This is a genomic window from Nitrospira sp., assembly GCA_024998565.1.
Lineage (GTDB): Bacteria > Nitrospirota > Nitrospiria > Nitrospirales > Nitrospiraceae > Nitrospira_A.
The window spans coordinates 57672-114662 of the sequence record JACOEM010000007.1 but is presented as its reverse complement, the minus strand read 5'-3'; the positions used below and the strand labels follow the sequence as shown (position 1 = coordinate 114662).

Annotated in this window: 60 protein-coding genes (1 of these 60 cut by a window edge); 17 read left to right on the top strand and 43 right to left on the bottom strand. The window is 59.0% G+C overall.

Translation table 11 applies throughout. The features are described 5' to 3' along the window. Together H8K11_12730 and H8K11_12725 are read right to left on the bottom strand one after the other, a co-directional pair. Nucleotides 1-117: the 5' portion of a DUF1501 domain-containing protein gene (locus tag H8K11_12730; protein MCS6264614.1), read on the bottom strand. Its footprint begins 1098 nt before the window's first position; only the first 117 of its 1215 coding nucleotides appear in the window; its start codon is at nucleotides 115-117; the stop codon falls past the left edge of the window. Nucleotides 118-124: 7 nt separating this feature from the next. Next, complete coding sequence (locus H8K11_12725; GenBank protein ID MCS6264613.1) at nucleotides 125-1447, bottom strand: DUF1800 domain-containing protein; 1323 nt, start codon at nucleotides 1445-1447, stop codon at nucleotides 125-127. 141 nt (nucleotides 1448-1588) lie between these two features. On the opposite strand from H8K11_12725, the gene H8K11_12720 reads away from it, so the two are divergent. Next, nucleotides 1589-2020, top strand: coding sequence for a hypothetical protein (locus tag H8K11_12720; GenBank protein MCS6264612.1), 432 nt, complete (start codon nucleotides 1589-1591; stop codon nucleotides 2018-2020). Nucleotides 2021-2078: 58 nt separating this feature from the next. Here H8K11_12720 and H8K11_12715 read toward each other — a convergent pair whose 3' ends face one another. The 8 genes from H8K11_12715 to H8K11_12680 form a co-directional block, all read right to left on the bottom strand. Continuing rightward, a complete protein-coding gene (locus tag H8K11_12715) occupies nucleotides 2079-2462 on the bottom strand; it encodes a hypothetical protein (protein MCS6264611.1) in 384 nt (127 codons plus the stop codon). 58 nt (nucleotides 2463-2520) lie between these two features. Beyond that, nucleotides 2521-2826: a hypothetical protein gene (locus tag H8K11_12710; protein MCS6264610.1), complete on the bottom strand. Its 306-nt coding sequence runs from the start codon at nucleotides 2824-2826 to the stop codon at nucleotides 2521-2523. Between the two features lie 72 nt (nucleotides 2827-2898). Beyond that, nucleotides 2899-4005 (bottom strand): DNA topoisomerase IV subunit A, encoded by a 1107-nt coding sequence (locus tag H8K11_12705; GenBank protein ID MCS6264609.1) that lies wholly within the window; start codon nucleotides 4003-4005, stop codon nucleotides 2899-2901. An 8-nt stretch (nucleotides 4006-4013) separates the two neighbouring features. Further along, nucleotides 4014-6002: a DNA topoisomerase VI subunit B gene (locus H8K11_12700; protein ID MCS6264608.1), complete on the bottom strand. Its 1989-nt coding sequence runs from the start codon at nucleotides 6000-6002 to the stop codon at nucleotides 4014-4016. A 559-nt stretch (nucleotides 6003-6561) separates the two neighbouring features. After that, nucleotides 6562-7035 carry a hypothetical protein gene (locus tag H8K11_12695; GenBank protein ID MCS6264607.1) on the bottom strand — a complete coding sequence of 158 codons (474 nt, stop codon included), beginning with the start codon at nucleotides 7033-7035 and terminating at the stop codon, nucleotides 6562-6564. Then, entirely contained in the window at nucleotides 7032-8597 is a 1566-nt protein-coding gene (locus tag H8K11_12690) for a PAS domain S-box protein (GenBank protein ID MCS6264606.1), read from the bottom strand. Before H8K11_12690 ends, H8K11_12695 begins: the two co-directional genes overlap by 4 nt. 192 nt (nucleotides 8598-8789) lie before the next feature. After that, on the bottom strand, nucleotides 8790-8966 hold the full coding sequence (locus tag H8K11_12685) for a hypothetical protein (protein ID MCS6264605.1): 177 nt from the start codon (nucleotides 8964-8966) through the stop codon (nucleotides 8790-8792). Between the two features lie 9 nt (nucleotides 8967-8975). Next, nucleotides 8976-9179 (bottom strand): dodecin domain-containing protein, encoded by a 204-nt coding sequence (locus H8K11_12680; GenBank protein ID MCS6264604.1) that lies wholly within the window; start codon nucleotides 9177-9179, stop codon nucleotides 8976-8978. A 226-nt stretch (nucleotides 9180-9405) separates the two neighbouring features. Here H8K11_12680 and H8K11_12675 point away from each other — a divergent pair, with 226 nt between their 5' ends. Then, the gene (locus H8K11_12675) at nucleotides 9406-10116 is read left to right on the top strand and encodes a 2OG-Fe(II) oxygenase family protein (protein ID MCS6264603.1); all 711 of its coding nucleotides are present in this window, start codon (nucleotides 9406-9408) and stop codon (nucleotides 10114-10116) included. Between the two features lie 62 nt (nucleotides 10117-10178). Here the strand turns inward: H8K11_12675 and H8K11_12670 are convergent, their stop codons facing one another. From H8K11_12670 to bamE, 4 genes are read right to left on the bottom strand one after another with little or no spacing between them, the layout of a single operon-like run. Next, nucleotides 10179-10775 (bottom strand): hypothetical protein, encoded by a 597-nt coding sequence (locus H8K11_12670; GenBank protein ID MCS6264602.1) that lies wholly within the window; start codon nucleotides 10773-10775, stop codon nucleotides 10179-10181. Then, entirely contained in the window at nucleotides 10776-11213 is a 438-nt protein-coding gene (locus tag H8K11_12665; protein MCS6264601.1) for a hypothetical protein, read from the bottom strand. A 12-nt stretch (nucleotides 11214-11225) separates the two neighbouring features. Next, nucleotides 11226-11801 (bottom strand): hypothetical protein, encoded by a 576-nt coding sequence (locus H8K11_12660; GenBank protein MCS6264600.1) that lies wholly within the window; start codon nucleotides 11799-11801, stop codon nucleotides 11226-11228. Between the two features lie 16 nt (nucleotides 11802-11817). Continuing rightward, entirely contained in the window at nucleotides 11818-12219 is a 402-nt protein-coding gene (gene bamE, locus H8K11_12655) for an outer membrane protein assembly factor BamE (protein ID MCS6264599.1), read from the bottom strand. 181 nt (nucleotides 12220-12400) lie between these two features. On the opposite strand from bamE, the gene H8K11_12650 reads away from it, so the two are divergent. The 3 genes from H8K11_12650 to H8K11_12640 all read left to right on the top strand — a co-directional run bounded on the left by H8K11_12650 (nucleotide 12401) and on the right by H8K11_12640 (nucleotide 13857). Then, complete coding sequence (locus H8K11_12650) at nucleotides 12401-12913, top strand: pyridoxamine 5'-phosphate oxidase family protein (GenBank protein MCS6264598.1); 513 nt, start codon at nucleotides 12401-12403, stop codon at nucleotides 12911-12913. A 165-nt stretch (nucleotides 12914-13078) separates the two neighbouring features. After that, nucleotides 13079-13519, top strand: a complete 441-nt coding sequence (gene vanZ, locus H8K11_12645; GenBank protein MCS6264597.1) for a VanZ family protein — start codon at nucleotides 13079-13081, stop codon at nucleotides 13517-13519. Beyond that, nucleotides 13516-13857: a PilZ domain-containing protein gene (locus tag H8K11_12640; protein ID MCS6264596.1), complete on the top strand. Its 342-nt coding sequence runs from the start codon at nucleotides 13516-13518 to the stop codon at nucleotides 13855-13857. The genes vanZ and H8K11_12640 overlap by 4 nt, the downstream gene beginning before the upstream one ends. A 262-nt stretch (nucleotides 13858-14119) precedes the next feature. On the opposite strand, the gene H8K11_12635 is transcribed toward H8K11_12640, so the two are convergent. Continuing rightward, complete coding sequence (locus H8K11_12635; GenBank protein MCS6264595.1) at nucleotides 14120-15064, bottom strand: hypothetical protein; 945 nt, start codon at nucleotides 15062-15064, stop codon at nucleotides 14120-14122. A gap of 516 nt (nucleotides 15065-15580) precedes the next feature. On the opposite strand from H8K11_12635, the gene H8K11_12630 reads away from it, so the two are divergent. From H8K11_12630 to H8K11_12595, 8 genes are all read left to right on the top strand, one after another. Further along, nucleotides 15581-15979, top strand: coding sequence for a hypothetical protein (locus tag H8K11_12630; protein ID MCS6264594.1), 399 nt, complete (start codon nucleotides 15581-15583; stop codon nucleotides 15977-15979). 95 nt (nucleotides 15980-16074) lie between these two features. Then, nucleotides 16075-17709, top strand: coding sequence for an apolipoprotein N-acyltransferase (gene lnt, locus H8K11_12625; GenBank protein MCS6264593.1), 1635 nt, complete (start codon nucleotides 16075-16077; stop codon nucleotides 17707-17709). A gap of 18 nt (nucleotides 17710-17727) precedes the next feature. Beyond that, nucleotides 17728-18871 (top strand): peptide chain release factor 2 gene (gene prfB, locus H8K11_12620; GenBank protein ID MCS6264592.1). Its coding sequence is split into 2 segments (ribosomal slippage): nucleotides 17728-17793 and nucleotides 17795-18871, totalling 1143 coding nucleotides; the frame shifts between segments, so codons are not numbered across the junction. A 101-nt stretch (nucleotides 18872-18972) separates the two neighbouring features. Beyond that, the gene (lysS, locus tag H8K11_12615; protein MCS6264591.1) at nucleotides 18973-20454 is read left to right on the top strand and encodes a lysine--tRNA ligase; all 1482 of its coding nucleotides are present in this window, start codon (nucleotides 18973-18975) and stop codon (nucleotides 20452-20454) included. A 2-nt stretch (nucleotides 20455-20456) separates the two neighbouring features. Beyond that, complete coding sequence (locus tag H8K11_12610) at nucleotides 20457-21734, top strand: ABC transporter permease (GenBank protein ID MCS6264590.1); 1278 nt, start codon at nucleotides 20457-20459, stop codon at nucleotides 21732-21734. A gap of 62 nt (nucleotides 21735-21796) precedes the next feature. Then, nucleotides 21797-22465 (top strand): ABC transporter ATP-binding protein, encoded by a 669-nt coding sequence (locus H8K11_12605; GenBank protein ID MCS6264589.1) that lies wholly within the window; start codon nucleotides 21797-21799, stop codon nucleotides 22463-22465. Nucleotides 22466-22607: 142 nt separating this feature from the next. After that, nucleotides 22608-23753, top strand: coding sequence for a conjugal transfer protein TraF (gene traF / locus H8K11_12600; GenBank protein MCS6264588.1), 1146 nt, complete (start codon nucleotides 22608-22610; stop codon nucleotides 23751-23753). Between the two features lie 46 nt (nucleotides 23754-23799). Next, a complete protein-coding gene (locus H8K11_12595) occupies nucleotides 23800-24405 on the top strand; it encodes a hypothetical protein (GenBank protein MCS6264587.1) in 606 nt (201 codons plus the stop codon). 2 nt (nucleotides 24406-24407) lie between these two features. On the opposite strand, the gene H8K11_12590 is transcribed toward H8K11_12595, so the two are convergent. The 10 genes from H8K11_12590 to H8K11_12545 all read right to left on the bottom strand — a co-directional run bounded on the left by H8K11_12590 (nucleotide 24408) and on the right by H8K11_12545 (nucleotide 33637). After that, a complete protein-coding gene (locus H8K11_12590; GenBank protein ID MCS6264586.1) occupies nucleotides 24408-25481 on the bottom strand; it encodes a GAF domain-containing protein in 1074 nt (357 codons plus the stop codon). 202 nt (nucleotides 25482-25683) lie between these two features. Next, nucleotides 25684-26484 carry a tryptophan synthase subunit alpha gene (locus tag H8K11_12585; GenBank protein MCS6264585.1) on the bottom strand — a complete coding sequence of 267 codons (801 nt, stop codon included), beginning with the start codon at nucleotides 26482-26484 and terminating at the stop codon, nucleotides 25684-25686. A gap of 165 nt (nucleotides 26485-26649) precedes the next feature. Next, entirely contained in the window at nucleotides 26650-27840 is a 1191-nt protein-coding gene (trpB, locus tag H8K11_12580) for a tryptophan synthase subunit beta (protein ID MCS6264584.1), read from the bottom strand. 47 nt (nucleotides 27841-27887) lie between these two features. Next, nucleotides 27888-28520: a phosphoribosylanthranilate isomerase gene (locus H8K11_12575; GenBank protein ID MCS6264583.1), complete on the bottom strand. Its 633-nt coding sequence runs from the start codon at nucleotides 28518-28520 to the stop codon at nucleotides 27888-27890. A gap of 4 nt (nucleotides 28521-28524) precedes the next feature. Then, nucleotides 28525-28839 (bottom strand): hypothetical protein, encoded by a 315-nt coding sequence (locus tag H8K11_12570; GenBank protein ID MCS6264582.1) that lies wholly within the window; start codon nucleotides 28837-28839, stop codon nucleotides 28525-28527. Then, nucleotides 28836-29660, bottom strand: a complete 825-nt coding sequence (gene trpC / locus H8K11_12565) for an indole-3-glycerol phosphate synthase TrpC (GenBank protein ID MCS6264581.1) — start codon at nucleotides 29658-29660, stop codon at nucleotides 28836-28838. Before trpC ends, H8K11_12570 begins: the two co-directional genes overlap by 4 nt. Before the next feature lie 4 nt (nucleotides 29661-29664). Further along, nucleotides 29665-30681, bottom strand: coding sequence for an anthranilate phosphoribosyltransferase (gene trpD, locus H8K11_12560; GenBank protein ID MCS6264580.1), 1017 nt, complete (start codon nucleotides 30679-30681; stop codon nucleotides 29665-29667). Nucleotides 30682-30767: 86 nt separating this feature from the next. Continuing rightward, a complete protein-coding gene (gene pabA / locus H8K11_12555) occupies nucleotides 30768-31331 on the bottom strand; it encodes an aminodeoxychorismate/anthranilate synthase component II (protein MCS6264579.1) in 564 nt (187 codons plus the stop codon). A gap of 90 nt (nucleotides 31332-31421) precedes the next feature. After that, entirely contained in the window at nucleotides 31422-32918 is a 1497-nt protein-coding gene (trpE, locus tag H8K11_12550) for an anthranilate synthase component I (protein ID MCS6264578.1), read from the bottom strand. Between the two features lie 20 nt (nucleotides 32919-32938). Beyond that, complete coding sequence (locus H8K11_12545) at nucleotides 32939-33637, bottom strand: LysM peptidoglycan-binding domain-containing protein (protein ID MCS6264577.1); 699 nt, start codon at nucleotides 33635-33637, stop codon at nucleotides 32939-32941. 239 nt (nucleotides 33638-33876) lie between these two features. On the opposite strand from H8K11_12545, the gene H8K11_12540 reads away from it, so the two are divergent. The 3 genes from H8K11_12540 to ligA are packed head-to-tail and all read left to right on the top strand — an operon-like array spanning nucleotide 33877 to nucleotide 38748. Beyond that, a complete protein-coding gene (locus H8K11_12540) occupies nucleotides 33877-34830 on the top strand; it encodes an AAA family ATPase (protein MCS6264576.1) in 954 nt (317 codons plus the stop codon). Next, nucleotides 34830-36728 carry a hypothetical protein gene (locus H8K11_12535; GenBank protein MCS6264575.1) on the top strand — a complete coding sequence of 633 codons (1899 nt, stop codon included), beginning with the start codon at nucleotides 34830-34832 and terminating at the stop codon, nucleotides 36726-36728. Before H8K11_12540 ends, H8K11_12535 begins: the two co-directional genes overlap by 1 nt. Nucleotides 36729-36735: 7 nt before the next feature. Beyond that, on the top strand, nucleotides 36736-38748 hold the full coding sequence (gene ligA / locus H8K11_12530) for an NAD-dependent DNA ligase LigA (protein ID MCS6264574.1): 2013 nt from the start codon (nucleotides 36736-36738) through the stop codon (nucleotides 38746-38748). On the opposite strand, the gene H8K11_12525 is transcribed toward ligA, so the two are convergent. The 8 genes from H8K11_12525 to H8K11_12490 all read right to left on the bottom strand — a co-directional run bounded on the left by H8K11_12525 (nucleotide 38723) and on the right by H8K11_12490 (nucleotide 44536). Continuing rightward, nucleotides 38723-40036, bottom strand: coding sequence for an HlyC/CorC family transporter (locus tag H8K11_12525; protein ID MCS6264573.1), 1314 nt, complete (start codon nucleotides 40034-40036; stop codon nucleotides 38723-38725). The genes ligA and H8K11_12525 overlap by 26 nt on opposite strands. Before the next feature lie 267 nt (nucleotides 40037-40303). Next, nucleotides 40304-41011, bottom strand: coding sequence for a septal ring lytic transglycosylase RlpA family protein (locus tag H8K11_12520; GenBank protein MCS6264572.1), 708 nt, complete (start codon nucleotides 41009-41011; stop codon nucleotides 40304-40306). An 8-nt stretch (nucleotides 41012-41019) separates the two neighbouring features. After that, nucleotides 41020-41430 carry an ACT domain-containing protein gene (locus tag H8K11_12515; GenBank protein ID MCS6264571.1) on the bottom strand — a complete coding sequence of 137 codons (411 nt, stop codon included), beginning with the start codon at nucleotides 41428-41430 and terminating at the stop codon, nucleotides 41020-41022. 39 nt (nucleotides 41431-41469) lie between these two features. Beyond that, entirely contained in the window at nucleotides 41470-41748 is a 279-nt protein-coding gene (locus H8K11_12510) for a cupin domain-containing protein (protein ID MCS6264570.1), read from the bottom strand. 16 nt (nucleotides 41749-41764) lie between these two features. Beyond that, nucleotides 41765-42877, bottom strand: a complete 1113-nt coding sequence (locus H8K11_12505) for a fructose 1,6-bisphosphatase (protein ID MCS6264569.1) — start codon at nucleotides 42875-42877, stop codon at nucleotides 41765-41767. A 248-nt stretch (nucleotides 42878-43125) separates the two neighbouring features. Then, nucleotides 43126-43362 (bottom strand): hypothetical protein, encoded by a 237-nt coding sequence (locus H8K11_12500; GenBank protein ID MCS6264568.1) that lies wholly within the window; start codon nucleotides 43360-43362, stop codon nucleotides 43126-43128. 636 nt (nucleotides 43363-43998) lie between these two features. Next, complete coding sequence (locus H8K11_12495; protein ID MCS6264567.1) at nucleotides 43999-44406, bottom strand: hypothetical protein; 408 nt, start codon at nucleotides 44404-44406, stop codon at nucleotides 43999-44001. Continuing rightward, nucleotides 44393-44536: a hypothetical protein gene (locus tag H8K11_12490; GenBank protein ID MCS6264566.1), complete on the bottom strand. Its 144-nt coding sequence runs from the start codon at nucleotides 44534-44536 to the stop codon at nucleotides 44393-44395. The genes H8K11_12495 and H8K11_12490 overlap by 14 nt, the downstream gene beginning before the upstream one ends. 436 nt (nucleotides 44537-44972) lie before the next feature. Here H8K11_12490 and H8K11_12485 point away from each other — a divergent pair, with 436 nt between their 5' ends. Next, a complete protein-coding gene (locus H8K11_12485) occupies nucleotides 44973-45317 on the top strand; it encodes a hypothetical protein (GenBank protein ID MCS6264565.1) in 345 nt (114 codons plus the stop codon). A gap of 187 nt (nucleotides 45318-45504) precedes the next feature. Here H8K11_12485 and H8K11_12480 read toward each other — a convergent pair whose 3' ends face one another. The 10 genes from H8K11_12480 to H8K11_12435 form a co-directional block, all read right to left on the bottom strand. Beyond that, on the bottom strand, nucleotides 45505-45912 hold the full coding sequence (locus H8K11_12480) for a hypothetical protein (GenBank protein ID MCS6264564.1): 408 nt from the start codon (nucleotides 45910-45912) through the stop codon (nucleotides 45505-45507). 43 nt (nucleotides 45913-45955) lie between these two features. Further along, nucleotides 45956-48760, bottom strand: a complete 2805-nt coding sequence (locus H8K11_12475; protein ID MCS6264563.1) for a sigma 54-interacting transcriptional regulator — start codon at nucleotides 48758-48760, stop codon at nucleotides 45956-45958. 572 nt (nucleotides 48761-49332) lie between these two features. Further along, nucleotides 49333-49977 carry a hypothetical protein gene (locus tag H8K11_12470; protein ID MCS6264562.1) on the bottom strand — a complete coding sequence of 215 codons (645 nt, stop codon included), beginning with the start codon at nucleotides 49975-49977 and terminating at the stop codon, nucleotides 49333-49335. Between the two features lie 9 nt (nucleotides 49978-49986). Continuing rightward, nucleotides 49987-51054, bottom strand: a complete 1068-nt coding sequence (locus H8K11_12465) for a trypsin-like peptidase domain-containing protein (protein MCS6264561.1) — start codon at nucleotides 51052-51054, stop codon at nucleotides 49987-49989. 52 nt (nucleotides 51055-51106) lie between these two features. Next, a complete protein-coding gene (locus H8K11_12460) occupies nucleotides 51107-51466 on the bottom strand; it encodes a hypothetical protein (GenBank protein MCS6264560.1) in 360 nt (119 codons plus the stop codon). A gap of 356 nt (nucleotides 51467-51822) precedes the next feature. Next, nucleotides 51823-52455, bottom strand: a complete 633-nt coding sequence (locus H8K11_12455) for an LPP20 family lipoprotein (GenBank protein ID MCS6264559.1) — start codon at nucleotides 52453-52455, stop codon at nucleotides 51823-51825. Between the two features lie 264 nt (nucleotides 52456-52719). Then, nucleotides 52720-53946, bottom strand: a complete 1227-nt coding sequence (locus H8K11_12450) for a hypothetical protein (GenBank protein ID MCS6264558.1) — start codon at nucleotides 53944-53946, stop codon at nucleotides 52720-52722. Between the two features lie 156 nt (nucleotides 53947-54102). After that, a complete protein-coding gene (locus H8K11_12445) occupies nucleotides 54103-55020 on the bottom strand; it encodes a hypothetical protein (protein ID MCS6264557.1) in 918 nt (305 codons plus the stop codon). Nucleotides 55021-55074: 54 nt separating this feature from the next. Further along, nucleotides 55075-55917 (bottom strand): tetratricopeptide repeat protein, encoded by an 843-nt coding sequence (locus H8K11_12440; protein MCS6264556.1) that lies wholly within the window; start codon nucleotides 55915-55917, stop codon nucleotides 55075-55077. Between the two features lie 32 nt (nucleotides 55918-55949). Continuing rightward, nucleotides 55950-56183: a hypothetical protein gene (locus tag H8K11_12435; protein ID MCS6264555.1), complete on the bottom strand. Its 234-nt coding sequence runs from the start codon at nucleotides 56181-56183 to the stop codon at nucleotides 55950-55952. Nucleotides 56184-56991: the final 808 nt, after the last annotated feature.

The window sequence follows — 56991 nt, the reverse complement described above, 5'->3', positions numbered from 1 at the left end:
CGCTTCGTTCGTATCCGCCGCCCGGAGTTCCGATAACCACTGTGGACGTAATAACACGAGCGGCAGAGCCGCTGCGGCTTTCAACAACGTTCGTCGATCCAACTCCTTCCCGTTCATGGCGGCCTCACTTGAGTTGATACACCGGATCCAATACCAATTGGTGCACCGCCTGGCCGCGCTCTTCCGCTTCCGTCAAGGACTGCACCGGGGAAAACGGGAGCAGCGTAGCCTGCACGACTTCGATTGGTTCCGTCGCGAGCCACGGCCCGCCGGGCCCGTGGCCCATATCGGCCATCCCGTGCGCATGACCGGTCTCGTGGCCGCGAATCGCACGATGCAGCATCTGCGTGCGGTCCAGCAGGCTCGAAGTTGTGATCCACCGTGTACCACCTGGCCAACCCTTCACGTTGGGAGGGTCGAAGAGTTCCTGCCCGAGCCGGCGGGCAATCCCGATCTGTTGCAACGTGTCTTCGAGCGGCAGGTTGAAGAGCCTTGCGGTGCCCACGATGAGCTCCACTGGGGACTTAATCAGGACGCCTCGATTCTCAGGCGCCCAGAACTGCGGGCTGAGGAGCAGGTCCTGGAGCAATCCGGCGATCTCATAGTTCTTTTTTCCGAATGCATCGGCCAGACGATCCACTTCCAGCGAGTCGGGCCGGTCTGAAATAAATTCACGCCAGAGCTTCCCGACGATGTACCGGGCCACCTGAGGCTGCTCCAGCGTCAGGAAGAGAATATCATCGCCCTCGAAGGGACCGGACTTTCCGAATACGACTTTGCGTCCGTCGTCATGATGACGCAGATCGACACGGAACGCGCCGGTATGGAAATCGAGATGCCACCCGGTAAATGCCCGTGCAGCCTCCTTGATGTCCTGTTCGGTATAGTGGCCTTCTCCCAACGTGAAGAGCTCGAACAACTCACGGGCAAAATTTTCATTGGGATGTTCTTTGCGGTTGCTCTGTGTGTCGAGATACAGAAGCATCGCCGGATTCCTGGCGATGGCGGTGAGCAGCGTGCGAAACGACCCCAGAGCATAGAGCCGCAGCAGGACATTCTGCTGATACAAAAACGGCGGCCACTTCACCTTGTGCAAACTGGACGTAAAGTGGTTGTGCCACCATAACGTCATGCGCTCCAGCAGCGGGCACCGCGAAGTGAGGAGTTCCCGATACCACCAGGCCTTCAGTTCCTGTCCATCCGCCTTCAGTCCTTCGTGGAACGTCTTCCTCTGCGCCTCGCTCCAGTGCTTGCGCACCCTCGGCAACGGAGGGAGACGATGAATCCAGGCAGGCGTCGCTGTCTGCGCCTTGTTCGTGGGAATCGCCAACGCCTGCACAACTGCAGCAGCACGATCCAGCTGCATCACACGCCGAATTTCTTCAGGCGTTCCACCGAACGCCGTGCGGGAGAGAAAGTGGCGGGCCTCGTCGAACGTCAAACTCATGCGTGAACTCTTGGAACAGTGAATGCGGCGCTCTCTCTGACAACGGCCCTGTCGCAACCAGGTTGACAGGGTTTCTGCCCGTCGCCCTACCTGGTAACAATCCTAGTAGCCAACACGCGATATAGTTCTGTAGTATCGCGCATGCTTCGAACGCTGTCGCTTCTCATTGTACTCGGTCTGCTCGCCGTCGAGGCGGGTTGCAGCACCCCATCCGGCCCGCGCCTCACCGGTGCGGTTCGATATTTCAATATCCGCGCGGAGGTCGCGCCTCGTCACCTGATCGTGCAGGTCGGCGATGAAATCCGATGGCAGAACCTGAACTCCCACGCCGTCCGGCTACGGATGCTCGAAGAAACCAACCCCGAGTTGATCTCCTGTGACAAAGGGTTTTCCCAATTTGGAGTCCTACAGGACTCGGTGACCATTGCTCCCATGCAATCCGTCAGCCTCTGCTTCTCGAAACCCACCACCGTGCGCTTCAATGTCTGGCTCGAGGCCGACAATCCACAAGGCGCCATGACTCCCACCGGAAGCATCCGGATCGAACCATCCGCCTCGAAACGCAGTTCCTAAAACCAGCCATCACACAGCCACGTGCGCCGGCCGAAGACTGGCTATCTGCAACGGTTCGTCAGCAGGGAATATTGATGGACGGATCGCAGAAGAGCGGAGGAATGACGGTCGGACGCATAGAGCGTGAGGACGGATCTTGCGACCCCATCGGCGCGGTGAGCGCCGGTCCACCCGTCATGCCGGGCAGCCCCTTGCCGATCGTGCCGAACGACTTACCCTGACTGGAGGGAATGGTGTTACTTTGCGGCGCGCTGGCGCCGGAGGCCGTCGCCGTAATCGACGACTGCTGTGCGAGAGGATTCTGGAGCGGAAGGGTTCCCGGGGATTGCAGGTTTTGTCCGGGCTGATTCTGTGGGGTCGATGCCGGTGGCGACGTCTGAGCCGTCACGAATGCAGGGGCCAGCATCATGGCCACACTGAGGGCAAGGACACAGATCTCCACGTGAACCCGCCCCGGATGCGATCTGCCACGCCGATTCACAGAGACTCCGTTTCTTTCGTTACACCAGCTGCCTGCAAGGCCAGCTAAATACCCTAATGGAGGGCTTCTGTCCACCTGGACGTTGGACCACCTCATCACGCCACGCCTTCACGGCTCGCTCAACCCGCTCGGCATGCGCATCGTCCACGGCGACCATGATCACATTGTTGACGCCCGGATAGAAGGAGACACCGTCAGCGGGACCCGTCTGTCCGGCTCCGGTCGTCTCAGGCAGTTCGGTGTAGGCGCGAACATCGCACTGTTCGAGTAACACATGCACCCGTTCCTTCAACGACGACCGGAAAGCCAACATCAGCATATTCATATCGTGACTCCAGGAGCGTCATGAGACGCGTTGGACGCGAGGCCCTGTCGGAAGAAACGCGACGCTCAGCTGCTAATCCAACCAGTCCTTTTCCTTCAACTTGCGCGGCAGATACTTCTTAGTGAGATATTGAAAGTCCTTGTTCGCAAGCGCGTCCAGTTCGTATTTCAGCCCGCTTGTGAGCATGCGTTTGATTTCATGCTGCCAGGCCGGCTTCTGGAACCATTGATAATTCAGCAGCTCTTTGGCGCGGGTAATGTCTTTTTCGTTCAGCTTGATGCCCACATTCCTCGGCAACTCATAACGTTCCGGATCGGCGCTGGAAAGCCCGATGAATTTCGCCTTCGGAATCGCCATACGCTGGCTTTCGAATGCTAGGTTGATCGAGCCCTGTTTCACGACCGAATAAATATAATACCCCCAGGGATCGTTGTCGACCAGCACATACACGGGCAGCTTGTGCTCCTCGTGCAGACGACGCGCCAGCCGCCGCACCCCGCGCGGCGGTTGCCCGTTCCCCGTCAGAAGCACACAGTTGTATCGCCGCCAGAACTTATCTTCCGAGAGTCGATTCCACTGCGTGCCTTTTTCGACCAGCAGGAGGAAGTCGGCGGTGCAGCGGCGGATCTCCAGATACTCGGGTTCGACGATCGAGGGCACGGAATATCCACCCTTGCCCAGCTTGGCACAATCCACCCGGTCGCCGTCGTCCCCGAATACGACCGGCCCGACAATGCTGCCGCTGTTTTCCGCGCGCACATGGAGTTCTTCCCGGAGCGCTACCAGCGAGACTTCGAGATCTTCGATAATCGGGTCGGACTCGTCCTGCGTATCGAAGGTATTCTCATGGGAGTCCTGAATCGTATGTTTCGTCCGATAATAGATTTCCCTGAGCGAGGTGGTCAGATCGGCCTGCTGCAGCTCGGCCAGCGCATCGGCCACCAGCATCGTCTGCATGAATTTCTTCGCCATCCCAACGTTAAAAAACGACCGGGATTGCTTCTTCTCGCCCATCTCGATCAGTCCCCGGCGGGGATTGAACGACACGTTCGACAAGGCACGGATCGGAATTTCAAACGTCGGGTCCTTGGCCCGTTGCGCCGCCGCAATGACCACATCGGCCATCCCGACGAGCTTTTTCCCCACCGCCCCGTTCTTCTTCGTCTTTGCCTGTGCCATACCCTGTCCTATGTCCTTTTTCGGGTGGCGGTTGTCCGCGCAGGTTTTCTCTTGAGCGGTGCCGCCCGCTTCTTTGACGATGACTCATCGCCGAACAGGGCTTGCTGTCCGGCTTTCGCCTTCGTTGCCCCGACAGACCTGCCCTCTCCGACGTTGGGTGTCTCCTTCGAGCCGCGCTTTGCTTTCATCCGCTTTTTCGTCTCCGTGATCGGCTCATCCTCCCCCGTATTGGCGGAAAGTGCAGGCAATCCAGGCGGTTGCTGAGCAATCTCGGTCTCTCCCTCGATCCCCTCGGCGGTCACGATGATCGAGTGCGGCAGGCCTTCGGGTCCGGCACCGGTTTTCCCGAGCGCCTCATCGGTCTTGAGCCCGCCCGTCCGGGAACTGGCGATCTTGTGCAACTGCTCCTTCAATTTCTCCGTGGGAAGGTTTCCGCCTTTCAAGCGATTGCACGCGGCCACCACCTCTTCTATGTAGAGCTCGAAAATATTGCGACGACGAAACTCACTGGCGGCCCGCTCTCTTCTTCGCAGAAAAATCCCCAGCCGCCGACCGGCCTCACGAAGCGCCAGCGTAATTTCCTTCTGAATTTCGTCGTAGTCGGCGATCGCTTCTTTCGACTCGCTGGTGAACGGCACCCATACGGATGCCATGTGCACAAAAATCACCATCGGACCGGCAGGCAGTGCGCCACGAGACTGCGACACCCCATAGTTTCGCCAGGTGGTGCTGAGCACCGCTTTGAACGTGGCACAGGCCGATTGTTGATAGAGCAGCGGCACCCGGTTCGCATAGCGGATCACCCGCGCCTGCTCGGTATCGTTGCCCTGGTCTTCACCTTCGGCCAGCGGCACGGCGGCCTGCTGGGGCTTGGCGACTTCCTCCGGACCTTTCCCGAAGGCGAGCCCTGCCTCGATGATAAAGGGGTAGCCGCGATAGACGGCCGGTGGACGACTCACGGCCGTATAAAACTCTCCTTTAATTTGTTTATAGAGCCCCGAGAGGATCGCCTTCTCCCCGATCGGGGAAATGCAGTTCGTCGGCGGCGCCATGATCTTGGTGGTCTGAATTGTTTTGTAGAGCGTTTCGGCGGCCTGATGCTTCACGTCGCGAGGCTTGGTAGAGGGCGACAGCTTCGCCGCTTTGCAGATCTCCTCGGCCAACGCAGGCGAGACCCGGCAGAAGTCGCTCGCGAGGAAACCGGCCACCGTCTGGCTCTTCGTGTCCTGCAACATCTTGAGCAAGGCTCCGAACTCAATGCCATAGGGATGCGGCTTGATTTCTTTCGGTGAAGGCGGCAGCTCGTGATAGGTCCGAGGATACTCCTTCGTTTCGCCTTCGGGTGTGTGATAGACGAGCCGCACATGCGGGTTGGCGATCGACGTCTGCTCCAGCCACTCATCGACCGACGCGCGGCCCTTCTGATAACGTCCTTCCACTTCAAGCGCCACTTCGGTGCCTTGAGGCTGAGCCCAGTCGATTTGTTTATTCTCATGCACCAACGGCTCGTTCTTCTTGGTGTCGATTTGCACTTCGAAGTAGTGCGCCGCCGCGCGAGGCCCGGTGCGGGAAATCACTTTCACCGGTTTGCCGGTCGTCAATTGCCCATACATGCCGGCCGCTGAAATACCGATGCCCTGTTGTCCCCGGCTCATCCGCATGCGGTGGAATTTCGAACCATACAGCAATTTGGCAAACACACGGGGGATCTGCTGACGCACAATGCCAGGCCCGTTGTCGTTCACCGTGATCCGGAAACGAGTCGCCTGACTGGGTGCAACCGGCGCCTGTCCGTTCGCGACCGTTTCAAGCCTCACTGTCACCTCCGGCAAGATGCCCGCCTCTTCGCACGCATCCAGCGAGTTATCGACGGCCTCTTTCACGCAGGTCAGCAGCGCCTTGCGGGGATTGTCGAAACCCAGCAGATGCCGGTTCTTCGTAAAAAATTCGGAGACGGAAATTTCCCGCTGCCGTGCCCCCATTTCCACCGCGGTCACCGCCGCGGACGCGTCCTCTCTGGATCCGGTTTTTTTTCGGGACGGGCGCAATTCAGACACGGTGGTTTCGGACTGGGGCGCAGGAGCGGAAGACTGAGCACGCGGCGATGATGTCTTGATGGCCATTCAACCTCTCACGCAAGGAATTCACATCGGACCGGCTCGCTGGAGTGCACACGACCAATACGTACACTCTTCGTCGTTTACAGGGAACGACCAGGAGAGTCAAGCCTTGAGCGTATTCTCGTCCGCATCTCGATGCGGGAAAACACGCTGCAACGGTGGATGAAATGCAGGGTGATCGAACCAGGAGTGATACGCAACAACGATGCAGGGTGGTGACGGATGTTTGGGTGGGAGGAGGACGCACCTACCGAGGAGAGGTAGATACGGCGGAGATCTCGGGAGGATTTCAGGCTTCCCAGTACAAGCTGGGCATGCACACCATCCTCAACACTCAATCCCCTTTTTGTACATATTCCCCCGGGGCGTTAACTCCCCCCACCCGTTTACGATAGGCCTCCGCACGGCGATGAGTCAAGAGCATGGAGCAAGTGATTTATGGGCTGTCTGCGCCCGCCTGGCGATGCGTGATGGTCGGGTGATGGAGCCAGGCCGCCTCAATCCGGACCTCGACTCCGATCGGACAATACAGCGGCTCGGATGTATTGTTACTCTCGACGCGAGCCCTCATGGTGCCTCGTTCGTTCTCGAGTTCCAACACGCCCAGATGCTCATGGCGATCCACGACGCAGGTCATGCTGCGCGACTCGCGATCACTCACGATCGTCCTCGCCACCACCGGCTCTTGCAGTGTGAGCAGGTCATTCGGCCGGAAGGTCGGTCGATCGTTCATCTCGGCGGCGATCAGGACGCCTGCCCCGGCCAGGAACAGGCAGACTCCGAAAAGCACGGCATTGGCCCGTTGCGGATAATGGATCTTCAACCAACGGATAGCCGTACGGATGCCGATCACCAACAGGAGCGCGATGAAACACAGTGCGCCGACCGTCAACACAAGGCGAAGGTTCATGCGGTCCCTTGTGCCTGGTTGATGGCCGCTACCGTATGGATTCCGTTCGCCGTCGGCAACGGAGAGAGGGTCATCGTAAAGGGAAACTCCGTGCCGTCTTTCCGCAAGCCGACACACTGCCGGGCATCGCTTACCGGGAGGTCTTTCGGATCGACCAGAAAGACAGCGGAACGGTCTGCGCTTTGCGGACGCAGTCTCGCCGGAATGAGCCGTTCAACCGGCTGGCCAAGCAGTTCGCCACGCTCATAACCAAACTGCACTTCGAAATGAGTATTCGCCGACAGGATCTTTCCGCCGGCATCCGCGATGACGATGCCGTTCGATGCCGACTCCATCACCACACGAAGACACTCCGCGCTCTCACGCAACGCCTCTTCGGTCCGTTTCTGTTGCGTGATGTCCTGCGCGAAGACCAATACTCCGAGCACATTTCCCTGCGGGTCCAGATACGGCACCTTGTCGGTTTGCACCCAGCATTTTTCACCGGCCCCTGGTTGGTACGGCTCGATGATTCCAAGCTTCGGCCGCCCCGAGACGATCACCTCCAGATCATCCTGATGATACCGCTCGGCTTCCTCCGGATAAAACTCATCGGTCGACCGGCCCTCGATCTCGGCCACGGTCTTCTTGATGGATTCCGCCGCGCGGCGATTCGCGCGCAGGATACGATTGTGCGAGTCCTTATACCAGACCATGGCCGGGATCAGGTCCAGCAAGACCTGCTGTTCGATCTGCTGCTGCAACAATCGCGCTTCCGCCTCTTTCCGCGCCGTGATGTCCCGCACGATGCCGCAGTGCACGCGCTGCCCGTCGGAAATCCAACTGCTCAGCGACATCTCAATCGGAAATTCACGGCCATCCTTGTGCAACCCGTGCATGGTCACGACCGTGCCCTTCAGGCGTAAATCGCCCGTGGTACGTACGCGCGCTAACGCCTGGACATGCCTGGCACGGTACCGTTCGGGCATGATCATTGTCAGGGATTCCCCCAACACCTCCCCGGCCAGATACCCGAACAGACGCTCGGCAGCGCTGTTCCAGGAGAGGATTCTCCCCTCCCCGTCCGCGAGCACAATCGCGTCGGGCGCGGTCTGCACCACTTCCCGAAACCGGTCTTCGCTGGCCGTCAACGCCTGCTTGGTCGCCGCAGCTTCGATGGAGAGATGCTTCACTCCCACGGCACGCCGGATCAGCGCTTTTAATTCTTCGGCATCGTACGGCTTCGTCAAATACCCGAAGGCTCCTTCGGTGAGGGAGCTGTGCTTTTTCGCCACCTCGACAAACGCCGTCAGCATGATGACCGGAAGCACCGGGTCGATTTGTTTCAGGAGGGTGAGGACCGAGAGTCCGTCCATATCAGGTAACATCAGGTCCAGTACCACCGCGGACAGAGATTCCGCCTTCGCCTTGGCCAAAGCCTCGGCGCCGGTGCCGGCGACTGAGACACGGTAGCCGACGTGCTCCAGGAGATCATGCAGTACGAGCGCGATATCGGGGTCGTCGTCTACGATCAGGATTTGGGGAAGTGGAAGCTCGGTCACGCTGGGCGTGGTCTTTGACATGGCGGTCAACGAAACCATGGGTATCGTCTTACGACCGGTCTGACGCGTCGGCTGTCATTCTCCTCTTTTCGATGACAAGAATCCAGCGCTCTAGCGAGCCGCTGCTGAATGGCTTATCGGATAGGCACAGGGAAGACCTCGTCCGGCCTTCACTGGTCGATTACCCGATAAACCGTTTTACTTCAGCACTGCTCACTTCTTCCGGTAGACATTCAGACCGATTTTCTCCTCTCGCCCCGGAATGGTGACGTTTCCCTCCGTCGAGGCAATAATCGTCGTTTTTCCCGATGCCGACGGCCCGAACTCTTTCGACAAATCGACCTTGATGGTCAGCACGGTCCCCTCGACGGTCATCTCCACATTTTTCATGATGCTCCTCTAATCCTTCAGGACGAATGTGACCTTCAGCGCCACACGATACTGGGTGATCTTTCCGTCTTCGATATCCACTTTCTGATCCTCGATCCAGGCGCTTTTCACATTCTGTAACGTCTTGTTCGCGCGAGCGATTCCAAGATGAATGGCATCGTCAAAACTCGTGGGGGATGCGGCAATGATTTCCGTCACACGTGCGACAGACATGATAGCCTCCCTGGTTGAATGGTGGATACCACACTCGGCACATCAGGCTAGGCCGACCATAGAGCGCTGTCAAGCCTACATCGCAGTAAACGGCCTGCCCCAGCACTGCCCAGTGAGAGGACGGCTGAATCTTGGCATCCTGGGAAAACACCTAGGTTGACTTGTCGCACATCCGAAGATAGCCTGCCCCACATCGACGGTCGTTACACAGGATGGGTCCCCTTCCATGCCGACCGAAATCGAGATTCAAATCACGCCCCTTTTCTCCACACCTCTACTGGTGTTTACGCCTGCGCACCACGAACGCATCAATGCCGAGCTCTCTCAACTGATTCTGGCGCGTGAGGCTTCCGTCCCGAGCCACCGGGATGCCGAAGTGATCGGGTGGTCCTCGCCGCACGACCTCTCCATGATGAATTGGGCAGGAAGCCCGTTACGCGAGTTGTTTGCGCCCGTCATCGAAGTGGCCAAACAAGTCACAACCCTCTCCGACCGATGCCGCCATGCCGCCCGTCGCCCCGATTGGGAAGTCGTCGAGGTATGGGCCAACGTGCAACGGAACGGCGGGACCAATGCCGCCCACTCCCACCCCGGAAGTTTCTGGGCAGGCGTCTATTACGTCGACGTGGGCGAGGTCTGTCCGACCCTGGGAAAGGGAGGCGAATTGCAGATTTACGATCCGCGGGGCTGTCTGCCGCGCATGCTGGCGCCCTATCTCCAGTACAGCATGACCGAACTGCATGATGCCGGAACCAGCATTTCTTATTCCCCTGCGGCCGGACAATGCCTGCTGTTCCCAGGCTGGCTGTTTCATGCCGTGAATACCTATCGTGGAACGGCGCCCCGAATCAGTGTGGCGTTCAATCTCGATCCCGTCTTACAGCAAGGCTCCCTGAGCAGCGCTCACACGGAGGCCATCGGCGGATCACACCGCTGACCGAGCCATCGCCGCAGGCTGCGCTAGCTCGCACTCAGGCGCATCGAGCGCTCCGGCACTCGCTATGACAGCGCGTTCGCCTGAATGAAGAGCGCCTGCTCGAGCAGGCGAAAGAACTGCTGATACGGCTCCGGGGACTCGATGGCCTTGAGGTAGTACTGGGCGCTGGCGCGCACAATCAGTTGCTGTTCACCGCGTGGGCGAACGGTGACGGTGAGCCGCACAAGATTGCTGCGGTGATAAAACGGCCCCCAACTTCGGAAGTGCCGGGTCAGGATCAGCAATCCGTCGTCCCGATACAGGTGATAGGAAGGATCGCCCCATGGGGTGGATTCGTAGTCGTCAAATTTCTTGCCGGAGACAATGCCCAGGGTTTCATCCAATACTTCCACCGCAAAACCCAAGTCCTGACAGGTGGACACGACCGCCTGAATCGTCTTCAGACGATCAGCGGTGTCGAAGACGCGACTTTGAGCCGCCCGCACCTTGACCTGGCTGGCCTCGGAAAGCCAGATCTGGTCGCGCGACTCCCATTGGTTCTCATGTCGCCACTCGTAGGGCGAACAGCCGGCGGTCAAGGAAACCAGCAGAGCGAGGCCAATCACGACCATGCGGTTGCTCGACCGGCGGCATCGATGGATGGCGAGGCGAGACACCATCTAATCCTTCACCAGAAATAACGACCGTTCCACCGCCGCGAAGAAGTTCTGGTACACCTTGGGATCTTCGATCGGCTTGCTGTTGTAGATCGCATTGGCACGGATCATCGTCTTGCCGTCCTGCTGCGGGCGCACGGTGACGGTCACGCCGAGCACATCGTAATAATTCGGTTCGGCAAAGCGAGCCGCGGTGACCAACCCGAGCGGTTCGTTCGCGCGTTCGATGATAAATCCCAGGTCTTGCAGAGCCGCAATGACACCGCGCATGGCCACGGTGTGTTCCTTGACCTCGAACGTGCGGGTCTGCGCGCTGCGGATCTTCATCTGCGCATCGGTCGGCGCGAAGAGTTCCTGCCGCGGCTCCGGCGCCACGCAGCCCTGCAACATGACACTTCCCAGCATGACCACAACTGCGCCGACGACCTGTGTCCGGTTCATGAGTCCTCGTCGTTAAATCGAATGCGGCTCCAAGAATACAGCCTTGGAGAGCTTCGCGAAAAATTGCTGATAGATTTCAGGGTCCCGGATCATTTCCATTTTCTGTTCGCCGGGAGGAATGTAATTGCGGTCGGCCTGCCCGTCCCCCTTCCACACCGCCCGGTAGAAGATAATCCGGACTTCCTGCCGCGAATGCGCCTCATTGATCGGTCGGGTCACGAGGCTGGCCGCAATTTTTTGGTGCAGATCGATCGGGATGACGACATGCCCGAGTGACAGGAGCCAGATAAAGAAACGGTTTCTGTACTGACCGTACTCCCGGGCACTGCGTTCTTTCGCGGCTCGCAGGAACCCGACTTCCCGCACACTTTCCTCGACTTGAAACCCGAGATCCTGGAGTGCGGCAGCCGAGGCGGACAACAATTCCTGATCGTTTTCCGTGTCGAAGAAACGGGTCTGCATCGCTCGATGGGCGCTGCTCTCCGGCGTGAGTTGAAAAAACTCCGCGGGCTGCGTTGGCTGCACGCAGCCGCCGAGCATGACCGGGAGCACCAACACGGAGAACATGGCCGGGAGCAGACGCCGAATCACTCCAACGCCCCCCTTAAAATTGGGTCGAGTTGTAGGCAAAATCACGCACCTTCTTCTCTTCGTCGTACTTGATAATGATCGTGAGGGTGCGTTGACGCTGCGAGCTGGAACGGTCGCTGGAGTTGGTACCGAGAATAATCAGGCCGGCGTAGGAAGAACTCGCCGTATCTACCCGGTCGGTCGACACCTTGTCGTAGATCCACACTTCCCGCCGCTTGTCGTCGGTGGTGACGATATTCGGCGAACCCAGCAGTTCCGCCACCTGCGCGGCCGACATGCCGACTTTCACCTCGCCCTGGACCCGTCCGACAGTCAATCGATCTTCTTTGATCTCCGCTTGTTTACCGCCACATCCGGTTCCGCCCGTCAGCACACAGAGCCCGAGTACTGCCACTCCCCATCGCATGTGTCTCATCGTTTACGTCTCCCTTCCCGACATGACCATGTCTACCCTACCCGTTGGGCCATCTTATCCTGCCGACAACCTCATGGCAAAGGATGATCTGCCCGGGCACAACCCCTTCCGGGCACCGTTTCTCAGATGGCTGGACAATTTGCAGGAGGCCGCTACAATTCGCAGAAAGGGAGATGACGCGATGTCGATGCCGGATGCCATGTCGAATGATGATCTTGAAGCAGCCTGGAGAATGTTGGTCGAACAGACACGAACAGGCGTGTTACTGACCCTCCGGAACGGGCATCCCTTCGGTTCCCATGTACCCTACCTGCTCGGAGACGACTGGTCCCGCCTGTATCTTCACCTCAGCCGGCTGGCCTTACATACCCAGCATCTCCTTGAAGACGCCCGTGTCAGCCTGTTTCTCGCCGAGCCGGACAAGCCAGGCAAGAACCCGCTGGCTCTGCAACGCATCAACCTACAGGGAACGGCCTCAATCCTCCCTCCGACCGACATGGCCCATGAATCGGTGAAGCAGCGTTATCTCGCAAAGTTCCCCCAGTCACACATGATGTTCGGTTTCGGCGACTTTGCCTTGTGGGAGCTACGGATGCAGGATGCCCACCTCGTGCTCGGATTCGGACAGGCCTACCAGGCCCGTTCAACCACCCCCGGACAGTGGCAGCATCAAAAGCCCGACAAAAAGTCCTGACCCGGCTCATTCGCGACACCCGCCGATCAACGGCCAATCCCTCTGCCGAACACTCCTCGCCCCTCCAAAGCATTAGTCCCTTCGCCGAAGGACCGATGGTGATTCACGCACCCTGCACCGTACCCTGCGCAAGGTCACGTGAACTCATCGAAAGGACGTCCTTCCATGTTGCTTGTCGTCGCCGTCATCGCCGGCTATATGCTGTTGCTGGCGGGTCTTGCCGTCGCTTCGCCCGGCATCGGATTCACCGGTTCGCTCCTGCACCTTGTCCCGGGTGACTGGCGTGATGCGGCGCACGTACCGGCCTACGGCCTCCTGGCCTGGTTGGCTATGGTTGGGTTCCGCCTGCGTGGCTGGCCGATTCGCTACGCCCTGCTCGTTGGAATCGCGTTTGCCGGGGTCTTTGGCTTATGGACGGAGGTGGCCCAGGGAACGGCCCCGGGACGCGAAGCCTCCCTCTCTGATCTCTTGAACGATCTCACGGGTGCCATGATGGCCGGCGCCCTGATGCTGTGGCTACACAGCACCTCCAGACAGACTGACCGGTTCGTACCGGCTCTGAGAGCGAACGTACACCCCCTGAGGAAAGGAACGTCGTCGAAATGAACACTGCCTATCGCGAACGCGGGGCCAGACGTATTCCCGTGCAGTACCCCATTTATTATTCAAACGGCACATTTCAAACCATCGGCGTCACTGAGGACTTCAACGCCTCAGGCGGGCGTATTCGGGGAAAAGAGCAAGTCAGCGTGGGAATGGAACTGGTGGTGATCGTCATCCAGCCGACCCCCGAGACGCCCATGCTCATCCGCCGGGCCACGGTCCGCTGGTCGAAGGGCCACAACTTCGGTATCGCCCTCTCGGGCGTTCCCCCACAATCTGAGTCCGAGCTCAAGGCCATGGCCAAAGTGATGCTCCCAGGCCTCTGGTCCTGTCTTAACTAACAGGCGCTTCACCAGCCCGGGAAATCCTCAGCACCGAAGGAAGCGCTACGCCGCTCCCTCGTTTCGAGATGGACTCCTCCGCGATCTCATTTTCTTCGCCCATGATCCAATGGCTGCCGCGGACCAGCAAAGAACAACTCCATCAACACAAAAAACATCATGAGGAGTGCGCCCAGCCCGATGGCCACGGCCCAGTTTTCCCACGACATGTCCGACCTCCTCTTGCCCCTGAAAATCGTCGAGCGATTCACCGGGAGCAGCGTTATCTACCTGAACGGTGCAACTGCAGCAACGTCTCTAACTTCCACAGCGGAATACTGTCCGCCTCCCTCTTACTGCTGAACGCCAAACCACCGACGAACAATGCAATCAGGCCAAGACAGGCCAGCACCAGGGCCTCGCGCGAAATATCGGCGGTGGTAGTGGAGTGGTAGGCAACCATCGTACGGCCGGCCGGCATCTCCTCGAGCAGAGCCAACCGATCCACCAATGCATCCGTGCGAACGGCCGCGCTCATCGCGCTGGCGAGTTGAATCTGCCCGGCCGCCTTCGCCTCTGCATACCCTTCTTGCGCCTGGGTCACTTGAACGACGGCCCGACCGATTCGCTCCTGGACCATCGCCGTCATACGATCCTCCTCTTGAATCGCCTCAACGATCGACCGGCCAAGGATCGCCTGCCTGGTCGACTCAAACTGATCGTGCATGCGCTGTCCGATCGATTCGGCCCTCTGGATCAGGTTCGCGTTGAAATCGCCGGCATACTGGCCGGCAGAGAGGGCTCCGCTTGCAAGCCCACGACGAGTCTGATTGACGACGGACTTGCCCATGACATACTGCATCCGCGCACGATGATCGGCTTCCTGTCCAAACGCGTGCAACTCTGCCAGCACCAGCGGACTCAGCAGGGTCGTCGAGATCAGCTGGGATTCACTCACCGCCCGGTTTAACTCCATGGCGGAAGCGGAGAGGGCAGCACCAGCCTCCCGGTCGAGCAAGGCATCGTAAACGATCGCTTGGCCCAGAACCGGCTGGAGATACTGCATGCCGGTGGAGGGATCGTGAATCGCGGTGGTCATGTTCACAGCGGGAGCGATCGGTGCCTGCCAAAAACCATCGGCAGCCGTCACCAATAGATACCCGCCGAACAGCGTGGCCACCAATCCAATGGCGGCCACGACATCGATGAGGTCATATTTTCGTCCCATGATATCCTCCTATCCTGCCTCGGGTAGTTCGGCGCGGGGCAAACAGGCAGGATGCCGGCGCGCCGGAATCTGAGCCGCACCAGATCGCTGTCGTCTCAGCATAGAAAAATCCTCCTTGGTGTGGTTGGTGTGTGATGACGCATCCGTAGAACGGAACTGTATTCCCGGCCTTGCGGGACACAAAGCACGGGCAGAAGATCTTGATGCGGAACGTCGTGGAAGAAGGGTACCGACCGGACAGAACGGGACAAGGCTGGTTTGGTCAGAGCGGCGGTCATGTTCGCCACGGAAGACCATGCGACCACCTGCAGAAAGGGTGGCATTGAATAACTAAGTTAGTCTATGCCTCGCTCAAAAAGCAGTCAATATGGCAAGAACCTAGAGCGGACGCGGGTTGCCGGGCAGGGACTCTCTCGCATCCTTGAATATCTCAATGTGGCGGTTCACCCATCAGGGACGGACATTCGGTACAATGTGGACAGCAATCCCCCCGCGTATCTACAGGCGGAGCATTCTATGCCGACTACCAGCTTGCTGGTGCTACTGACCGCATGGACGCTCTTAGGCCCGGTTTCCATCGCCGGTTCCCAGCCGTCGATTCTTCAGCAGCGCGACGGAACCACCAGCACCCTGACCCCGCTGGGGGAAGGGAACGCCATCCATTCCGACGCACATGGAAACAAAGGTGTCACCCATCTGGGGTCCGGCCTTCCGTCACACACGTTCAGTTCTCCCCATGGCGCAGTGCCCGGATCAGTCACACCATTCGGAACACCGACACCGCCGAATCTCGTCACACCGGCGCCGTTACTGCCGCTCCAACCAAGAGGTATGGCAACTCCATACCCACAGCCCCCCGCATCATCCGGCAGTCCTGGCAGATACAGCAGGTTCGGCGGGCGATCGGGGCGCTGACCGGTCGAACGACCAGTCTGGGATGATCCTCCCCCAAGCCCATCCGCCAAAGAGCACGGTTGAATCTCTTCAGGTCTTTCGTTAAGTTACAGGCAATGACCATCTCCCGCGCACGCCTCATTCTGCTTGCCTGCGCGAGCGGTCTTCTCTATCCCCTCTCCTTCCCCGCGTTCGACCTCGGCATGGTGGCCTGGTTCGCGCTGGTCCCGCTGCATATCGCGGTCGAATACCTGTCGCCGGGCCGCGCGTTCCGTATCGGCTGGCTTTCCGGCACGCTGGCCTTCACGGGCTCGATGTTTTGGGTCATTACAGCCATGAACGTCTACGGGAAGGTCCCGTTCCCGATTGCCACCCTGGTGATGTTGTTGCTCACGGTCTACCTCGGACTCTACATGGCCGTCTATGCAGGCGGACTTTCGTGGATCCGGACGGCATTCCCGACGCTGGGTTTCCTGCCCGCGCCTTTTCTCTGGGTGACCTTGGAACTGATCCGTACCTACTTTCTCTCCGGTTTACCCTGGGCACTGTTCGGATATTCCCAATACCAATGGCTTCCCATCATCCAACTGGCCGACCATTTCGGAGTGTACGGCGTCTCATTCCTCCTCGTGTTGGTCAACGCCGCGCTGGCGGAAACGATCATCTGGAGTTTCAAGGCCTATCGCGGATTTCAGATCCGCTCCTTTCCCTGGCCATCATCGGTCGCGGCTATAGCCGGATTCGGCGTCGCCCTGTTTTATGGCACCACCCTCTTGTCTTCCGCCCAGCATGTCCCGACCCGCACATTGTCGGTGGGAGTCGTGCAACCGAATGTGGAGCAGGCCCAGAAATGGGATGTGGCATTTCGCCAGGAGACGATGGCGCGTTACGATCGACTCACTGCGGGACTGGGCGACAACCTGGATCTCATCGTCTGGCCGGAAGCCGCCACACCCTTTGTATTTGAAATGGAACCGCAGTACCGCGCAGTTGTGAACGACATGGCTCGCCGTTCCGGCGCCCCACTGCTGTTCGGCAGCCCCGCATTGCGACGTCATCCGGACGGCCGCCCCTTCCTGCTCAACAGCGCGTACCTGCTCGCCACCGACGGCCAGATCCTCGGTCGCTATGACAAGCAACATCTGGTTCCCTTCGGCGAATACATTCCGTTTCACAATTCAATCTTGTTCTTCCTGGACAAACTCGTCGAAGGCATCGGCGACTTCGAAGCCGGACCGGGATCGACGTTATTGATGTTCAAGCCCCGCGAGAAGAACCCGCCCGCGGTGACCGCAGCCACGCTCACCGATTTCCACGTGAAGTTCGGCGTCGTCATTTGTTACGAAGTGATCTTCCCCAACCTCGTGCGGCAGTTTGCGGCGAACGGAGCCGATTTCATGGTCACGGTCACGAACGATGCCTGGTTCGGTCCATCGTCGGCGCCCTATCAACATTTCGGCATGGTGGTCTTTCGCGCCGTGGAAAATCATGTCGCCTTCGCCCGGGCGGCCAACACCGGCATCTCCGGCTTCATCGACCCTTACGGACGTGTCACGCAACAGTCACCGATCTTCACGCAGGACGCGCTCAGAGGAACCATTGCCATCAGCCATCAGCAGACCTTTTACTCGCAATACGGTGATCTCTTTGCGTATGCCTGTGCTATACTCGTCGCGCTTTTGTGCCTGACCGGCTACTTTTCCCAAGACACAGAACCCGCCGGTGGTGAACCAGCCGGGCGACCAGCCTGACAGAGAAAGGACCGTGCCATGTTAGATGATGTCCGAACCCGTGTGCGTACCCTCGGCGAACAGTTGGCTCAACTACGGGGGCATCTTTGACCTGGCTCGGATGACCGCTGAACTCAACGACATCGAAGTCAAAACCTCCCTGCCGGATTTCTGGAAAGATACGCAGGCGGCCGCCAAGGTGAACCGCCGCAAGGCCGCCCTCGATCGGGAACTGTCCCGCTGGCGGGAGACCGAACGCCGGCAAAACGACATCGAGGCACTTCTCGAACTGGCAATGGAATCCGGCGATGCGGGGCTGGAGCAGGAACTCCTGGCCGAACTCGGACCATTCGAAAAAGCCGTCGCCCAATTCCGCATCGAGTTGCTGCTCTCAGGCGAATTGGACTCGAGCAATGCCATCTTCGCGATCCATCCCGGTGCCGGCGGAACCGAATCGCAGGACTGGGCGCAGATGCTGCTGCGTATGTACGTGCGATGGGCCGAGCAAAAAGGATTTAAGGTCGAGACCTTGGATTTGCAGGGCGGCGATGAGGCGGGCATCAAGAGCGCGACGCTGTCCGTCAGCGGACCCTATGCCTACGGCTATCTCAAAGCCGAAGCCGGCGTGCATCGCCTCGTGCGGATCTCCCCGTTCGACGCCAACAAACGCCGGCACACGTCCTTTGCCTCGGTTTTCGTTTATCCCGAACTCGACGACGATGTGGAAGTGGTGATCGACGACAAGGATCTACGAGTCGACACCTTCCGTGCCGGTGGCGCCGGCGGTCAGAACGTCAACAAGGTCGAGACCGCCATCCGTATCACCCACATTCCGACGGGCATCGTGGTGCAATGTCAGAATGAACGGTCGCAACTGCAAAATCGCAACGGCGCCATGAAAATTTTGCGCGCGCGCCTCTTTGAAGTGGAGCAGCGCAAAAAAGAAGCCGAGTTCAACGCCATCGTGGGCGAAAAGAAGGACATCGCCTGGGGCAGCCAGATCCGGTCCTATGTCTTCCAGCCCTACCAGATGGTCAAAGACCATCGGACCGGATACGAAGTCGGCCAGGTCTCCGCCGTTATGGACGGTGAGCTGGACGGGTTCATCGAAGCCTATCTCCAGAGAAAACTGACCGGCGGGAAAGCCCCGGAACCGGTCGGCATGAAGGATGATGACCTGTAAAGAAAGGGAGCTGATAGCCTATGGCCTATAGCAGATAGCAGGAAACGGAACCTGTTCCGGACCATCAGCTATTCGCTAGCAGCCATACGCTCCGTGTGATCATGGATGAACTGAACGATCAACGCCAACAACGCATCAAGAAACTCGACCAACTTCGGCAACTCGGGGTGGCTCCCTATGGCACGCGCTTCGAGGTCAAGGACCGCGCAGGACAACTCACGCGTCTCCACGGTGAGAAAACCAAAGAGGTGCTGGAACAGGAGCAGATCGGCTGTACCATCGCCGGCCGTATCGTCGGCTTGCGCCGCTTCGGCAAAGCTGCCTTCGCGGTGCTGCAGGACGGATCGGATCGCCTGCAGGTCTACCTCAAGAAGGACACGCTGGGGGATCAGGCCCACCAGATTTCCGAGGGACTGGATCTCGGCGACTGGATCGGTGTCACGGGTGTCTTATTCCGCACCAAGACCAACGAGTTTACGGTGGAAGTGAAGACCCTCACGTTTCTGAGCAAGGCGCTCCGCCCGCTTCCCGAAAAGTGGCATGGGCTCACCGATGTCGAAACCCGGTATCGGCAGCGCTACGTCGATCTCATTGCCAATCCACAGGTTCACCAGATATTCGCTCTGCGCAGCCGCATCGTCTCGGGGATTCGCGCGTTTCTGATCGAACGCGGCTTTCTCGAAGTCGAAACGCCGATGATGCACCCGATTCCCGGCGGCGCCGCCGCGAAACCCTTCGTCACCCATCACAATGCCCTGGGCGCCGAGCTCTATCTTCGCATTGCCCCGGAACTCTATCTCAAGCGGCTGATCGTCGGCGGCTTCCCGCGCGTGTTTGAGATCAACCGGAATTTCAGGAACGAAGGCATCTCGACGATTCACAATCCCGAATTCACCATGCTGGAGTTTTACGTCTCCTACGCCGACTACCACGACTTGATCGTGTTGACCGAAGAACTCTTCGGCCGGTTGGCCCAGGACATTCTCGGCACCACCACGCTCGACTATCAAGGCACACAGATCAATCTGGAATCGCCGTGGCGCCGATGGTCGTATCACCAATCGATTCTGGAAGTGAATAGCCTGCCGCCCTCCGTCCTCACGAATCGCGATGAGGCCCTTGCGGCGGCCCAACGCCTCGGTGTCGAAGTCTCTCCCAAAGAATCACTGGTGAATATCCTCAACGAGATCTTCGAAGAGACCGTCGAGCCACGCCTCCAACAGCCGACCTTCATCACCGACTACCCGATCGAGATTTCCCCGCTCGCGCGAAGGAAAGACTCCGATCCGTCGCTCACCGACCGGTTCGAGCTCTACATCGCGGGACGTGAAATCGCCAACGCCTTCTCCGAGTTGAACGATCCGCTCGATCAGCGCGAGCGCTTCGAGGCTCAGGCGGCGAAACATGCGGCCGGAGACGAGGAAGCCCACCGCGTCGATGAAGACTTCCTGCGCGCCCTCGAATACGGCATGCCGCCGACTGCGGGTGAAGGGATCGGCATCGATCGGTTGGTCATGCTCTTCACCAATCAGTCCTCGATCCGGGATGTGGTCCTCTTCCCGCAGCTGAGGCCTGAAAAGTAGACATGGCGCTGCCCTACGAAATCTTCATCGGATTGCGGTACCTGCGCGCGAAGCGACGCAACCGCACCATCTCCTTCAACACCATCGTCTCGATTGCCGGGATTACGCTCGGCGTCGCCGCCCTGATCGGCACGGTCGGGATCATGACCGGGTTCAAGGAGGATGTGCAGGCCAAGATTCTCGGCACCACGGCGCACATCCTGGTGAACGACCGCATGAAGGAATCCATGGTCGACTACGAAGACCAGGTGAAGAAGGTGGCAGCCGTCCCGGACGTCGTCGCCGCCACCCCGTTCATCTTCCGCCAGGTCCTGCTCACTTCTCCGTCCGGTGTCCAGGGCATTATTCTTCGCGGGATCGACCCTGCACGGGAAGGCACGGTCACCGAGTTGGCCCACAATCTCGTCAACGGCAACCTCGACGACCTCGCGCGACAGAATAAAGTGGTCATTCCCGAAAAAGAACGGGAGCCGAACGGTCCCGACACAGCCATGCGGCCGGGCATCATTCTGGGAAAAGAACTCTCGATGCGGCTCGGCGCCTTCCCCGGCGACACGTTGAATGTGGTTTCCCCCGTCGGCCCGATCACGGGCGCCAGCATGACGCCGAAAATCAGACAATTCGTCGTCGTCGGCATCTTTCAATCCGGCATGTACGAATACGACTCCTCCCTCGCGTACATCGAACTGGGAGAGGCGCAGAAGTTTTTCAACATGGGCGCCAGCGTGACGGGTATCGAGGTGAAAGTCACCGATGTGTTCCGCGCGGCGGACATTGCCCGCGCGATCGAGCACCATCTCGGATTCGCCTTCTGGGCCAGGGACTGGATGCAGATGAACCGCAATCTGTTTTCGGCACTCAAACTCGAAAAGACGATGATGTTCCTCCTGCTGGTCTTGATCACCATCGTGGCTTCCTTCAATATCGTCAGTACCCTCACCATGATCGTGACGGAAAAACAGCGCGAGATCGCCATTCTCAAGGCGATGGGCGCGACACGCAAAGGCATCATGCGTATTTTCATGCTCAACGGCCTGATCATCGGCTGTTCCGGTGCGGCCATCGGCGTCCCGCTCGGGTATACGTTTCTCTGGCTGATCCAGACCTTTTGGACCTTCGACCCGACCGTGTACTACATCTCCCGCATCCCGGTCCATGTGCTCGGTTCGGATGTGTTACTGGTCGCCGGGTCTGCGATTCTGATCAGTTTCGCGGCCACGCTCTACCCCTCGCTCCAAGCCGCCAAACTGGATCCGGCGGCGGCCTTGCGCTATGAATAAGAGAGTCCGGGACTTCCCAGCAACACGATTGATCGTGAACCATTGCAGATTGCAGCACCGACATGATTGACGTCGTCGATCTCTACAAATCGTTTCCCATGGGCGGGCGTGAACTCGTCGTGTTGAATAACATCAACCTGCACATCAAACGCGGGGAATTGATCGCGATCATGGGCGCCTCCGGAGCCGGGAAGAGCACCCTGCTGCAAATCCTCGGGACCCTGGATCGCCCGACCAAGGGCACCGTGTCGTTCGACGGCCAGAATCTTTTTACGCTCACCGAGCAAGAGCAGGCCGAGTTCCGCAACAAACGTGTCGGGTTCGTGTTTCAATTCCACCACCTGCTGCCGGAATTCTCCGCCCTCGAAAACGCCTGCCTCCCGGCGATGATTCAAAAACGCGATATGGCCGATGTCGTCGGCGAGGCGACGAAACTCCTCGGCGAGGTCGGTCTGGCTGATCGACTCCACCACAAACCGGGCGAACTCTCAGGCGGCGAGCAACAGCGAGTCTCCGTCGCGCGCGCCTTGATGCAACAACCGGATCTGGTGCTGGCCGATGAACCGACAGGCAACCTCGACTCCCATACCGGCGACGCCCTCTTCACCTTGCTCCGTCAGTTGAACCGCTCCCGTGGGACCACATTCGTCATCGTGACCCACAACGACAAGCTCTCATCCCAGGCCGATCGCATCGTCTCCATGCAGGACGGGATGATCGTATCCTCATAACGCGAGACAATCGGTGGATGGCCCTCGCCCACTTGCGCGGCGCGGCTGAATCGTCCGACCTTGATCGGGATTTCTTGACGGCGTCAGCATCTTTTCGTAGACTGACCCATCCTCGCATTCACGTTGGAGTTCGACCAGGTTTATGAAGACATCGTTCGCACCGTACGTCCGGCTCACGACCATTTGTCTTGCCATCCTCCTGCCTCTTCAAGCAGCCGCGGTCGAATTTGTGTTTGTCGGATCGCGACAAATGGGCATGGGCGGAGCCGGAGTGGCCACGACATCCGACTCCCTGGCCACCTATTGGAATCCGGCCGGCATGGCGATGAACAAGAAATTCGATATCCGTTTTCAGGGCAGCGGTCAGGTCGTCGATCGAGGCGACGTGTTCGATTCCCTGAAAGACATCAACAACCTGAATTTGAACGATACGTCGGCCGGCAACATCGCCCGCCTCCAGCAACAGATCGATCGCATCAACCGTCCCGGCGCCAACCTCACCGCAGCTGCCTCCGGTGGATTGTACGTCAAAGGCAACTTCGGCGAACATGCACTGGGGTTCAACGTCTCCGACGTCGCCACCGCCGGCGGCTTCCTGCGCGGCCCGGTCGGATTTACGAATAACGGCACCAATCTCAGCGTGAACGGGCAGTTCGCCATGAACGGGCTGGAAGTCCGCCAAGCCGCCCTCTCCTACGCCTACGCCTTCATGGACCGGATGTTTTCGATCGGCGTCACCGGCAAGGTCATCCAAGGCGCGGCCTATACGGGATCCACCAACATCCGTGGCGCCAGCGACGACGTGAGAGTATTCGAAGACATCGGGCGCGCGAAGATCTCGACCGCGATCGGGATCGACGTGGGAGCGATGTTCCGGCCTTCGTCCTGGTTGCGGATGGGGATCGTGGCGAAGGACATCAACGCGCCGACTTTCGATGCGCCGAACGGAGACAAATTCAAATTGCTCCCGCAGGTTCGCACCGGCGTGGCCGTCAACCCCTATAACTCGTTGACCTTATCTGCCGATGTGGATATTACGAAGAACAATACGCTCACCCCGGGCGTGTACAGTCAGGTCCTGAGCCTGGGCGCGGAGCAGACAATCCTGTCCGAACTCCTGTCCTTCAGGGTCGGCGCATTTAAGAATATGCAGGATGCCAAGACACCGTTTATTCCGACGGCGGGCTTCGGACTTCGCATCCTTGCCTTGCGCATCGATATTGCCGGCGGGTATGATTTCAGAGACCAGGCTGCCCTGGCATCCGGGTCCGTGGCCTTGACCTTCTAAGGTTACGTTCGCACTGAATCAATCTGCTACACTTGCTATAGCAACCATGACACGACACACAGTACGCACCATCAGTGTTGTTTTCTGCCTCCTGATGACCGGCCTCCTGACCGGCTGCGGAGGTTTGCAAGAAATGTGGGAAGGGCCGGCCGCGCGCGGGTTCTACCCCAAGACCATGGCTATTCTCCCGATTTCCGGCACCTACGATAGCGCCAGAGAAGACGTCGAAGAAGTGGTGGCGAAAGTGCTGATCAAGAGCCGCCGCGTCGAGAAGGTCGTTCCCCCCGATCAGGTCACCGATACCTTCCAGACCACGAAAGATGCGTTCGATGCGCTCGTGACCTATTTCTCACGGATGGAAACGACGGGCCAATCGGACAAGAATTCCGCGATCAAGATCGGGCACGCGTTGGGTGCCGACTCTCTGCTGGTGGTGAAGGTGAATGCCTGGGAATATACGAGAGAAGAAGGCGATAATATCGCCCGCGTGGGCCTGAGCATGCGGCTGGTCGATGCCGTGAACGGCGCCATTGTCTGGAAAGCGCGCCACCAGGTGCAGGAAAGTTATCTCTTCATCCGTCCGGACATGCGGGATCTTGCTACGAAGCTGGCGACGGACATGATCAAGTACATGCCGCCCGAGAAACGCTAGCCTTACCCGCCCCGTTTCGTATCACCCTCCCCGACGGTTCCTCTGCGCAGATTATCGATCGCCAGCCCGAATTGGTTCGAGAGACTCGCCAGTTCCAGCACATCCCAATTGCTGAACGATTTGCCGCTTCGCCGATTCACCACCTCCAACACACCCACGGCCTGTGTTCCCATACGGACAGGCACGGAGACGAGAGACGCCACCGGCAAGGCGGCCTGCCATCCCTGACCGGCAACCAGTCTGGCATCCTGCCCTCCCCGCGTAATCAACACCGCCTGGCCCGTCCGATGAACAGCCGCGGCAATCGTCGATTGAAGCCCGGGCAGACCTGCTGCGCGCTCCCCCGCGACCGTACAGAGTTTCAAGATTCCATCACCGGCACTGAGGAACAAGGCCCCGGCCTCCGCTTCCACCAGGCGAACCGCGGCATCCAGCGCCCGGCGTAACTTCTCCTCTTCCGCCAGCGACGAATTCAACAGATCACTCACCTGCTCCATGTGTTGGATCCGAAGAATCTTCGCCGCGTATTTGACGGTCAATCGCGCATGGTCCAGCAAGACCGCCAACCAGGGTTCGACTGTCGTCAACACGGTCAGTAACTTCCGCGAGGGCAACCGCTGGGACTTCCCGGTCTGAAACATCACGACGCCGTCCATTCGACCGATCCGGTGCAATCGTAAACCATACAAGTCGCCGCTGCTCACCTGTGCATTCTGTTCCACCCTGGCCAGGCCCTCCCGCCATTTCCCGGCCACAGAGGCATCGCTGCTCCCGGCCTCCGCCAGACAGGTCATCTCGCGGGTCTGCTCATCACGCACGTACACGGCGATCGCCTGAACCTTCGTCAGCTGCAGGAACGATTGCACAAACGCCGCCGAGACGCTGATGGGTGAACGGCCCTCCCCTTCGGAACCGGACAGGGTATCGAACAATCCCTGTTGCAGAGTACGGATGACGCGCTCTTCACCCATTGCCGCAGGCACACGCGCCGTAGCTTTGCGGCGTGGAGCAACCAATGCGGTTTTCGATGTCGTCTTGCGGTTGGTTCGGCTGACCTTACGACGAGCTACGGCCATGGCGTCTCCTCATATGAAGCGTCACACGTTGCACGGCAGGGAACGTCTCCGCTCCCACGAATTCCTCGGATCAGGACAATACGCAACCGGGAGCCGCCGTCCTGGTCTGACCGATGCGACGGACGGGGCTCCACAGGAATCATGCACGAAGATGTCGGCTGAAAAGTTGAATAGAATACTGAGGGGGGAGAAGAGCTGCCGGCTAGGCCGGCTGCATCGCCTCCTTGAGGGATCGCACGAACGCACCCACTTCCTGAACGAGTCGGCCATCCTGCCCATGCTCTCCAACACGACGCACAATTGCGCTGCCCACGATCACGCCATCGGCGACCTGAGCCACCCGCGCGGCATCCTCCGGAGTCGCCACGCCGAATCCCACAGCCACCGGGGTCTTGGTGTGCTTTCTGATCTTGGCGACGTTCTCGCGTACGCCCGCCACGTCCTGTAGTTTAGCCCCAGTAATGCCCGTGATGGAAACATAATAGACAAATCCGCCGGACTCCCTTGCCACATAGGCCCGCCTCGACGCAGTGCTGGTCGGAGCCAACAGAAAGATCAGATGGAGTCCGGCCTCACCAGCCGGACCACGCAACGGCCCCGCCTCATCCGGCGGCATATCCGGCACGATCAATCCGTCCACACCCGCATCCGCAGCGATCCGGCAGAATTCCGCCTCACCGAACGCATGGATGTTGTTGTAATAGGCCATCAGGACGATCGGGATCTGGGTCGACGTCCGAAGATGCCGCACCGATTCCAGGATCCTTCGAAGCGAGGTCCCGCTCTGGAGGCCACGCTCGGCGGCCTTCTGAATCACCGGTCCATCGGCGATGGGATCGGAAAAAGGCACCCCTAATTCGATGACGTCGGCGCCCGCCCGCTCCAACTCGAGCACCAACTGCTCCGTCTCCTGCAACGACGGGTCCCCCGCCATGATGTAGGTGATCAGCGCCTTCTCCCCCTTCGCCTTCAGCTGACTCAATCTGTGATCCAAACGATTCATATGGATATACCTATCCCTCTCGATCATCCTTGAAACCAATCGCAGGAGGGTCGAAACGATCATCCAGCGCGGCCGCAGCAAGCGCGGAGCTGAGGCGTACTCCTGCAGTACGTCGAACCTGTGCGCGCCGCGAGAACAAAGCTGGAGGCCGTTTTCAACCACCTGCTACAGCGTGACGCCTTTGATTCTCGCCACCTGCTGCACATCCTTGTCGCCGCGCCCGGACAGGTTCACGATGAGGATCTGGCTCTTCTTCATTTTCGGCGCACACTTCACCACTTCGGCGATGGCATGGGCGCTTTCCAGCGCGGGCATGATCCCCTCCTCCCGCGCGAGCAGATCGAACGCCTCCAACGCCTCATCATCCGTGACCGACGTGTACTGGGCACGATTCGTTTCCTTGTAGTAGCTGTGCTCCGGCCCCACCGCCGCATAGTCCAAACCTGCCGAGACGGAATGGGTAAGATTCACCTGACCGTTCTCGTCCTGCAGCAGATAGGTCATGGTCCCTTGCAACACACCAGGGCGACCGCCCGCAAACCGGGCCGCATGTTTGCCGCTCTCGACGCCCAGACCTCCGGCTTCGACCCCCACCATCCTGACCTTCTTATCCGGAACGAAGGCGTGAAACAGCCCCATCGCATTACTGCCGCCGCCGACACAGGCGATCAGACAATCGGGCAGACGCCCTTCCGCGGCCAGAATCTGTTTGCGGGCTTCACGGCCGATGACGGACTGAAAATCCCGGATCATCATCGGATAGGGATGCGCACCCAGAACTGAACCGAGCACATAGTGGGTCGTCCGCACGTTGGTCGTCCAATCCCGCATCGCTTCACTGATGGCATCCTTCAACGTCCGGCTGCCGGCATCCACGCCGGTAACCGTCGAACCCAGGAGCCGCATCCGGAAGACGTTCAGCGCCTGCCGCTGCATGTCTTCCGTGCCCATGTAGATTTCACATTCCAGGCCGAACATTGCGGCGACAGTCGCCGTCGCCACTCCGTGCTGCCCCGCACCCGTTTCGGCAATCAGACGAGGCTTTTTCATCCGTCGTGCGAGCAGCGCTTGCCCGATCGCATTGTTGATTTTATGGGCGCCGGTATGACACAGGTCTTCGCGCTTGAGATAAATCTTGGCACCACCCAATCGCTTCGTCAGACGCTGGGCGAAATACAGCGGCGTCGGCCGCCCGACATATTCTTTCAAATAGTGCTTCAGTTCGGCTTGAAACCCCTTGTCCCGGCGTGTCCGCTCGTATACCTCTTCCAGTTCCAGCAAGGCGGGCATGAGAGTTTCAGGGACATACCGTCCGCCGTATGGGCCGAACCGCCCATGTCGATCTGGTATCGCCATGTGAATCCCTTCAGCTAGTCGTGAAAAACAAAAGTATAGACGCTGGCCTAGCGGGAGACAAGCCTCACGGCCTGCACAAAGGCCCGGACCTTGTCATGGCCTTTCCTGCCGGGCGAGGCCTCGACTCCGCTGCTGACATCGACGCCGTAGGGCCGCACCTGCTCGATGGCTTGCACGACGTTCTCCGGCGTCAGCCCTCCGGCCAGAAGAATACGCGCCACCGCCGCGGCCTCCGCAGCCAAGGACCAATCGGCCACCTGTCCCGTGCCGCCATAAGCGTCGGGAGAAAAGGCATCCACCAGAAATCCCCGCACGCCGGCGCGCCCTTGAAACTCGGCAAGCGCCAGAAATGACCGTCGATCCCGAAGACGAATCGCCTTCAGCACCGGCCGCCCCAGCATCTCGCAATAGGCCGCCGTCTCATCCCCATGAAGCTGCGCAAGGGCAAGACCGCAACTGTCCATGATGTCCCGCACCACCTTCGCATCCTCATTCACGAACACGCCGATCGGCAACACAAACGGGGGCAGTTCCTTCACGATTGCCTTGACCGCCGCCGCTTCCGCGCACCGAGGGCTCTTTTTATGAAACACGAACCCGACCGCATCCGCGCCGGCTTCCACCGCCACGGCCGCGTCCTCGGCATTCGTCAGACCGCAGATCTTAACCTTTACAGCCATGGCGTCAGCAACTCTGCTTGCTCTTCTGCATGCCGTAGAACCCGCGATAGGACCACTGGCAGGCCTGCCCCTTGGCGTTGAAAGTCAGGCCGATCAAGTCCTGCCGCCCGTCCTGCTGGGGAACAGACCACTCGCACACTTCGCCGCCGTCCTTGAACGAATGGCACTTCGTGGGGATGCCCATGTCCTTGATGCGGTCGTCTTTGCTGCTGCCCATCCAGGAATCCCACTTCGGGGAATATTCATGGATCTCCTGATTCATACAACCGGCCAAGGTCAGCAGCGCCGCCATTACAGCGAGAGAGAGTCGCGTCTTCATGGCTTCTCCTTGTTGGATTCATCGCCCAGCAACTCACGAATTTTCACGCCGATATCCTGCGCCCGGATCAGCGACTCGCCGATCAGCATGGCATGGACACCGGCCTCTACCAACCGCGTCACATCCTCCCGCTTGTGAATCCCGCTTTCACTCACGATCAGCTTATCGCCGGGAATGCGTTTCGCCAGTCGCAGGGTCACGCCCAGATCCGTGGAGAAGGTTTTGAGGTCACGATTGTTGATACCGATCAGACGGACATCCGGAAGCCATTCCAACACGGTATCGAGTTCGCGTTCATGATGCGTCTCCACCAGCACATCGAGCGACAACTCTTTCGCCAGGGCGGAGAAGTCGATCAATTGGCGCTTCTCCAACCCGGCCACGATCAACAGGACCGCGTCCGCGCCATAGGCCCTGGCTTCATAGAACTGAATATCCGCCACCATGAACTCTTTGTTCAGCGCAGGCAGGCCGACTTTCCGCTTCACATCGGAGAGATACTCGAGGCTGCCCTGAAAAAAATCCTTGTCCGTCAGCACGGAGACAGCCGCAGCCCCATGCTCCCGATAGGCTTCGGCGATGGCCACCGGCTCGAAGCGCTGCTCGAACTCCGGCCGCAACAGACCGAGACTCGGAGAGGCCTTCTTGACCTCCGCGATGAGCGCGGGCCTGGTCCGAGTCCGGCGCGCGTCCAGGTTCACGGCAAACCCCAGTGTCGGGCCAGCATCGCGAATTCTGGTTTTCAGCTCCGCGAGATACCCGCGGCTGTTCTTGTGGCGAATTTCCGCTTTTTTATGTTCGAGAATCCGATCGAGAATCACGATGTCACGACGCCTTCTTCGTAAATGCGATGAGTTGATCCAGTTTCTCCATCGCCGCACCCGAGTCGATCGTCTGCTGGGCGAGGTGAAACCCTTCCTGCAGCGTCTTCGCCTTGCGTCCGGCCACGAGCGCCGGTGCGGCATTCAGACACACGATGTCGCGCTTCGGTCCTTTCCGTCCCCGGAAAATATCGCGCGTGATGGCGGCATTGTCTTCCGCACTCCCACCGACCAGTTCTTTCGGCCTGACGCGTGTGAGGCCGAATTCCGTCGGATCGATGGTATAACTCGACACCACGCCGGCTTTGCCCTCTGAAATCCGGGTCCGGTCCGTGACGGTGATCTCATCCAATCCGTCCATGCCGTGCACGACAAAACAATGTTGCGCGCCCAGGTGGAGCAGCACCTTCGCCAACAACTCCGTCAAGCCGGCATCGAATACCCCGACGACCTGTATGCGGGCACCGGCTGGATTAGTCAGGGGGCCGAGAATATTCAGCAGCGTCCGAATCCCCAGTTCCTGCCGCGGCTGGGCACAGTGTTTCATCGCACTATGATAGAGCGGCGCGAAGAGAAACCCGATCCCCACCTCGTTCACACAGTCGGCGACCCGCTCAGGCGGGAGATCGATCGCCACACCCAGCGCGGCCAACACATCGGCACTGCCTGATTTGGACGAGACCGACCGGTTGCCATGTTTCGCCACCGTCAGCCCGGCGCCCGCTGCCACGAACGCCGCAGTAGTCGAAATATTGAAGGTATGCGCCCGATCACCGCCGGTGCCGCAGGTATCTACGACCTGGGAATCCCGTACCCGGATCTTGGTTGCGCGGGCCCGCATAGCCTGCACGGAGCCGGCGATCTCGGCCACAGTCTCCCCCTTCATCCGCAGCCCCATGAGATAGCCGGCGATCTGGGCGGAAGTGGCCGCGCCGTCCATAATCTCGCCCATCACGGTTTCAGCTTCTTGCTCGGTGAGATCGGACCGTTCGGCCAATGTATTGATTGCGTCTTTGATCATGAGGGGCGCGATCAGCAATCCGCGGTCGGTAATCAGTCGGAAGGCTTCATAGAGGACACTGATTGCCGGTGGCCGACAGCCGTGGACTAGAGTTTCAAGAAATTCCTGAGCAGCTCCTTACCGGCGGTGGTGAGAATCGATTCCGGATGGAATTGCACACCCTCGATACCCAGCGTCTTGTGGCGCATCCCCATGATCTCGCCTTCGGCGGTCTCGGCGCTGATCTCGAAACAGTCCGGGAGATTCTTGCGATTCACGATGAGTGAATGATAGCGGGTGGCCTCAAACGGGTTCGGCAGATTGCGAAAAATCGTGCGACCGTCGTGGCGAACCATCGACGTCTTGCCGTGCATGAGACGCTCGGCGCGGATCACTTCGCCGCCGAACGCAACCGCCAGCGATTGGTGGCCGAGACACACACCCAGCAACGGCAGTTTGCCGCCGAAATACCGAATCGCTTCCACCGAGATTCCCGCCTCGTTCGGCGTGCAGGGGCCGGGCGAAATGACGAGCCGGCGCGGCTTCAGGGCTTCGATCTCCCGGATGGAAATTTTGTCGTTTCTGTAGACGACCACATCTTCCCCCAACTCGCCGAAATATTGCACGAGGTTGTAGGTAAAGGAATCGTAATTGTCGATCATCAACAACATATGGACCACTCGTCGCTCGTCGTTCGTGAATCGTATCTCGTGGGGTCGCCGTTCCTGCGTTTCACGCTTGACCTGTCACGTTTCACGCGCTCATTCCAATCCCTGCTCGGCGAGTTCGATGGCTTTCATCATCGCTCGCGCCTTGTTGCAGGTTTCTTCGTATTCATGTTCAGGAATCGAATCGGCGACGATACCGGCTCCCGCTTGAATATAAGCCTGCCGCCCCTTGATCACGACGGTCCGAATGTTGATGCACATGTCCATGTTGCCGGAAAAGCCGAAATACCCCACCGCTCCCGCATAGGGCCCGCGGCGCGTCGGCTCCAATTCCTCGATGATTTCCATCGCGCGAATCTTCGGCGCACCCGACACGGTCCCCGCCGGGAAACAGGCTCGCATAACATCGTACACGGATTTGTTGCTTTCCAACTGTCCCGTCACTTGCGACACAATATGCATGACATGCGAATACCGCTCGACCTGCATCAGCGACTCCACCTTCACCGAGCCTCTGGCTGCCACCCGACCCACGTCGTTGCGTCCGAGATCCACCAGCATCACATGTTCGGCCCGCTCTTTTTCATCCGCCAACAGCCGTCGCGCCAGGTCCTGATCTTCTTCGGGCGTCTGCCCGCGGCGCCGCGTGCCGGCAATGGGGCGCAGTGAGATCTGGCCGTCTTCACAACGCACCAGCGTCTCCGGCGAAGACCCCACCAGCTCCACGCCCGCCACACGCAGGTAATACATGTAGGGCGAGGGATTGATGACTCGGAGGGCGCGATAGAGTTGAAACGGCGTCGTATGGATTTGCGTTTCCCACCGTTGAGACAAGACGGCTTGCACGATATCGCCCGAGCGGATGTACTCCTTGGTCCGCACGACCATCTTCTCGAAATCGGCCTTGTTCATGTTGGACGTAAAGGTGATCGGTTTCCGGCGGCGTTTCTGCCGCGGTTGCCGCACCGGCCGCTTCAGCCGCGCAATCATCTTTTCAATCCGCGTGGTGGCATGGCGATAGGCGTCACGGATGTCCCGTTCCTTGGTCGATTCCAGGTAGGCGTTCGCAACCACTTTGATTTTCTGCGAGACGTTGTCGAAGATCAGCAGCGTGTCGGTGAGCAGAAAGGCAAAGTCCGGCAGGCCGAGGCTGTCTTTGCGCAGCGCCGGCAGCTCCTCGAACGTCCGCACCATATCGTAACTGAAGTAGCCCACCGCGCCGCCGACGAACCGGGGCAGGCCGGGCACGGTCACCGGACGATACTCTTCCATCAATTCGCGCAGCCGCTCCAGCGGATTACCACGACTTTGAATCCGCAGGTTCTTCTTCCCCCGCGTCAAGACCAAGTCACCCTTCTCCTCGCGGATCACCGCCGATGAGCCGCTACCCAGGAACGAATACCGCGCCCAATTTTCACCACCGGCCACACTCTCGAGCAGATAGGCCGTCGGCCCATGGTCGATTTTGGCAAACGCCGACACGGGCGTCTCATAGTCCGCCAGAATTTCCCGATAGAGCGGAATCAGATTGCCTTCCGCCGCGAGGGCTCGGAATTCATCCAGAGTGAGAGAGTATTGTTGTCTACTCATAAGGCACGACAATCGCGACACTAGGGCCGGCTGATGATCAACTTCTGTCCGACCACAACCGTGCTATTGTCCAAATTGTTCCACTTCCGCAATTGGTCCACACCGACGTGATACTTCTGCCCGATGCGATACAGGGTTTCACCGGGACGCACCGTGTGAGTGTTGCCGGTTGCCGATGCCGAAGTTGCACCGAGGGCATCCGCTCCCGCCTGTTCCTGACCGAGCACATTCTTGGCTGCGTCCTTCGCCGATTCCAGACTCAACTCCGACGACACATCCGCCTTCAACGCCTCATCGACGGCGGCCGTAAAGTCCTTCTTCGCCGCAGCTGCGGCCTTTTTCGTCTTGGATGGAATTGTCGTCAGGCGCTTCATATCTTCATGCGCCCGCTTCTCCAGCAGGCTGGCTTCCTTCATCGCCTGGGCCTCTTCCTGAATTTGAGCCGCCTGCTGACGCACCGCTTCCACCTGAGCGCCGAGTTCCCGATTGCGGGCCTCGTACTCACTCAGTTCGCGTTTGCTTCGTTTGACTTCGCTGTCCAGTTCGGCGCTGCGCTTTTCTTCCTGCGCCAGGAGCCGCTGGAAGTTCAGGCTGCGCGCTTTTTCGGCTTCGTACTTCTCCGACATCACGCATCCGCTCACACTCAGGCCGCTCAGTACGAGCAACCCGATCGGAACCACTACTGCGTGTCTCATCCGTGAGTTTCGCTGACTCATCATGTCGCTCCTTCGTTGCGGCCTTCTCCAGGAGAGGCTTTCGAATGTCATCAAGGTAACCCGCGCATGGCGCATCCGCTTCCGATTCGCAGCCTTCGAAAGTGGGTAGAATACGGTCCAAGGCAGCGAAAGTCAAAGTGAAATGGGCTGCAGAGACGTTTGACCCCCTCCCCCCCCCTATGCTACCGTTCGCACCAGATCGCCGTTCCGCCTATTCTATCCAATCACCGGCACGAAAGACCATGTCACCCAGCGCACAACCGGGCACCTCCCGCACCGTCACCATCGAAGGCATTACGCTGCACCTGGCTCAGCCCATGACGATGGGCCAGGAATGGATCGGAAACCGGGAGATTCTCAAACAGTTACTGGCCTGCTGGCTGGTGATCGACGAGCGTGACCTACCGCTGTCTCCCCGCATCACCGGTCAGCCGGGCATCGGCAAGACCACTCTGGCGATGGCGGGAGCCCGCGAACGCAAGCAGGACCTCTACGTGTTTCAGTGCACAGCCGACACCCGCCCGGAAGACCTGCTGATCACGCCCGTCCTGGCGGAATCCGGCACCATCAGTTACCACGCCTCGCCGCTGGTCACTGCGGTGCTCACAGGCAGCATCTGCGTGCTGGACGAAGGCAACCGCATGAACGAGAAAAGCTGGGCCTCGCTGGCTCCGCTCCTGGATCACCGGCGCTGCGTGGAATCCATCATCGCCGGCATTCTGATCAACGCCCATGCCGAGTTTCGCTGCTGCGTGACCATGAACGAAGACGCGTCCACGTATGAGGTGCCCGACTATATTCTCTCGCGCTTGCAGCCGACGCTGGGCATGGGGTTCCCGGCGCGCGAAGACGAACTGGCGATCCTCCGGTATCACCTGCCCTTCGCGCCGGCGGAGATGCTGGCCATGACCGTCGACTTTCTCCAGGAGGCCCACCAGCTCAGTCTCGAATATTCCGTGCGCGACGGCATTCATCTCCTGCAATACGCGCTGAAGCGTCGCGCGCAGGACCCGACGCACCCGCTGTCGGCCGATGCCGCCTGGCGGGAATCACTGATGAAAGTCCTCGGCGAAGAAGCGCTCGATCTGCCGACTCAGTCACGCCGTCGAAAGCGCGCCCTGGGCGACCAGGCCCTGCCGCAGGGCCTCGGCGATTTCTTTTTCGAAAGCGACGACCCTCTACATCCCGGCCGATAATGGCAGTGTCATCCTCCACCGCCGACTCCGTCTTCCGCCTGTCACCACGCATCGAACTGTTCCCGCTCCTGCACGGCAGCGGCGATGTCGCTCAGGAAGTGCGCGAGAGGCTGACCGACCGTCGATTCGATTGCCTCGCGGTTCCGCTTCCGCCTTCCTTCGAGCATCCGCTGGAAGAAGCCGTGCTGGACCTGCCGACGATCAGCGTGATCGTCCAACCGGAACGCGATCAGGAAGGCGCCGCCACGGTGAACTACGTGCCGGTCGATCCCTGCCAGGCAGTCGTCATGGGGATTCGCGTCGCCATGGGAGAAGGCATCCCCAGGGCCTATATCGATCGCGAAACGGCCGTCGTGGAACCGGTGCCCTTCGTCTCTCCCGATGCCTACGCACTCAAACGCCTCCCCTACGCCACCTTTGCCGCCGCAATGGTACCCACGCTCACGCCGCCTGCGGAGGGCAGTCAACAGCAGGTCCGCATCGCCTGGATGGCGTTTCAACTCCACCAACTCGAAATGGAGTACGAGCAGATTCTCTGCTTGTGCCACTTCGCAGACTGGCCCTGGATTCGTCAGGCCTATCAGCAACGAACCGACTATCAAATCCCGGCGCTCGACTTCGGGCGCCCCGAACGGTACCTCGTCGAGCCGGCCTCACTCTATTTTGTCTTGGGTGAACTGCCGTTCCTCACAGAGCTGTATGAGCGACGTCGCGCGACCGTCCATTCGGACCGCCACCTCTCCATCGACGGGATCAAAGAACTTCTGCTCGAAACACGCACAAGGTGGCAGACCGGCCATGACGCGGAGGGTCACACCGTCCCCACCTGGGTGACACCGCAGTTGCTGCAAGCCTACTTGCAGTATGTGCGGAACCACGCGCTGTTGGACCGACGATTGACGCCCGACCTCTACACGCTGGTCCTCGCGGCAAAACAGATGGCAGGTGACGACTTCGCGGTTCGCCTCCTCGAAACTGCCAAAAGTTACTCCTATCAAGACATCGAACAGAGCCACGTCCCTCATCTCTCGGCCGGGCTCGGCCGGTTCGCTCTGCCGGATGAGCAGATCGTGCGGGCGACCAACCGGCTCCAGGGTACGCCCCTGGCCTGGCGCTCGCTCTCGCTCCGGCCCCGCCCGCCGCGTCGCACGAGCCGGCAGTGGTCCTATCTGTGGAATCCGCATCGACAATGTTCCTGGCCGCCGGAAGATTCCAAGATCGAAAGTTTCCACACCCATGTCCGTGAGCAGGCCAAGGCCATCATCGGGGCCGATCTCGCCAAGAGCGAGAAGTTCACCACCTCGATGAAAGACGGGATCGACATCCGGGAGAGTCTGCGCCATTGGCATCAGCGCCAACAGCCGGGTCGTCCGCAACGGATGGAGATTTACGTCAAAGAGATTCCCCCCGCGCGCGGGAATGTGGATACGGTGATCTTTCTGTTCGACACCCCCGGCGATCCGGAGCAATACAGCTGGCAGGCCACCTGGTATGCCGAACATGCGCAGGAGTCCACGCTCTGTTTCTACGCGACACCCTTCCTGAACAACATGATCGCGCCGGGCATCGGGCAATCGCGCTACGGCGGCGCCCTGTTTATGTTCCCGCCCCGCCCGATCCCCGACATCTGGACCGACGAAACACTCGGATTTGCCAGGACCCTCGAAGAACGGTTGATTGCGGCCGGAGCGGTCCATTCACGTGAAACACACCTGGCCCTGGTAACACCGGTTCCGCCCAAGGCGCGCTGGAGACAGATTGCCAGGCAATTCGACCGGCGCCTGGTGCCGATTCCGTTGAGCCGGTTTTCAGGACAGATGATCGACCGCTTGCGGCGCTTTCATGTGTTGAACGGACATGAGATCCGCAGCTTCGCGGCCCAATTTATTCGTGAGTAAGCAGCCCATGCCTCATCAGACAGCCGAACAACGGATCGCCGATCTTCGTCGCCAAATCCGCCATCACGATCACCTCTATTACACGAAGGACCGGCCGGAGATTTCGGACGCGGAATACGACCGGCTCTTCCGCGAGCTCGTCGACCTCGAAACGGCGCATCCCGACCTGGTCACCGGCGACTCGCCCACCCAACGAGTCGGCGCACCACCGCTGGAGGAACTCATCAAGGTTTCCCACGAGAAACCGATGCTGAGTCTCGATTCGATTACCGATCAGGAAGATGTCCGGGCCTTCGACGCGCGCATGAAGCGGGAGCTGGAAACCGACCAGATCGTCTACACGGTGGAACCGAAATTCGATGGCCTTTCGGTGGAACTGGTTTACGATCGGGGCGCCTTCGTCCGTGGTTCCACACGAGGAGACGGCATGGTCGGCGAAGACGTGACGATCAATCTGCGAACGATTCGCGCGCTGCCGCTGCAGCTCGATCCCCAGCCCTCCCTGCCTGCGCATTTGGTGGTGCGCGGAGAAGTGTATATGCGGCTGGATGAATTTCAGGCGCTCAACCGTCGCATGACGGAACGCGGCGAGGAAGCGTTTGCGAACCCACGCAATGCCGCAGCAGGATCGTTGCGGCAGCTGGACAGCCGCATCACCGCGTCGCGACCCTTGACCCTGACCTGTTACGACATCATGGCGATCTCCGGCACAGCTCCACCCACCCACTGGGAGGAGTTGGACGCCTTGGCCGCCTGGGGACTTCCTGTTCCCGAACACCGGCAACGTTGCCGCTCGATTGACGAAGTCCTCTCGTTCCAACAGGCCACCGATGCGATGCGGGACTCGCTTCCCTTTGAAATTGACGGCGTGGTGGTCAAACTCGACCGCCGGACGTGGCAGGACCAGCTGGGCAGCAAATCCCGCAGCCCACGTTGGGCCATCGCCTACAAGTTTGCCCCCCGAAAAGAGATCACGGTCATTCAGGACATCGCCGTCTCGGTCGGTCGGACCGGCACCCTGACGCCGTTGGCCCTGCTGAAACCGGTGGAGGTCGGAGGTGTCACAATCAGCCGGGCCACCCTCCACAATGCAGATGAGGTCGCGCGAAAGGATGTCCGCGTGGGTGACACGGTCAAGGTGGAACGCGCCGGTGACGTGATCCCCGCCATTGCCGAACGGGTCCCGGTTCCCGGAGAGGTGAGACAGGAGCCGTTCGTGATGCCCGACCACTGCCCGGTGTGCGGCTCGGCAGTGGCGCGTGAAGGGGCCTACTTCTACTGCACCGGCCAGACCGTCTGCGTCGCCCAACTGAAGGGCGGCATCGAACACTTCGCCTCGAAGAGCGCGCTGGATATCGACGGGATGGGAAAGAAGACGATCGCTCAACTGGTCGATGTCGGGTTTGTCCGGGACCTGGCCGATCTCTACAGCCTGACCAAAGAGCAGATACTCACGCTGGAGGGATTCGCCGACCGATCGGCAAGCCTGCTCCTTGAATCGATTGAACGCAGTAAATCCGTCTCACTGGAGCGGCTCTTGATGGGGCTGGGAATCAGGCAGGTGGGGCAGCACATCGCTCGCGTCCTGGCGAAACAGTTCGGTACCCTGTCGAAGCTGATGTCGGCGACGCAGGAGGAATTGCTGCAGGTGCGCGAAATCGGCCCGGAGATTTCTGCCAGTCTCGACTCGTTCTTCAGCGAAGAACGGAACCGGGCGGTGATTGCCCGCCTGATCGAACGAGGTCTGACGATCGCTCCCCCGACCACTGAGAACGCAGCCGGCAGCCAGAGCCTGGCCGGCAAGACGTTCGTCTTTACCGGTGGGCTGGCCAACTACACCCGCGATCAGGCCAAACAGTTGGTGGAACAACAGGGGGGACAGGTCTCGTCGAGTGTCAGCAAGAAGACATCGTTTGTGGTGGCAGGGACCGATCCGGGGTCGAAACTGGACCAGGCCCGGAAACTGGGAGTGCGGGTTCTGACGGAAACGGAATTTACCGCTCTAGTGACGCCTGAGTGACAGAGACATGCTCATCGACGATGGGCTCATGCGTGATGGGGTGTTTTTCTTCCTTGTAGATATTGACGCTCTTGATGACCCGCGGGTCCGCCTCATGAATGACCAGGCGACAATTGGCGATATGCACTTCTTCACCGACCTTGGGAATCCTGCCCAGTTCATGCTGCACCAGACCGCTGATCGTCACGGCATCGTCGCCTAAATCCACCTTGAGGAAATCGTTGACCTTCCGGACCTCGGTGCGTCCATGCACCAGGATCTGGTTCTTACCGATACGCTTGATCAACTCTTCGGTGATATCCGTCTCATCGACAATCTCGCCGACCACCTCTTCCAGCAGGTCTTCCAACGTGACCAGGCCCATCACACCACCGAACTCGTTGACCACAATCGCCATGTGGCGTTTGTCCAACTGAAACTGCTTCATCAGGTCGTCCGCGGATTTCGTATGCGGGATAAACAGAGCGGGCTGCGCGATGTCGCGAAGCTTCATCTCCGTATGCCCTTGGGCCAACGCCGTCAACGCCTTGGTCTTGTAGAGAATCCCGATAATGTTATCCAACGTGCCTTCGTATAACGGGATACGCGAATACTTGGACTTGAACAGGAGTTCCTTCGCTTCGCGCAGATACTGATTGCAGTCGAGCGAGAACATGTAGATACGCGGGGTCATGCAATCTTCCGCCGTGATATCCTTCAGCTGGAAGACGTTCTTGATCATCTTCACTTCCTGCGCCTCAATCGCGCCGCTCTTGCTGCTCTGATCGAGCATGATCTTCAGCTCTTCTTCCGTGACGAAGGGCACGTTGAGCCCTTTACCGCCGGTCAACTTATAGATGAGGGGCACCACGAAGAACATGATAGGCGTGAGCACCTGCTGAGCCGCATAGGCCGGATAGGCCATGTTCAACACCACGGGAACCGAGTACTTGGCCGCCAGAGTCTTGGGCACCAGGTCGGCAAACACCAACAGAACAAAGGTCAGAATACCGACCAGGACCGCGAAGGCCTCGCCCAGCACACCTTCCAGCCCCTGCCCTCCGAATCGGTTCAGCGCAATAATCGTGGCCAGCGATGCGGTGGCGGTGTCGATCAGTCGATCTCCGACCAGGATGGTCAGCAGGAGGCGTTGCGGATCGGTTCGAAGATGGAGGGCCATCTCCGCCCGCTTGCTGCCCGTATCGGCCAGCGCCCTGAGCTTCGTATCGTTGACGGAGTAGAATCCGACTTCAACAACAGAAATCACCGCGGACAACAGAATGAGGACTATCAGAACGATAATGTCCATAAGACCTATCGAGGTTAGAGGTGCAGACTCACGTTGAAGGAGTGAATGGTGGAACCTTGGATCAGTCCGAAGCCTTGGGTTCGAACTGCAAGACTTGCCCTCTGTCGTGAGAAGACGACCAGACCGGGTCCTCTCGGGTCACTTTCATCCATCGCGTATTACAATTAGCACAGGCAGACAGGCGCATCAAGCATTACGACACTTCCATGCCGAGCACAATTAGTCAGCATATCAGTCATTTAGACTATTTACCATGCTCCCGCACCCTCAAGGATTCCCCGTAGTCGCCCCCGGCGCATCGTCGCGCACGATGAATGGATCGGTCTCCAGTGCCCGTCTCAGATGCGCGGCGGCCTGCTCGGCTGCGACCTCCGTTTGAAATTGTCCCGCATACACCCGATACCGGCGACCATCCGGAAGATCGACGCCGACGATCTTTGAGCCAGGATAGGCACTCCTCAATCGTTCGACCAAAGCTCGTGCGTTGGCCGGATCGGCAAAGGAACCGACCTGCACGCGCAACACCCCCATCCCCCCGGCTCGTCCCTCGTAACTGATCACCCGGAGTTCGATTTCATCGGTACCGCGCCCGACCATCCCGACAGCCTGGGCTCCGGCCAAAGACAGGTCCAGAATTCTCCCGCGCGCAAACGGCCCCCGATCGTTGATCCGCACGGTCACCTGCCGGCCGGTGCTCAGAGATCGCACGACCGCCACCGACCCCAGCGGCAACGTCCGGTGCGCCGCCGTCAATTTGTGCATGTCGTAGACTTCACCGTTTGCCGTGCGGTTGCCGTGGAAGCCGGGCCCGTACCAGGACGCGCTGCCCCGTTCGATAAACCCTAACGGATAGCCGGGTGGATACGACGGACGCGCCGGACTCCAGCCGGAGCAGCCGCTGAGCCATGTGGTGAGGAGAAACGCGAACAGGGGGAGAAGAAGACGGCTGGTGCTTGTCCTCTTCTCCCCCGGCATAAGGCGGATTAGAATTCGTCGAGTGAATGGGTGCGCAGCACCCCGAGGGCTTTGGTCGTATTCGAAACGGTCAGCACCACGATCGCGCGTTTGCCTTCCCGCGACGGGGTGCAATAGCCGCACTTCACATTGATGCGAGCCCTGGTGAGCGAATCGGCCACCTGTTTCAAGGCGCCGGGCTTATTCTCCAGACTCAAAATCAGGGCGGTCTCTTCACGGAACTTGATCTTGGATTTTCTCAGCGCAATACGAGCCGTATCCACATCCGCCACAATCAGGCGAAGCTTTCCCGGACCGGTGACTTCGGGCGCAGAGAACGCCTTGATGTTGACTCCCGCAGCCCCGAGCACGGCCGCCACTTCAGCCAGCACTCCAGGCTTACTCTGTCCACTCACCACAAATTGCGTCGTTGTCGGCATGGGCTCCTCTCCCTCTGCTGAGTCAGTTCGTCTCGGATGTTAGCGACTGTATCCATACAGCCACTTCACGCTGGTGCCGCCGATGTTTCTGACGGTATGGGACACTCCGGCCGGAATGAGGATCTCCTCGCCCGGTTCGGGCCGGACACACCGGCCCCCGAACTCCAGTTCCAACCGGCCCTCGACCGGCATCACCAACTCGTCGGTCGCGTGGCGGTAATCCTCCCACACTTGCCCGGGCGGATCAACCCAAAGATCACAACTGAAGCCCCGCGCCTGCCATTTCCTGGCGACTGCCTGCTGATCGACCGTGACCATAGTTCTCCGCAACCAGCTACACCGTTGCCCAGCGACCTTCCAACTTCTTCATAATCTGCGGCATGGTCGTGTACTCCATGTCGTCGAGGGGCAACCGGTGCGGTTCAAAGGGACCGTGCATCCGTAACACATCGGCGATCCGGTTCGCATCCCGGCGCGCTTCATCATACGACGGATCGTCGAACATATCCCGCGGCCCGACGAGTTTGCCGTCAGCCAATTGAAATCCCAGACAGGCGACGCGCGGAGGCCCATCGAAGCGGGTCGGCGTCGCCTGCTTCACCGAGACCGGCATGAGCGGACCGTAATGCGAACCACGCATCCAGCCCTCGATGATCCAGGGATACCGGAACGGATCGAGCACTTCGCCCACCGCTGGAAAGTTCTGCTGCGCGCGGACGATCATCACCGGGTCGTCTTTCCCGACATACTTGCCCGCAATGAGCGAGAGCCGCTCCGTCGACGAGGCCGCCGCAATCGTCCCGTCCGCCCGTGAGTACACGTACTTGATCGTGTACGTACCGGGGGACCCGATGAACATCAACATGTCGTAGAGTTCTTCGGGACAATCGAACAAGATCTTCTTGTGCTCGTAGATATCGTGCACCTCGAACCGGAATCCCTGGTGCAGCGTGGGCGCAATGACGAGACCCGCCGTATTGAACGGATCGGCGAACATCTTGTACAGGGGGAGATTCCAGGCACCCGCCGACGTCTTGTCCGCCATGAAAATCAGCACCGGATCGGACTTCCGTTCCACAAACTCCATCTCGGCCACGCCCGGCCCCTGCCCCCGCACATTTCCACTGAAGGCATCGGCCAGCAGATCCTGCCCTGCGCCGTAGAGATGCAGTTCCTTCGCGACGGCAGTGCCGGCCTCGAATGTATCCCAGGCAAGACGGTGGATCCGCTCGTGATCCACGCCGTGACGATGCGTCATGATGAGCTGCAAGTCATCGCCGCAGGCCGACACATGGTAATCGACGAGCAGCCCGCCGCTTTTCGCCGCCGCAAGCTTCTCCCTTGCGCAATCCATCAAGGCCGGATGCATAGCCGAATGCCCGACGAAGCCGCCGATGTCCGCCTTGATCACACTCAACGTGATGGTCTGTGAGCTCTCCGCTGCCATGTTGCACCTCTGGGTGATAAAGCCTGGTTGCTGGCCTCTGCGCCGAATCTCCAGCGTCGGCCCTGGAAGGTCCTCATCTCGGAATGAGCAAAGGCAATGCCTGAGTGGCTATTAGCAAGGAAGAGGTGAATGTGAAGGTGTTACGGGCTCCGCGTGAGGTCGCCGCCGGTCATACCCGTGGAGCGGCGCTACAGCGGAAGCCGATCAGCTGTAGCAGAAGGCAGCAGGCCCCATTCGTACCTGTAGTGTCAGATCGCCTTTCTTTTTGATTCCTGTACCGAGCTGACACCAGGCGATACTTCCACCCAGGACTGAACGTTGGACGCGTTGACCGAGGGTTCACTAAAAAACCACGCCAGCTCTTTGGATTCACCGCTATCGAAATGGAGCTTCTGCTCGCGGGTCCATTCTCCCTCTGAACTGGACAATCGTGCCTTCACGCGAAGGAACCCTTCTTTCCCCTCATTCCTGATGGTCGTCTTCACGCGCACACCCGCGTCCGGCTCACCGTTGATGAGGCCCACGTCCGCGACCTGATGCACCTCGACGATGTGACCAACCGCTTCATTCCCCGGTCCCAGCCTCCGACATACGCAAGCCCCAGCACTGCAACAATCGCCCCAAGGATAAAGTTTCCCACGAGACACCTCCTGTGGTGAAAATTCAGACACGTCCTGCGTTATTCATGCTGAAGGGACTGTGGGCCATCTGCGTCCGACCCCACGTTCAGGAAATCCAGTGCTGCCAGGATGCTGATCGAGACGATGAGCGCGAGTTCCAACATGGCATCCTCCATTTCGTAGTGGGTTATGCCAATGCGATACCGCAATCCTAGTGCCAGCGGGTCCACGCAGGAGATGATTCGGGGCACTACGTCAAAATCTCTTGTGAAACCGAGTGTATCCGAGGAACCCTCGAGAAAAAGCGGGAGGAGGAAGCTGACGCCATTGCCATTCCAGGCGAGCGGCGTCCCCGCAAAATGGAGGAGCTCGCCGCGCCCTGCAGGGAAGAAGAGGCCAAAAACGGTTGGACCGGCCTCAGCGCCGCAGGGTGATCGGGAAGTCTGGAACGGTGTTGGGTTTGGTGGTCCCTGGGGGTCTGCTTGCCGCCGGTGAGTTGCTTCACTCGCTCGGAGAGATACAGATCCAGCATGTTGATGCTGATCGTGCCCTTGCTCGTATCGTCTGCCTTGCCGCCCAGGCCTTCCACCAACGCCTTATTAAAGACCCCGTTTCCCCAGGCTTGATCTTCCAGCGAATATTGCCTGCCAGTCGAGGAGGCAAAGACCACTGCGCCGTTTCGGCGCTGGCCAGCTCGTTGACCACGACGTTAATGTCCGCGACACCCCGCCTGGCACCCATGATATTGCCGGGATGGCAGGTATCCACGAAAAACAGCGCCTTGCCAGCAATCGAGGCCAAGGGGTTCTTAATGTCGGAGAAGACCACGCCGGTCCGCAGCAGCTTGTCCGGATTGGCATTCGTCGGCAAGAAACAGCAAACGCCATTGGCACCATCAGTCCAGACCATCGAGTATTTCATCCTTGGTCGCCCCGCCGTCGGTGAGGACCTTGGCCGTCACATCGCGATACAACGAGCCCTTCTGGCTCTGAATTACCTCCACAAAATCCTGTGCGACCTTGGCGGGAAAGCAGACCATACTTGGCTACTTCGCGCCTAAGCCCGGCTGACTCAGGCAGGCCAGTATCCTTCTGAGGACTAAATCTTATGTGACAATGGTCGTAGGATAGCCCTACCGCTACCCTCAGATATCCCCCAGCTTATTGAACCCCCTATTCCTCCCGCAGCCTCTCCCGCGCCGATCAGCCATCCTGCAGAAATCCGTGATTCTGTCGCTGAGCGGCTGCCCCTTGCAACCTTGGGATTTTTGAGCATCCTTTCAGAACCCCCGCAGCATGCCGGGAACGGACGGAATCTCCCCACAGAGACTTCTTAGTGGCTGAAGCCACTTTTCACTTACATCTCAATGCCTTGCGAGACTATTCCCATTCAAACGGTCTCGGCACCCGCCTTGCTCAACACAGGAACAACTGCGATTGAACCGAAACCCACGTTCCAAACAAAAGGAGAATGCCATGATGACTAAATTCCTGATTGCTGGCCTTTGCAGCCTCTTACTTCTCATGCCGGTAACCAGTCAGGCTGCCGACTATCGCTTCGTCGATCGGGGCGACACGTACTATCTGGACCACCTCTTCGAGAATCAGCTGGTCGTCGTCCTGGGCAAAGAGAACGGGTGGGTCAAAGTGCGGTATCTGAACGGAGCCGTGGAGTGGGTGGCACCGAACCGGCTCATGACTCAGAGCCAGTCCCGCGCCAACGATACGGCTGAGCAGGTAGTTGGGACCGGCGTGTTCTTATTGGCGCTTTACTGCCTGGCCAACCCTGCGGCCTGTTCAGATTCACCATCCACACGTTAGTGAGAGACCACTGTGCGTAAATGCGCATCCAAGCTCATTGCTCCTCCAGAGGGCCTGTGTGAAGAATGCATCTCCCACAGGCCCTCCCTCAGGCGACCAGCTCAGTGATCGTCCCTTTGATCAGCCGATCTTCTAGACATCTCGAAGACAACAACCCCACCATCGTGACCTGCATGCCACTACCTCGTCAGTCATGCCCCTCCCGTTCCAGTCGGTCGCGAATCTCCGGCGCCACCACATCCCCCGCCTTCATGAGTGGAATCACGACAGCCAACGTCTGGAGCAGGAATCGCCTCCGGCCTTCGAATTTATCCTCGGGGTGAACACACGACGCGACAGCCTTGACCCGACCTTCAAGCGCCGTCAGCTTGGCAACAAGGTTGAGGGCCTGCGCCTCAAACTCGACACTGGTCAGCTTCTTCTGAAAATATTTGTGGTGCGTATTAATGTAGGAGGTCAGCGTCATCGCCCCACTCAGGAACTCCGATTTCCATTTCTCGCAACCGCCGGCCTGGGCTGAAGGAGTAGAGAACACCCCCAGCACATACAGGATGCAGCACACCGTGAAACCAGTCACTGACCATGCAGGAGTCATCGGTTCCTCCTTCTTCGCCCGCGCCAGCCTACTCACCGAGCGCCTACCCGCCACCCTCCATGTTGAGGCGGACCAGCGTCGCCAGCGCCTCCTGATAACGCTCCGGCAGATTCTTAAACCGCTTCCGGCACCCGGTCAGCGCAGCTTCCGTTGAGGGATACGTGGCCACAACTTTGCCCAGATGCTCGACATACTCTTTGAGCTTGACCTCCACCAGTCTGGTCAATCCCGGTTCGCCCGCCAGACTCGCTGCCGCCGCCCGTTCATCGCCTTTGGTTTCTACCATAGCCTGGAAACACATGCCCTTTAACCGTTGCATCACCGTACTGCGATCCCATCCGAGGGTCGCGCCGGTGGCCTGTAAATCGAAGCTGTGGTCGCGGAGCACCCGGAGTAACGCTTGATCGCTCTTCCGTGGGTCTCCCTCCGCCTCCGACGACAGGGCCGACGGCACCTCAGTCGTATCGCGTGGTGTGAGAACCGCTGGGCCGGTCAATCGCAAATCTTGTTCCAAGATCATGGGCCCGTCCGTCAAGATCACGGCATTCTCGAGGCACCGTTTGAGCTCCCGCACGTTGCCCTTCCAGGGCCACCCCTTGAGCCGCTCCATGGCCCCTTGTGAGAGAACCATCTGGGTGCGGCCGCGCTTCGCTGTGGCTTGCTCGACAAACGCCATTGCAAGTTCCGCGATGTCGTTGTGTCGTTCACGCAGCGGCGGCAAATACAACTCGATTCCATGCAACCGATAATAGAGATCTTCTCGAAACCACCCTTCCGCAATGCCCCGCATGAGGTCTCGATTCGTCGCGGAAACCACACGCACATCCACTCGAACGGGCTTTCGCTCGCCGACGCGTGCAACAACTCCCTCCTGCAGAACGCGCAGTAATTTTGCCTGCAAGTCGGAACGCAGATCGCCGATCTCGTCGAGAAAAATCGTTCCCTTGTCGGCCTGAAGGAAATACCCCTCGTGATCATGCACCGCTCCGGTGAACGAACCGCGAAGGTGGCCGTAGAGTTGGCTTTCGAAGATGTCCGGGGGCACAGCCGCCATGTTGACCGCCACGAACGGCTTGGCTGCTCGCTCGCTGAATCGATGCACGGCTTGGGCGAACAACTCCTTCCCGGTTCCCGGTTCGCCTAGGATGAGGATCGGCGCCTCGCTGCGAGCGGCACGTTTCAAGTCCTTCCAGCACTGTAGCAAGGCAGGGTCTCCGGTGACGATGCCATACCGAGCGCACTCCTGCTGGACCTCCTCTTGCTCTTCTGTGGCCAGCGCTCCACGCCCTGGCTGCACGGCCTTCATCGACGCAAGCCTGCCCTCCAATTCCTTCACCGCGAGCCTCGTCTCGTTGGCGTCACATTCCGCGGCCTGCAGTTGCTGCTGCAATGACGAGATCGTCCGCTCGAAGAACGTCTGACGATCGACGCCCATCGCAGCATCCGCCTTCGCCGCCACGAAGTCTTCCTCCAACTGATCCGCTCGGGTTTCCTGCTGCGCAAGTAACACTTGTTTCGTCGCCAGCGCACGATGCAATGCAAGCTGCTCGTTCTCCAAGTAGCTCACACGGTCCGTGGCACGCTGCCGCGTCCAGCCAAGCGAGAGCAGAGCCGCAACGGTCAAGGCCGCAAGCGGCGAGAGCACAGGGAGGACGAGCCCGCCGAACCCCATGACCAGAAACGTCGTGGCCGCGTAGGACAGGCCCAGCGCACCCGCCACCACTGGTCCGCCCCATCCGGAAAGGAGCGTCATTGCGGCAGCGGCGCCCAGGCCTAGAAAGAAGGCCACCAGCCAGCCGTTTGACGTGCTAAGCTCGCGCAGGATCTGCTGGGTTAGGATCGTGTTGGCGACATTGGCCAGAATGAAGCCGCCCGGCGCGTCCACCTCATAGGGTGTTCGGCGCTTGTCGGACCCCAGCGCGGCATGCACGAGGATCACGAGCTTCCCCGCGACCTGCTCCCGTAGCTCTGCCTCGCGCCCCTCAGCAATCGCCTCCCACACATCAACAAACGACAAGTAGGGAAAGGCGCCGTCGGTCCAGTGACCTGTGTAGCGAATCAACAGCCGCCCTTGGGCATCGACCGGTATCGAAAAGGTCCGGTGACGTCCATCTGGAAAACGCGCGTCGCGAAACCGGAGCGCGTCGCCTAGCCCCAGCTCAATACGATCAGGAGGCACACGCAGGGCACTCGCCGCCATCGCGACACCCAAGGCAGGCACCGCTCGGCCTCCGACTGCAACAAAGGTGGGTACATGGCGATAGACCCCGTCTTCATCAGGCCAAGCGGCGATATGCCCGACCCCGGCTGCTGCCGAAGACAACGCGAGAAAGGGGCCCTCGATACGAACGGCTTGCGGAAGCGCATCCACCACATGGGAATCGAATGTGGGCATCATCGACTTGAACACATCCGGAAGGGTCGGTGGGGCGGTAACCCCCTGACCTGCCGACGCGACCGCCATCGGATACAGCACCGTACCAGCTCCACTGGTCGCCGCGATCAGGGCGCGATCACTGGCCCCGTTACCGCGCTCCATCGGGCTGACATCGGGCATGTGAAAATCGAGCGCGATGGTTCGCGCGCCGGCCCGGCCTAGCGCGGCAATCATTTTGGCAAAGACCGCGCGGTCCCAGATCCCGGCCCCGAACTGCCTATCGCTCTCCGCGTCACGCCCGATCAACACGATCGCAGGATCGGCTTTGCCCGCACCCTGCCAGCGCATCCGGAGATCATATGTCGCCATCTCCCACGACCCGAGCAATTGCGGGAGCATCGTGGTCAATCCCCAGACCAGGCTCGTCGCGAGTAACCCAACTACACCGACAATCATCCACCGAGAAGGCATCAGAACTCCTACATCACCCTCACACCGTCATGGCCACAGCACTTTTCGACCGAGTCGGCAGCCGACCACAAATCCGGTACGGGCCGGTCCGGAAAAACTGTGACGCGCGTTCGGTTTCGTGCGGAATGGGCATCGTGGCCACCGCTCAAGATGCCCCAGTTTGTTGAGCCACGTAGTCGCCTGCGTTCTTGCCCTCTACCCGCAGATTCCGCCTGCCGATCCTGGCCAACGAGCGCAAGAGTGCCCGTACCAGGGACGGGAGGATGCGGGCGTGGCCGACGGGATGCAACTTGTGAGAGAGACAGTTGTACGCAAACAGTCCTAACTCAATCGCGGCCGCTGTAGTTGCCGCGCTCGATCCAGATCGTTCGTGCTGTTGACGCGTCTCCAGTGTAACGTCGAATCAAGAGAGCAATCGCATTGAGCGCCCTCGCTTGGTCGGCGCCACAAGAAAATTCCGATGGCCACCGGATCTATCGGTGCTCGTATTAACCTCGCCTAGATTCACCACCCGATGAGCACGCATATGTCATCCACGCGCTGCCTCTGCTTTCCTGCCGAATCAGTTCTCCTCAACAATTCCGTCCCGTCTCCGAATGCGCTCCAGGCGCTCCCAACATATCGGGCGGCTTACAAGGAGCAGCCGGCTTGAGCGGTTTGCCGATAGGGTCGAGATGTTCCACCTTCTCGGCCAAAGCCTTGACCGAGGCCTCCACCTCCGCTGGACCTGATTGCTCCTTGCGCTTCCTCCCCAACAGCTCGTCCATCTCGTCCCCCGAGGCCTTCGCGCGCTGCCGAGTCGCCGCAAACAGCTTTTCCTCCATTTCCTTGGTTTCTTTATACAACGCTTCGATCTCCTTCAATCGCGCTTCATATTCGGCCTTATCGACCAAACCAGCATTGTAGCGATTACAGAGTTCGACATACCGCGCGATGGTCCCATGCACAACCTTGTCCCAGGCCACGCCCGTGGTTCGGCTGAATCCGATGGACGGAATAATGTTGAAAATGAACTGCGCGACGGTGAACGCCGCAGAGACGTTCATGGATTTCGTTTCGTACACGGAACAATCCAACTTGGTGGCGGGCGGCTCGACCGCCGTTGCGGCCACCAGCCCCGGACCAATCGCGATCAACACCGCCAGTAGGGCTATGCACGAGGCCCGCCCCCTTCCCCGGGCTCGCGCCCACAACCATTTTCGACCTATAGCTTCCATGACTGCTCCTCACCGGCGCTTACGAATTTCGTCCTGCATCTGTTCCATTTGTGATTCCAAATCTTCGCTGACCTGCGCCAACCCGCGCATCAGGCGATCCAAACTGAACGGCCGGACCGGCGGCAGCCCCGGACCGGCTTCCGGCTTCGCCTCAGGTTGATTTTCCAACACCGTCGCCGGTTGCGGTTTGGCACTCGGCTGAGTGCGCCCAGAACCGGCATCGTTGCGCGGTGGAACTTTCTCGGCTTCGGTCGATGGAGTGGGCTCCTTCCTCACCTCACCAACCGGTGGAGAAGATTTCGCATAGGCGACCTGCACGCCCTGCTTGGCCAGCCATTCCTTGGCCACACTGGACTTCACGGCGAAACTGATGCTGGTGATCGCCAGGCCGTCTTTCGCCTTTCTCGCCATCGAGGTGTTGACCCCAATCTGCTGCCCGTTCTCGTCTATGAGCGGGCCCCCGGAGTTACCGCGATTGAGTCCCGTTTCCGTCTGAAAGACGTGCTTTCCTGGTACGTTGGTGAAGTTCTCCCATTCCGCACTAATCACTCCGGTCGTCAAACTCCAAAGGCCACCTTGCTCCGGATGTCCGATCGCAAGGACACGCGACCCGATGGTGATAACTCCGGGATCGCCCATCGGCAGTACCGGAAGCATGGAAGCGGATCCCTCCACTTTCAACAAGGCGAGATCCAACTCCGGATCATGGGCAACCAAGGTCGCCGGCAATCGACGGGTAAGGTCGGTCTTGTCGTTCCCTGTAACCCGATCAGGTCGCAAGAAGACCCACAGCTTCCGATAGGGAGCCTTTGCCTCTCTGTCGAAAATCACATGCGAGTTCGTCAGGACAAGACCCGACGGATCGATGATGGACCCGGTTCCGGACATCGCACCGTCCTCCGAACTCCCTACGACCAAGACCACCGCCGGAGCGGCAGTGGCATAAATTTGAGCCGGCGTCGAGGCCCCGACCGGAGCGGCAATACAAAGAATGAGTCCGACTATGACCCACAGGACACCGGAATGGGCCAGGAGAGCTGCGCCCTTGTAGCGTTTCGTGCTGCACTCGTCCATCATGTTCTTCTCCATTGCTGGGTAGCCTCATCAACCTCAGAGGCCACCCCATTCCTCACAACACCTCAAACTCGATTTCCTTTACGCTTCGCGTTCCCTGTGCATCGGCCACGCTGATGCGCACGATGTGCTTACCCGCTGGGATCTTAGCTTCTTTGATTTGAATCCCGTCCGCTGTTGCGTAGTCGCGAAGCCGGTCGGTGATATCGAACGGAATGAACTTCACCACAGTGACTTTGAGGCTGGTCACATCCACCGGCCCCGTTTTCGGCACAAAATTGATCTGAATTTCGACCGGGCCAGACGCTTTCCCGCCAGCGTTGGGTTTCAGGATTTCGATGGTCGGCCCAAGGTTGCTTTCCTGTCGGCCCACATCCAATGGTGCGCCCCCTGGCGCCTCAGCTCGCGGCGCCAACGCAGCTTCCTGTGGTGTTATGAGCCACCCGTCTGGCGATGACATCGCACCTACTATTCCGACACAGAACAGCCCGACGGACAGTACGGCTCCAGCCACTCTCGTTCGTATGCTGAAAGTCACGCCTCGTTTCATCTGTATCATGTTGTTCTCCACTCGACTTGTACTGGAGATATCTCTATGCAAGCGGATAGAGACGCCGGTTCCTGCGCCCTCTATCCGATTACATGTCCCTTCTTCCTTACTCCCCTTTACAGTATGGCTAGCCGACCGGCTCGTCACATGCACATATCGCTGTTTGACAGCAGTCCGGCAAATTTCGACATGTCACGTTACTCAGTACTGGCCGAAACACATTAGCTGCGCTTCTTCCGATCGAGTTCCTGGTTCAGCTCGTCGTGCGCCTTGTCGGCATTCTTCCTCACAAACTCCCGCAGGTTGGCATCCAATTCTTTGAACTGTCCGCTGGCCGCAGCATAGCTTTTCATGATGTCCATAAATTGTTCGATGTCGAGCCGTGCCAAGGCATAGGCTTCGTTTCGCAGAGGATTTTCCCAATATTGCACAACCTGCGCACCGACCAAGGTCGCTTCGGTCACCTGTTTGAACGTGTCTTGAATATGCTGCTCCACACTCGACTTATCCATACTGCCCGCTGTCGTTTCGGCCATGTATTGTTTCTGGAGCCCAGCGACGTAGACCTGCAAGGTGGCCGCAAGGTCGTTTCTGGATTGACCCTCCGCCGCCTTCCGACGCAACGCAGGGTTATAGATGCCCGCACTGTTGCCGACCCCATACAACACCCGACGCTCGCCGCTGAACGCCGCCCCCTTCTCGGTAACCCACTTCGGCAGATCCTTGACCTCCTGAATCGGCGTATCTGTTCTGGCCAGAGGGCCACCTTGCTGCGGCTTTTGTCCCGCACATCCCACAACCAAAGTCGCCACCGCCAGTGTCCCTGTGATCACTACCGTCTGTAATCGCCTCATGTCTCGCCTCCTCCTGTAAGAATGATTGTCCGGTTCCCGACTTCCTGGTATTTAATCGCCCCAGACCGCGATACAGGAACTTCAGAGCAACGTTCGTTCCTGCGCAATTCATCACACTAACTGTCTGACTAATCGATGATTTCCTATATTCATCGGCTTAAGACCCGGATCGGCACAACCTTATTTCCCCGCACGACTCGGGGATTATTCCCACGCTGCGTGAGCAATGTTCGTTCGCTCCGCCAACGTCTCCTTCGATCTGCTCTAGGGCGCGGCGATGGTCGGCGCGCTGATCCGATTCACGAACAGGTCATCATAGGGTTGGCTCTCCTTGTCCAGCACATTCGATTCACTTGCGAGCAGGGCAAGATTCGGTTTCAGAAGCGAGAGGTTCACCACAATGCGCTTCATACGCGCAACCGCAGGGTCTCCGCCCATACTGGCAATCTGCCTCAATTCTTGCCCGACTCTCGGTATCGCCTTCGGTAGGTGCAATGCCGTGATGCCAACGAGAAAGCGCGTTCCCCCAAGCAATCCCTGTGCAGTGTCGACCACGGCTTGAACATTGATGGCTAATGCCCGTTGCTCGATGGTAAAGGCGCCGGACTGATTTTTGATTTGCCCCAAGGCGACACTCAATTGTTGCAATGACACCTGGTACGCGCTGACGGCTTCGTCATATTCTTTTTTCTCCGCCTCGAACTGCATTTCCAACTCCTGAAGGTCCTTGCCTAATGCACCATCGTCTCCTTTTTGCGCGGCTTCTTCCGCCGTCGCCGGATTTCCAAACGTTTGGGCTTTGAGCTGGCGAATTCGTTGTGCAGACTCCTCCACATCTCGGTAGGCTTTTTCACAAGTTTCTTCTCCCTGCAGGACTGCCTCTCGAAATTGCTGAAGATCCTCGCGGTTCTCCGCCAGAGCCAAGACCGCTTCCATCACATTCGGGTGGAACTCCGCTGCCTTTCCGTCGAACTGGGCGCTGAAAATCTCCCGTTTCGGGATGAAGCCAGGATGATAGTGAAGCAGGCGAAAGAAATTCTTGTCGAATATGGGGTCGTACCCCTTCCCTAGCACCTTCTCTCCGATCGCATGCACATCGTCCGCGGCAGGTGCCTTCGAACGATAACTTCGCTCGTAATACAGGTCTGGTGGTGAGGTAAAAAGCCGTCGTTGCAACTCCAGGGCACGGCCTGTCCAGGGAGATGGCCGGAAACCCCGGGCCGACGCATACACGACTCGCTGCTGATAGGTTTCTTGGAGGGCGCGATTGAGATTTTCCGCGTTCAAGGTGAGCGTTCCCTTCATCTCCTGGGGCCACAACGATCCGGCAGATAAGGGCAGCCCTTGAAGCATGAGTTCCCCCAACTCGATCAATCGTGCTGCCGTATTGACTCTCTCCAGTGAGGCTTCCACAGTAGGAATCTCTTGACTCGCAGTCCAGGCCTCCTGCCAGCAGGGCATTCCGCATTTGTGCACCTGCCAAGGCTTCATATCCAAAAACATCCTGGTGCTTTCACAACCCACCACAGTACTCATTAAGGCAAGTGCCAGCACTCCTGATGCCCCAATTTTTCTGATTCGTCCCCATTTGGCTCGCATCGTCATTCCTCCGTTCTATTCGGGAGCAGCCAGATGCTGCGGCCCCCTTTAATCCATCATCTCTAAGTCCTTTTTCATGGACGTTTGCACCTTGTTTCGACAGTCTTCCGCCGCAGCACGATCGATCGTTTGCACGTCCACCCTGGCCTCAGCCCTGGCTTTGCATCGGACATCGAAGGAAGACACCTCCCGATCCTGAAACCGCAGTCTTCCTGTCACACGAAAGTTTCGCTGACGAAATTGCCGATCCACCGATGTCTGGTCCTTTTCCAGTGACACCGTCATCGCTCCGAAGATCATGTTGCCGCGAGCTTGACACTCAGCCTTGGTACTGTCAGTCGCGCACCCTTCCACCTGCGCATCGGCCGGCACGACAGCAAGATCTTCCCGTAATACCTTCTCAAGATGTCCTACCAGCAGGCCCGCCATCTCAACGGTGGGAGGCGATAGATTGAACATCATGACTCGCCGCATCTCGACTTGGTCTTTCGACAACGTCACCAGCGTCCAGAGCATGCAGCTGCCGCGGTCGAGCCATCGGTGTTGGATCTTGGCCCCTTTTAGGGTTTGTTTCGTTTTAGATTCAGCCTTGAGGGAAATTTTATTTTGTTCCTCTTCTCCACACTGTCCTTCACAGAGATTCTGGATTAACTGTTCTCGCACCTTCACACTGATTTCAGCGGCAAGGTTGCCCCGCGCCCTATCTTCCGACGCACGAATCTGCTGCTCAGGACTCTCGCTCAGCCCGGCCTGCCCTACCCCGACGTAGTCGTCCGTATGGGGACGGCCAATTACCCAGGTTGGTCGCTCACTCTCAGGGAGAAAATCACACCTATTTGAGTCGACCGAAGGCCGACCTGCAGCAAGCTCGGTCTTAGTCCCACCGGCAGTGGTCTGGCATCCAGCCAGCACGCCGCAGAGCACAACCATCACGGAGGTAAGTAGCGTCGAGGCAGAACAACTCATGCTCAGAAACCATTTCATTCGCCTGTATAATGTTCGAGGAATAGATATCATGGCTTACTCCGGATTCTTCTTGAGATCCTCAATGCTCTTCTGGTTTTGCATCCCCCTATCCACACGCGCTAGGGCCTCGACATATAGGTCAGACCGCTTAAGATCGATGGCTTTCCGAAGATCATTCAGCGCCAGCTTGAACTGGCCGGTTACTTCATACGCAATCCCCCGGTTGTACCAAACTCGATGTTCAGTGGGTTTCTCTTTCACCTGTTTGCCGAAGCTCTCGACAGCCAATGGCCAGTTGCCCGCCGCTGCTGCCGTCACTCCAGTATCGTTGTCTCCGTCAACGGGCAGAAACGTACGGATTTCTTTCTTTTTCATCGGAAAGATCGCCTTCGCCGTGCGACTCATGACGCGATCGATCAATGCGTCGCGGACTTCGTTCGGCGGAGCACCCGGCCGATTCGTGTGCTCGTCTACCACCCCTTGATGGACCTGATCTCCCATGTACCAAGCTGAAAAGACCGTATTGAGCGTACCGGAGCCCTGACTGAGCGCGCAGGTTGTCACGGTTCCCTTGATCATTAGTGTGTCCTCCGGGTCAGAGAGACCTGGAACGGCGACCGTATAGACTCCCGACTCTGTTACCTTCGTGATCAGTTTCGGCTTGAGTGACTTCGCACACTCCACCGGACCTTGGAATTCTTCGATGTCTACCTCCTTCACCTTCGCTGGGATCGCAATTTTTGGCGGATGCATGACTTCGACCAACACTTGCTTCTTCACAGTGCAGGCCGTGAGAAAAACGAGCACTCCACTCGCCCCCAAGACTGTGGACAGAGCCTTGGTGACGCAAGCCGCCCTGCGCCTCCACGCCTGTGCTGGTGTCGACCCTGCGAGCATCTCTTCCTCCTTTCCGATCATCCTGCCAACGCTCACTGCATCGCCGGCATACAAACAAGTGTGTAAACAGTTCCAGGTTCCCCGTGACGAATGTCCTTCCCGCTCTGCACCCATTGTTCACGAACCTGAGCTTGTTTCAGCAGTACGTCGCTGCCGAAGTCAGATGTTTCGTTCAGTCGAACATCTACCCCTCGGGCATCCCCCTCACTTCTGATCAGAAGATCCGTCTTCACCCGAACCTCGACCGCTCGCGCCAGCTCTGCCATGGCAGACGCATGGCTCCGTGAGCGCGCATCTTCGGGATAATATGTGGGCCCACTTATACCGATTGCACAGACCTCTTGGGTTGAGGCGGGCATGGTACTCAGCCATCCCGGCACTTTCTGGTCAACAGCGCAGCCCGCGAGCCAAAGGAAGATCGTCACTACCATTACCCGCATTTCAGCCCTTCCCGGCAGACCAGACTGGCCTCCCGTCGCTGGCATAACATCGGATGTACTACTCCGAATTCGATCTAATTTCGAAAATCTGCGGAAACGCCCAAACACGTATTTCGATACACCTCTAGAACAGACAGCAAGGTCTATTCCCTAGCGACCGGTGCATGAAAATTGAACTTTTTGTACATATATATGGCCCATCGCCCAGCGTCCCGTGTGGAGTCTGGCAGTTCACGCCCCGCAGCATGCGGGGAAAATCCCCACATGCCTCTTGGAGGCGACGCAATCAGCCTATGCAGAAGTGATCGGCAGAGAAACGTTCCCGGCAACGGGCGAATGACTGAATCAAATAGGCGTGTGACGCGATCGGCGATAAGAAAGGGGAAGAACAGGCAGTCCATCAATCAATCAATTACAATTTTAGACCTAAGTAGTATCCAAAAGACGGGCGGGATAATACGCTGGGAACCCTGAGAACTCAAGGCCTCGGAGCCAGCCGCAACACATTTATTCGATAATTATTTTCGTGCGTTGTCATATTTCAGGCGAGGCGGGATGGTGAGGAAAAATCTGACAAGAAATACAACCATTACACAACTTACTGAGAAGTCATAACTAATCGATCAGAAGCCGA

Coding starts and splice junctions, on each gene's coding strand:
- H8K11_12510 (MCS6264570.1), bottom strand. CDS start 41,748: ATGGTCACGGTCGATCAGCAGGCAGTCGCCAGGAAATGGCAGGCGCGG.
- H8K11_12525 (MCS6264573.1), bottom strand. CDS start 40,036: ATGGACATTATCGTTCTGATAGTCCTCATTCTGTTGTCCGCGGTGATT.
- H8K11_12590 (MCS6264586.1), bottom strand. CDS start 25,481: ATGGCCGTAGCTCGTCGTAAGGTCAGCCGAACCAACCGCAAGACGACA.
- H8K11_12480 (MCS6264564.1), bottom strand. CDS start 45,912: ATGACTCCTGCATGGTCAGTGACTGGTTTCACGGTGTGCTGCATCCTG.
- H8K11_12445 (MCS6264557.1), bottom strand. CDS start 55,020: ATGAGTTGTTCTGCCTCGACGCTACTTACCTCCGTGATGGTTGTGCTC.
- H8K11_12505 (MCS6264569.1), bottom strand. CDS start 42,877: ATGGCAGCGGAGAGCTCACAGACCATCACGTTGAGTGTGATCAAGGCG.
- H8K11_12440 (MCS6264556.1), bottom strand. CDS start 55,917: ATGCTCGCAGGGTCGACACCAGCACAGGCGTGGAGGCGCAGGGCGGCT.
- H8K11_12670 (MCS6264602.1), bottom strand. CDS start 10,775: ATGGTGTCTCGCCTCGCCATCCATCGATGCCGCCGGTCGAGCAACCGC.
- bamE (MCS6264599.1), bottom strand. CDS start 12,219: ATGAGACACATGCGATGGGGAGTGGCAGTACTCGGGCTCTGTGTGCTG.
- H8K11_12470 (MCS6264562.1), bottom strand. CDS start 49,977: ATGGAAGCTATAGGTCGAAAATGGTTGTGGGCGCGAGCCCGGGGAAGG.
- H8K11_12455 (MCS6264559.1), bottom strand. CDS start 52,455: ATGAGGCGATTACAGACGGTAGTGATCACAGGGACACTGGCGGTGGCG.
- H8K11_12610 (MCS6264590.1), top strand. CDS start 20,457: ATGGCGCTGCCCTACGAAATCTTCATCGGATTGCGGTACCTGCGCGCG.
- H8K11_12570 (MCS6264582.1), bottom strand. CDS start 28,839: ATGAAGACGCGACTCTCTCTCGCTGTAATGGCGGCGCTGCTGACCTTG.
- H8K11_12490 (MCS6264566.1), bottom strand. CDS start 44,536: ATGGTCTGCTTTCCCGCCAAGGTCGCACAGGATTTTGTGGAGGTAATT.
- H8K11_12535 (MCS6264575.1), top strand. CDS start 34,830: ATGGCAGTGTCATCCTCCACCGCCGACTCCGTCTTCCGCCTGTCACCA.
- H8K11_12435 (MCS6264555.1), bottom strand. CDS start 56,183: ATGGCAGAGCTGGCGCGAGCGGTCGAGGTTCGGGTGAAGACGGATCTT.
- H8K11_12665 (MCS6264601.1), bottom strand. CDS start 11,213: ATGAACCGGACACAGGTCGTCGGCGCAGTTGTGGTCATGCTGGGAAGT.
- H8K11_12520 (MCS6264572.1), bottom strand. CDS start 41,011: ATGCCGGGGGAGAAGAGGACAAGCACCAGCCGTCTTCTTCTCCCCCTG.
- H8K11_12630 (MCS6264594.1), top strand. CDS start 15,581: ATGCCGACTACCAGCTTGCTGGTGCTACTGACCGCATGGACGCTCTTA.
- traF (MCS6264588.1), top strand. CDS start 22,608: ATGAAGACATCGTTCGCACCGTACGTCCGGCTCACGACCATTTGTCTT.
- trpE (MCS6264578.1), bottom strand. CDS start 32,918: ATGAGTAGACAACAATACTCTCTCACTCTGGATGAATTCCGAGCCCTC.
- H8K11_12635 (MCS6264595.1), bottom strand. CDS start 15,064: ATGGGACGAAAATATGACCTCATCGATGTCGTGGCCGCCATTGGATTG.
- H8K11_12605 (MCS6264589.1), top strand. CDS start 21,797: ATGATTGACGTCGTCGATCTCTACAAATCGTTTCCCATGGGCGGGCGT.
- H8K11_12680 (MCS6264604.1), bottom strand. CDS start 9,179: ATGTCTGTCGCACGTGTGACGGAAATCATTGCCGCATCCCCCACGAGT.
- H8K11_12515 (MCS6264571.1), bottom strand. CDS start 41,430: ATGCCGACAACGACGCAATTTGTGGTGAGTGGACAGAGTAAGCCTGGA.
- H8K11_12710 (MCS6264610.1), bottom strand. CDS start 2,826: ATGAATATGCTGATGTTGGCTTTCCGGTCGTCGTTGAAGGAACGGGTG.
- lysS (MCS6264591.1), top strand. CDS start 18,973: ATGGATGAACTGAACGATCAACGCCAACAACGCATCAAGAAACTCGAC.
- H8K11_12690 (MCS6264606.1), bottom strand. CDS start 8,597: ATGTCAAAGACCACGCCCAGCGTGACCGAGCTTCCACTTCCCCAAATC.
- trpB (MCS6264584.1), bottom strand. CDS start 27,840: ATGGCGATACCAGATCGACATGGGCGGTTCGGCCCATACGGCGGACGG.
- H8K11_12575 (MCS6264583.1), bottom strand. CDS start 28,520: ATGGCTGTAAAGGTTAAGATCTGCGGTCTGACGAATGCCGAGGACGCG.
- H8K11_12485 (MCS6264565.1), top strand. CDS start 44,973: ATGATGACTAAATTCCTGATTGCTGGCCTTTGCAGCCTCTTACTTCTC.
- H8K11_12585 (MCS6264585.1), bottom strand. CDS start 26,484: ATGAATCGTTTGGATCACAGATTGAGTCAGCTGAAGGCGAAGGGGGAG.
- H8K11_12675 (MCS6264603.1), top strand. CDS start 9,406: ATGCCGACCGAAATCGAGATTCAAATCACGCCCCTTTTCTCCACACCT.
- vanZ (MCS6264597.1), top strand. CDS start 13,079: ATGTTGCTTGTCGTCGCCGTCATCGCCGGCTATATGCTGTTGCTGGCG.
- lnt (MCS6264593.1), top strand. CDS start 16,075: ATGACCATCTCCCGCGCACGCCTCATTCTGCTTGCCTGCGCGAGCGGT.
- H8K11_12465 (MCS6264561.1), bottom strand. CDS start 51,054: ATGATGGACGAGTGCAGCACGAAACGCTACAAGGGCGCAGCTCTCCTG.
- H8K11_12650 (MCS6264598.1), top strand. CDS start 12,401: ATGTCGATGCCGGATGCCATGTCGAATGATGATCTTGAAGCAGCCTGG.
- H8K11_12685 (MCS6264605.1), bottom strand. CDS start 8,966: ATGAAAAATGTGGAGATGACCGTCGAGGGGACCGTGCTGACCATCAAG.
- pabA (MCS6264579.1), bottom strand. CDS start 31,331: ATGTTGTTGATGATCGACAATTACGATTCCTTTACCTACAACCTCGTG.
- ligA (MCS6264574.1), top strand. CDS start 36,736: ATGCCTCATCAGACAGCCGAACAACGGATCGCCGATCTTCGTCGCCAA.
- H8K11_12495 (MCS6264567.1), bottom strand. CDS start 44,406: ATGGTCTGGACTGATGGTGCCAATGGCGTTTGCTGTTTCTTGCCGACG.
- H8K11_12540 (MCS6264576.1), top strand. CDS start 33,877: ATGTCACCCAGCGCACAACCGGGCACCTCCCGCACCGTCACCATCGAA.
- H8K11_12475 (MCS6264563.1), bottom strand. CDS start 48,760: ATGCCTTCTCGGTGGATGATTGTCGGTGTAGTTGGGTTACTCGCGACG.
- H8K11_12640 (MCS6264596.1), top strand. CDS start 13,516: ATGAACACTGCCTATCGCGAACGCGGGGCCAGACGTATTCCCGTGCAG.
- H8K11_12720 (MCS6264612.1), top strand. CDS start 1,589: ATGCTTCGAACGCTGTCGCTTCTCATTGTACTCGGTCTGCTCGCCGTC.
- H8K11_12545 (MCS6264577.1), bottom strand. CDS start 33,637: ATGATGAGTCAGCGAAACTCACGGATGAGACACGCAGTAGTGGTTCCG.
- H8K11_12705 (MCS6264609.1), bottom strand. CDS start 4,005: ATGGCACAGGCAAAGACGAAGAAGAACGGGGCGGTGGGGAAAAAGCTC.
- H8K11_12725 (MCS6264613.1), bottom strand. CDS start 1,447: ATGAGTTTGACGTTCGACGAGGCCCGCCACTTTCTCTCCCGCACGGCG.
- H8K11_12695 (MCS6264607.1), bottom strand. CDS start 7,035: ATGAACCTTCGCCTTGTGTTGACGGTCGGCGCACTGTGTTTCATCGCG.
- H8K11_12595 (MCS6264587.1), top strand. CDS start 23,800: ATGACACGACACACAGTACGCACCATCAGTGTTGTTTTCTGCCTCCTG.
- trpD (MCS6264580.1), bottom strand. CDS start 30,681: ATGATCAAAGACGCAATCAATACATTGGCCGAACGGTCCGATCTCACC.
- H8K11_12450 (MCS6264558.1), bottom strand. CDS start 53,946: ATGAAGCCTTGGCAGGTGCACAAATGCGGAATGCCCTGCTGGCAGGAG.